Below are 57,671 nucleotides of genomic sequence, written 5' to 3'. Positions count from 1 at the left end.
AATCGAGTAGGACGGAGTAGTTGGCGACTGCGAGTTTCCTGGACCAGTAGATTTGCGGGGTGATGTAGTCGATGCTTCCATCCTTGATCCATTGGCGGGTATCGGCATACAGGTCGTCGAAATTCGTTTGTCCCGCTTCTGTTTCGCTTCCAGTCGGATCATCGGCGATATTTCTCCACACGCCAAATGGGGAAATCCCGAATTGGACATAATCTTTGATACCTTTGATTTCAGTGTTGATATCAGCGACCAGTTCATCCACGTTGTTGCGTCTCCAGTCATCGATATTGTCGAATGTGCTGCCATATTTCTCGTATGTATCTTGATCTGGGAAGCTTTCTCCTGCAATTTTATAAGGATAGAAATAATCATCCATGTGAACGGCTTCTATGTCGTAGTTGCTTACTAGTTCTTTCACTGTATCAATCAAGTAATCTTGTACTTCGGGAATTCCAGGATTGAGATAGTATTGTTTTCCATATTTCAGTACCCACTCCGGGTGAAGCTTGGCCACGTTGTTATCCGCGAGGGACTCGATCGTTTGATTCGGCATCGTGATCCGGTAAGGGTTGACCCAAGCGTGTACTTCGATTCCGCGTTTATGAGATTCGTCTAGCATGATGGCAAGTGGGTCATAGCCTGGATCGGTTCCCTGCTCATCACCCGTAATATACTGGGACCATGGGGCGAGTTCGGAAGGATACAAGGCATCGGCAGTCGGCTTGACTTGATAAATCACCGTATTGAAGTTCAATTCTTTCAACTCGTCCAGGGTGTTCACAACCCAATCCGTAAATTCCTGCTTGTCCATTCCAGGCGCCATGTCAATATTCGTCACGGTCGCAATCCACGCAGCCCGCATCTCATGCTTCGGTTCAGACGTACCGGAGGCCTTCGCTTTCCCAGTGGAAAAAGGAAGAGCCAGTGAGAACAACATCACGGCCATAATCATGTACTTTACTGCTTTCATTTCTCTACTCCTCTCTTGCGGTTTGAGAAACCGCTTTCATTTTATTGAAATAATACTTCATAAATTTTAATGAAAACATGAAATATTATTTCTCTTTTCATTATAAGGGGTTCTATTACTCTGGTATATAGTACCAATGAGGTGAAAAATCTGAATATTCAGCCGGCTAACAGGAGGAAAGGACTAAGTGAATACTTCTAAAAAGAATAAAAAGGGAAAGAATGAATACGGAAATGGTGTAAAATAGAAGAGAAATGTAAAAAGGGAGAGGATGACATGTTCAAAGATCTACCGATCGATCAATGCGATTTAGATAAGTATACATTTGTGGACGTACGATCTCCTTCTGAGTATAGGGAAATGACGATTCCGGGCAGCCTGAATATACCCGTTTTCAATGATGAAGAAAGAGCGGAAGTAGGCACATTATATAAGCAGGTGAGTAAGGAAGTGGCGACGGACCGGGGACTGGAGATTTTTTCAGGTAAGCTTCCCCGATTCATTAATGAGTTCAAGAAACTTGAGGGTGAAATCGTCGTGTTTTGCTGGCGGGGGGGTATGAGAAGTAAAGCAGCTGCTACTTTCCTTGACCTGATGGGGATCAGGACTTCCCGGATTCTGGGAGGGGTCAGGGCTTATCGCCACTGGGTGCTGAAGGGGCTTGAAGATATTGACCTGAAGCCTGCTTCTTTTGTACTGAATGGTGGGACAGGCACCGGGAAGACCGCGATTTTGAAGAAGCTTCAGGAAGAAGGATATCCGGTTCTGGATATAGAAGGCCTAGCCAACCATAGAGGGTCCATATTCGGGGAAATCGGACTGACTGCCAACAACCAGAAAACATTTGACTCCCTCCTCCTTCGGGAACTGATGAAGAAACAGGATTCTCCTTTTCTTTTATTTGAAGCAGAAAGTAAGCGGATTGGAAAGGTTCTCCTTCCTGATTTTCTCATTAAGGAGAAAGAAGAGGCATTTCATATCTTCATCGAAATGCCCATGAGAGAAAGAGTGAGGCATATTTTAGACGAGTACCGTCTTCACGAACATCATGAAGAGTTTGTGAAAGCATTCAGGTCCATCAAGCGAAGGATTCACAGTCCGATTGCCAATGAAATCGAGGCTGAGCTGCAGAAGGGAAACTATGAACGGATATTGGAACTGCTCATCGACTATTATTACGATCCGAGGTACTTACATATGTGGAATCAATATCCAGAGGATCGAAAGACCACGGTTAAGGTGAATTCAATCGAAGAGGCATACCAAGAAATCAAGAAGCTCCTTCCTGAGAAAAGCCCCTTGGTTTCCAATCACTGAGACCTTTGCCCATTAGGATGGGTGAGGTCTTTATTTTTTGATGATTTTTTTATCGAAGGGTTGACCGTGTAGTGCACCACACGGTTTATGATGTAAGGGCGAGGTGATGGGGGTGTACAAGGTAAGCGAGTTTTCCAAGATGACAGGACTGAGTAAGGAAACATTGCGGTACTATGCAGAGATCAAACTTCTTGAACCAGTGTATATCGACCCTGCGAACAACTATCGCTATTATGATAATGGATCTTATCTTGTAGGGCGATTACTGGTTTACTTGAGGAGATTTAACTTTACCATTCAGGAGATGCTCGCTGTCGTGAATGATGAATCCTTTGAAAACCTGGAGGAGTTGATTCAGGCGAAAAAGCGCGGTCTTGAAGCGGAAATAGAACGTATACAAACCGTTATTCAGGAAATGGACGATTTCTTTGAAATGGGAATGGAGGATGAATGGGATGATTAGGTGGCATGAAGAACGGACGATACCAGTCAATATCGAAACGATTTGGCATTTATTCGAGCTTGAGAATATTCAACGGATTATGCCGAACGTGATTGAAAACAAGGTGATCGAACAGAAAGAAGGAGTGGTGGGCTCGACCTACCAACAGAAATACAAAGAGGGGAAAAGAATTGAAACGTATATAGTAGAGGACTTGGAGTACGAAAATACCCCAGAAAAGAAGCATAATAAAATCGGCTTCACACTGGCCAAGGCATTTGAAATCGAGGCCGCATTCACCCTTTATAAAATCGAAGAACATCAGACGAAATTCATTTATCAAGGTGAAAACAAAGGCTTGAACTTCCTTGGAAAAGTACTACTGAAACTTGGCGGGGAGAAAAACAATAACAAAGTCGTCACAGATTTCATGAACCTCGTAGAAAGTGAAACGATGAAAGAAGCGTGAAGAAAGAGGGACGGACCTTCGAATGTTCGAAGGTCCGTCCCTCTTTCTTTTTGTTTGAATCGGAGAAGGGCGGGGAATAGAAAAGGAGTTTCAGAAGAGGAATGATGAGAAATATTCTTTACATACTTAAAGGTCCGTCACTCCTTCAATAGACCCGAATTCATGACATATTTTTGTTTGAGGAAAATTTTTTTTAGTAATGTTTTTGTATGAAAATTCATGGGGGATTTTGAGGGAATATGCTTAGGGACACGAATTATTGTAAGCGATTTCTTTGTGTTTATATCAAGCCTTTAAAGATTCTGAATATTAAGTTAAAGGCGTTGTTGATATATCAATGTTCTTCCTGGTATTTACACATATATTTGGAAAATATACATATTTACCATTAACAAAATTTTTCGTTTTTTCTAAATTTCATGATATACTAACGAAAATTAAGAAAATTTAATCAATCGGTTATTTATTCAAAAAATATACAACTTTAGTAGAGGAGGACATTGGATGAAAACGAATCTTCCTGTAGCGCAAGGCATGTATGATCCTGCGCAAGAACATGAAGCATGTGGAATTGGAATGATTGCAAATATAGATGGGACGAAGAGTCACAGCATCGTACAGAATGCCATCAATATCCTATGTAATTTAGAGCACCGCGGAGGACAATCCGCTGATACAAGTACGGGGGACGGTGCAGGTATCCTGACCCAGATCCCTCATCATTTCTTTAAGAAGCAATGTGAAAAAGAAGACATCATCCTTCCGAGGAAAGGGGAATATGGAATCGGGATGGTGTTCCTTCCAGAAAACTATGACAAGCGCCAGAAAAGTAAAGAAATCTTTGAACGCATCATTGCGGAAGAGGGTCAAAAGACACTTGGCTGGAGGCCTGTTCCGCTCAATGATTCCTTTGTTGGAAAAGTGGCATCGAAGTCGAAACCGTTCATCCGACAAGTGTTCATCGGGGCATCGGAAGATTTGAAGTCACGGATGGATTTCGAACGTAAGTTGTATGTGATACGGAAGCGGATCGAAAAAGAAGTGGCAACCGTCGAGGGGCAAGAGGACGTTTATCTTTGCAGTCTGTCTTCCACGACCATCGTCTACAAAGGGATGCTCATCCCGGAACAGCTCGATTCCTTTTATATTGACCTCAACCACCCTGAGTTCCGTTCAGCTTTAGCTCTTGTACATTCCCGCTTTAGTACAAACACTTTCCCAAGCTGGCAGCGGTCTCATCCAAACAGATATACCATCCATAATGGAGAATTCAATACATTGCGAGGGAACGTGAACTGGATGCGTGCACGTGAAAAGCTGTGCAGCTCAAGTGCCTTCAAAGATGAAGACCTGGAAAAAATCCTACCCGTTATCGATGAGACAGGCAGTGATTCCTCCATGTTCGATAACTGCTTTGAATTCCTTCACCTATCCGGTAGATCCCTTGCACATACGGCCATGATGATGGTTCCTGAACCATGGGAGAATGATGACACCATCCATCCAAAGAAAAAAGATTTCTACGAATACCACAGCTGTTTAATGGAGCCTTGGGATGGACCTGCAGCCCTCGTGTTCACAGATGGGACGCAGATCGGTGCGTGTCTTGACCGTAATGGACTCAGACCTGCAAGGTATTACGTAACCAAGGGAGGCATGATTGTTCTCGGTTCCGAAGTCGGCGCCCTTGATATTTTTGCCGATGACATCGTGTACAAGGATCGTCTCCAGCCTGGAAAGATGCTTCTTGTCGATCTGGAAAAAGGGCGGATCATCCCCGATGAAGAGATCAAGCTCCGTGTAGCGTCCGAGCATCCGTACAGGCACTGGCTCGATAATAATAAGTTTGAACTTGAGGACCTTCCGGAAACGACCCGGGAAGTGGCCCGATTGGATTCAGAGGAAGTACTCCTTCAGCAGCAGGCTTTCGGTTACACGACAGAGGAACTGAATAAGATCATCAAGCCGATGGTGACCGATGGAAAAGATCCGGTCGGTTCCATGGGTTACGATTCACCGCTTGCCGTTTTATCAAAGAAACCTCAGCTTCTATTTAACTACTTCAAACAATTGTTTGCCCAAGTGACAAATCCACCGATCGATGCGATCCGGGAGCAGATCATCACATCTGTCGGTACAACAATCGGAGCTGAAGGAAATCTGGTGAATCCTGGTCCTGAGAGCTGCAGGCATATCCATTTAAAGACACCGATCATTACAGGGGAAGAGCTTGAAAAGCTTCGTCATCAGAAAGAAAAAGGATTTAAGGCAGTTACGTTATCGATTTTATTTGATGTGACCGAAGAAGAAGATCAGCTTGAACGGACCCTGGATGCTCTTTACGAAAAAGCTGACCAGGCCGTTGCTGACGGGGCGACACTCCTTATTCTTTCCGACCGAGGGGTGGTGAGGGAGAAGGCGGCCATTCCGTCACTCCTTGCCGTATCCGGTCTGCATCATCACTTAATCCGTCAGGGGACGCGCACAACCGTGAGTATCCTCCTGGAATCAGGGGAACCAAGGGAAGTGCATCACTTTGCCACCCTGCTTGGATATGGGGCAGAAGCCATCAATCCGTATCTGGCTTATGAAACGTTGCGTGATTTGATTGAAAAAGGCGAGCTTCAAGACACCACTTATGAAAAAGCGGTACAGCGTTTTGTAAAAGCGGGAACCGATGGGGTCATCAAGGTTCTATCGAAAATGGGGATTTCAACGATCCAAAGTTACCGTGGAGCCCAAATCTTTGAAGCAGTCGGCATTCATCAGGATGTCATCGATAAATATTTCACCCGTACCGCATCAAGACTCGGCGGAATCGGGATGGATATCATTGAAAAAGAAGTTCTTTTAAGACATAGAAAGGCATTCAACGACCGGAAAGATAACCAGCGTACATTAGAATCCGGGGACGAATTTCAATATCGTAAAAATGGGGAGGACCATGCGTACAATCCAAGTACGATTCACACTCTTCAACATGCATGCAGGACGAATAATTATGAATTATTTAAGAAATATTCCACTATGCTGACAGATGAAAAGCAGAATCTTCAATCCCTGCGTGGCCTTCTTTCCTTTAAAGAAACAAAGCCAGTGCCGATTGAAGAGGTGGAATCAGTGGAAGAAATCTGCCGCCGCTTCAAGACCGGTGCCATGTCATTCGGTTCCATTAGTCAGGAAGCCCATGAAGCGTTGGCGATCGCCATGAATAAAATCGGCGGACGGAGCAATTCAGGAGAAGGCGGGGAACACCCTAGCCGTTTCATCCCGGATGAGAATGGAGATTCGCGCCGCAGTTCGATTAAGCAAGTAGCCTCAGGCCGCTTCGGCGTAACGAGTCACTACCTTGTGAATGCCGATGAGATTCAAATCAAGGTCGCTCAAGGGGCCAAACCTGGTGAAGGGGGACATCTCCCTGGTAAAAAGGTTTATCCTTGGGTTGCTGAAGTAAGGGGATCGACACCGGGGGTAGAGTTGATTTCACCACCGCCTCATCACGATATCTATTCGATAGAAGATCTGGCCGAATTGATTTACAACCTGAAAAATGCGAACCCGCAGGCCAGGATCAGCGTCAAGCTGGTATCCGCCGTAGGTGTCGGAACGATTGCAGCAGGTGTGGCAAAAGGCAGGGCCGACGTTGTGTTGATCAGTGGATATGACGGAGGGACTGGTGCGGCACCGAGAACCAGTCTGAAACATACGGGACTGCCGTGGGAAATCGGTCTTGCCGAAGCCCATCAGACCTTACTGTTAAATCGACTGCGTGACCGGATTGTCGTTGAGACGGACGGCAAGATGATGACGGGCCGGGATGTGGTCGTCGCATCCCTTCTTGGAGCAGAGGAATACGGATTTTCGACTGCGCCACTTGTGGTCCTTGGCTGTGTCATGATGCGCGTCTGTCATATGAATACATGCCCTGTCGGAATTGCGACACAAGACCCTGAGCTTCGTAAAAAGTATACTGGGGACCCGGAACATGTGGCGAACTTCATGCGTTTCGTTGCTCAGGAAACAAGGGAGCTTATGGCTCAACTTGGTTTCAGGACGATCAATGAAATGATCGGAAGAACCGATATCCTCGAAGCGAACGAAGCAATCGATCATTGGAAAGGCAAAGGAATCGACCTGTCAGCCCTTCTCTATCAACCGGATGTACCAGAGAAAGTAGGCAGATATGCGACCCGTAAGCAGGATCATGAGCTTGAGAAGACATTGGATTTCCAAGAACTGATTCCACGCTGCCGCAATGCGATTGAAACAGGAGAACCGGTTGAATGGACGACGGCGATCCGTAACATTCACCGGGTTACCGGGACGATGCTCGGCAGTGAAATCACCAAGCGATATGGAGCAGAAGGATTACCTGAAGACACGATCCGTCTGACGTTCAAGGGTTCTGCGGGGCAAAGCTTCGGTGCATATATTCCTAAAGGATTGACCTTGAGACTTGTCGGGGACTCTAATGATTTCGTCGGAAAAGGATTATCAGGCGGGAAAATCATCGTCCATCCGGATCCGACCGCTACATTCATCCCTGAAAGGAACACGATCATCGGAAACGTTTCTTTCTACGGGGCCTCAGGTGGAGAAGCGTATATTTACGGCGTGGCAGGAGAGCGTTTCTGTGTCCGTAACAGTGGGGCCCAGGTAGTCGTGGAAAGCGTCGGGGATCACGGATGTGAATACATGACTGGAGGTAAAGTCGTCGTCCTAGGTCTGACAGGACGGAACTTCGCTGCCGGTATGTCCGGTGGGGTCGCTTATGTCCTGGATGAAGATGAAACCTTCCGTTCAAGATGTAATCAGGAGCTTGTCCTCGTTCAACCATTGTTTGATCCGGAAGAGATGCAGGACGTCTACGATATGATCGAGCGATACGTTCACTATACAAGCAGCAATAATGGAAAGAAGATTTTGGCGAACTGGGAATCATACGTGTCCAAATTTGTGCGCGTGATTCCGAAATCTTATCTCAAGATGAGAGAACGGATCAGTGAACTTGAAAATAGTGGATTAGAGAAATTCGATGCGGAAATGGCCGCATTTGAAGAAGGTACAAAAGAAGAGAAAAAAGTACTGGAGCCTGCGAATTAATCAGGGAGGGGGATATGATGGGAAAAGCAACTGGATTTATGGAATATTCGAGACAGACAACAGCTGAGAGACATCCAGCGGAACGGACGAAAGATTGGAACGATTACACCACTCCTCTTTCGGAAGAAGAAATCAAGAAACAAGGGGCACGCTGCATGGACTGCGGGGTTCCCACTTGTCAGTCCGGAATGGAGATCAACGGGTCGACATCGGGCTGCCCTGTGTATCACCTGATACCCGAATGGAATGATCTTGTGTATCAGGGACAATGGAAGGAAGCGTTGAAACGGGAGCACCAGATGAATAACTTCCCGGAGTTCACCGGCTTTGCCTGTCCAGCTCCTTGTGAAGGGGCGTGTGTGCTTGGAATCAATGAGCCGCCTGTTGCCATCAGGACCGTGGAACGCTCGATCATTGAGAAGGGATTTGAGGAAGGCTGGGTCATTCCGGAGCCGCCTGAGTTCCGGACCGGTAAGCGCGTGGCCATCGTCGGGTCAGGTCCTGCCGGATTGGCTTCAGCTGCACAGCTGAATAAAGCAGGTCATCTTGTCACCGTTTTTGAAAAAAATGATCGGGTGGGCGGCCTTTTGACGTATGGGATTCCTGAAATGAAGCTTCCATACTCGGTCGTGAAGCGCCGTGTGGATATTTTAGAAGAAGAGGGCATTGAATTTGTAACGAATACGGAAGTCGGGAAAGACTACACGGTGGAAAATCTTCGGGAGAACTTTGATGCCGTCATCCTTTGCGGGGGAGCCGCCGTTCACCGTGATATCCAAGTCGATGGCCGTGATCTGAAAGGCGTTCATTATGCCATGGAATTCCTTCACGCTAATACCAAAAGCTTATTGGATTCGAACTTGGAAGATGGGAACTATATTTCTGCTGAAGGGAAGAATGTCATCGTCATCGGGGGAGGGGACACAGGTACAGACTGCCTGGCCACTTCTGTGAGGCATAATTGTAAAAGCCTGACTCAGTTCGATATATATGATAAAAAAGGTGCGATGCGGGATGAAGTGGGCAATCCTTGGCCACAGTATCCAGTCATTCACCGTGTGGAATACGGTCAAAAAGAAGCCGCTGAAGTCCTTGGCGATGATCCACGTGCCTATGCTGTCATGACGAAGAAGTTTGTCGGTGATGAACATGGCCATATCAAGGAAGTTCATACGGTCAATGTGAAACTCCGCTATGACGAAAATGGAAACAAGGTCCGTGATGAAATCCCGGGAACTGAAAAAATATGGCCGGCGGACCTTGTCCTTCTGGCTATCGGATTCAGCGGACCCGAACAGGATCTGATCAAAGAGCTTGAGGTCGAAACAAACAGCAACTCCACGGTGAAAGCGGAGTATGGAAACTACATGACAAACGTCGATGGCGTCTTCGCTGCAGGAGACATGCGTCGTGGCCAAAGCCTCATCGTCTGGGCCATCAACGAAGGCCGGGAAGCAGCCCGCGAATGCGACCGCTACCTCATGGGCACAACTGAATTACCTTAATTTTTGAGGGACGGACCTCCGTCGGGCTTGATGCCTGATGGGGGTTTTTGTTGTTTTGAGGGACGGACCTCTCATGATTTGGAAGTCTGATGGCAGGGGGCTTGGGGATAATTGAGTCATTTTAGAGGGTGATTGCGTCATTTTTTCTATAATTGCGTGGTTTTGCAAAGAAATCGCGTTGTCATCCGTTTAATGGAAATTTACCCTACATCTTATTCTTCCATCTACCCTACCCAGCTCCAACATCAAAGTTGCAGTGTCTTTTTCTCCCAAACTGCAAAAATCTCTCCAATAGTCTATACTTTACTTATAGAATTTTTTCCCGGAAAGGTTTTTACCCATGACGAAATTGAAAGAATCGGATCTATATCAGCCGATCCAGAAACATTTTCATAAACAGGGATATCAGGTGAACGGTGAAGTGAATGACTGTGATCTGACGGCGATGAAAGAGGGGGAGCTTGTGATCGTGGAGCTGAAGCTTTCCTTGAATGTCGAGCTCCTTATTCAGGCAACGAAGCGGCAGCGGCTGACGGATTTTGTGTACATTGCGATTCCGAAACCGAAGCGCACCAGGTCGAAGCGGTGGAATGATATACGTCATTTGGTCAGGCGTCTTGAACTTGGTCTGATCACGGTTTCCTTTACGACAAAGACGCCAAAGCTTGATTTTGTCATTCATCCGGAAGCCTTTGACCGAAAGACGGTTATGAGAAATAGTAAAAAGAAGCGGGCGGCCCTGGTGAAGGAAATCGAAGGCCGGAGCGCGGATTACAATGTAGGGGGCACCAATAAAACGAAGATTATGACCGCCTATAAGGAAAGTTGCATTCACATCGCCTGCTGCCTGGAAAAACACGGTCCCATGTCCCCGAAGAATTTAACAAAGCTGGGGACTGGTGATAAAACACCGTCTATCCTCCAGAAGAATTATTACCGGTGGTTCGAGAGGGTGAAAAGGGGCGTGTATCAAATCACGGATACCGGTAGAGAGGAAATGCAGAGATATCCTGAACTAGTAAGCTATTACTCACAGAAAATAGAAGAAAACCAGTAAGAGCCTGCCTCCCGGGAAACCGGCGGCAGGCTCTTCTTTGCTTCCCACTACTAGTACCCTCATCCTTCACATATACATAACAACAGAGAAGGTAGCCGGGAGGACGAATGATGAAAAAGAAGATAGAGAGCACGATCCGGAATATGATAAGCGATCTACAGAGGATGCAGAGGGAAGATGGACACTGGTCGTTTTGTTTTGAAAATGTCGTGATGACCGATGCGTATATGATCATCCTTCTGAGAACGCTCGCAGGTGATGAGGATGAACTGGTTGGACAGCTGGTTGACCGCCTTTGGAATCGCCAATCAAGGGAGGGCACGTGGAAACTCTTTGAAGATGAGAAGGAAGGGAACCTGTCTTCAACCATTGAAGCATACTTTGCTCTGAGATTCAGTGGCATGGTCAACGAGGAGGATAAAAGACTTCTGAAAGCCAAACGGTTCATAGAGAAAAAAGGCGGTTTTCACAAGGCTCATACGATGACGAAATTCATGCTGGCCGTGCATGGTCAATATGAATGGAAGCATCTCCTGCCGATCCCCATTGAATTCCTGTTGCTTCCGAAGACATTTCCCCTGAATTTTTGGGACTTGAGCAGTTATGCAAGAGGGCATTTGGCTCCGATGATACTGTTGAAAGATCAAAAATTTAAGATCCAAACAAGCAGTATCCCACACATACAGGATTTGTCCCGTGCTGTAAAGGAAGAGAGGTACAGCGAACGGGAATGGAGATTATTTTCGAAAATAAGTGAAGGCATACAGGCACTCGCAGGCCTGCCTTCCCAACTTCATCAGCAGGCAAGGCAGTTTGCCCTTGAGTATATGTTGCAGCGGATGGAGCGTGACGGGACCTATCTCAGTTATTTCAGCGCGACGTTTTATATGATTTATGCCATGTTGGCACTGGGATATAAGAAGAATGACCCTATCATCGTAAAGGCATTACAGGGGTTGAAGGACATGGCATGCGAAACGAAGAAGGGCATCCATATCCAAAACTCTCCTTCTGCCGTGTGGGACACAGCTTTAATCAGCCATGCCCTTCAGGAAGCGGGGGTGGATGCAAATGAAGATGTCATACAAAAGTCAGTGGATTATCTTCTGAAGAAGCAGCACTTTAAATATGGGGACTGGGCGATGGAGACCGGGGTGAAACCCGGGGGATGGGGCTTTTCAGAGAGCAACAGCATTCACCCTGATGTGGACGATACAACGGCTGCTCTCAGGGCCCTTACGTATTCAGCTGCAGGTAACCCCCTTATCAGACAGTCATGGGACCGTGGGATTGACTGGGTGTTCGGTATGCAGAATCGTGATGGTGGCTGGCCGGCTTTTGAAATGAATAAGACGAAATCGATCCTTACTTCTTTTCCGATGGACGGGGCAGAGGCGGCAGCCATAGACCCTTCCACTCCTGATTTAACGGGAAGAGCGCTTGAATTTTTGGGCAGCCGGGCAGGGTTGACCGCGGAACATCCAGATGTAAAAAAAGGGGTTGAGTGGCTGAAACTGATGCAAAAAGAGGAGGGGTCCTGGTACGGTCGCTGGGGCGTCTGCTACATCTATGGAACATGGGCGGCCATCACGGGAATGAAAGCCGTGGGGGTATCTTCTTCTGATATACATTTACAAAAAGCAAAAACGTGGCTGGAAAGCATTCAACGAAAAGACGGGGGGTGGGGGGAGTCCTGCTACAGCGATCAGGAAAAGACGTTCGTATCCCTTCCCTTCAGTACCCCTTCACAAACGGCATGGGCCCTGGAGTCGCTCATCTGTATCGAAGACAAACCGACACCTGCCATCGATCTGGGTATCATGGCGCTTCTCGAATTAACGAACGGCGCAGACAATGAGACATCCCAAGCATATCCCACAGGCATCGGTCTTCCAGGAAACTTCTATATACACTACCACAGCTACCAATGGATATGGCCGCTGATCACACTCAGCCGGTACAAAGAGAAATTCGGGTGAGGGACGGACCTCTTGAGGTCCGTCCCTCTATACGATAAGATGAAAGTGGGAATTTTCTGAAAAAAGGTGGTTGTATGATGAGAGTGGATTCGTTCCCTTATCCCTTTAAGGGGGATGTGTATCGTTATTCCAATAATTCGGTTCCATTGGAAGAGCCAAGTTGTGTGGAGGTAACCACTTCGTATTCAAGTGAGGTCAAGCTGAAACGGAACCTGCTTACCGAACATCCTGAGAGGTGTTTCCAGTCCCGGCCGCATACCTTGAAAGCTCAATGGGAAATAGTCGAGATGGTGATGACACATCTGACATTCTATTATCCTCAGCAATTTTCCCTGGAAAGAAATGAAGGGGAATGGACGTTTCACAATCACATCTTAGAAGAGCACACAACGTTTATATTTGGGGATGAAGCAACGCTATCTTCAGAGCCCCTCGATTTCATCGGTCGTCATGTACAGGAGGATCTGATTTTTATGATGCAGCGGGATGGGGATTTATATATGGATGCGGGACAGTTATGTTTTCCGGCCAACTGGTCCCTTGCATTTAATATCGGAATGAGCTTCAAGGAGATACACGGACCGATTCCGGGGTTTAAGGAAGAGGGATTGGATCAGCGGATCCTGACGTTCTTGATGAGGATGCAAGCGGGAGATCCCTGGGTAAGGCGGAACTGGTCGCTAATGGCGGGAAATCGTCTGGATACTTCCCTGGAAACCTTTGATGAGTGGGGAAAAGGAAGAAGAAAGGTTTCGAAGGAAAACGTCGGGGAATACGTTCATTTTCGTGTAGAGGTGCAAAAGCTGTTCCGTTTGCCAGGTTGTAATGGGCTGCTCTTTACCATCCATACCCATCTTCTACCACTTGAAGAATTTGTGAAGAATCATGAATGGACGAATGCATTTTATCATATTCTAGAGGAGCTTCCCGACCATATAGCCGACTATAAGGGGATCACCTTATTTAAAGAAGAGGTCGTCGGGTACTTGAATGAAAAGAAGGTGGGAATGTGAAGACGCTCCTGCAACCTTTGTTCGTACCGGGCAAACGAAAATATTTATTTCTTGGTGATGAAGAAGGGATGAAGCGACTGTCCCCTACCATCCAAAGAGTAAAAAAGGATGATTATCCTAATGAATCGGTGCTGTTGGATGAAAAGGGAGCAACGGATATTTCTCATTGGCTGGAAGATCAGAAAATGGGAAGTTATCTATACATAGCGATGGAATGGAAAAAGCTCACCTATTTTAAAAAAATGGCAGAGGCTCATGGTTTTTCCGGTGAAGAGACGCAATATATCGGACACGGAGTCAGGTTCATCCTTGTATTCTGTTCTAAATGCCATCAGAAAATGGAAGTGAATGGTGAGCCGATCAGTCAAATTACGACCTGTCCTCATTGTCACTTGACGTTATCCGTTTCCACTCATTATTCTCCTTTACATGAAGCCTATCTCGGGTATGCACCATGTACAGAATCAGGGAGTGATCAGTAGTGAATGAAGCTAAAACCATAACCGTCACTGTCCAATCGATCCATCAGGAAACGCCTTATGTCAAACGTTTTTCACTAATTCATGCCGGTAATGAACTTCTCCCTCCGTTTAGCGGCGGTTCCCACATCACGACGTATATTAAGACAGGAGGAGAGACGATTGCACGATCCTATTCCCTTACGAACCCACCCGGTCAAAGGGATACCTATCACATCGCCATTCGGCTGAATGCACAATCTACAGGCGGGTCCCGTTATTGGCATGAGCAGATGAAAGCAGGAGACACCCTCCGCATCAGTCCTCCACAGAATCATTTCCCATTGAGCTTCCGTGCGAAGCACCATGTTTTCTATGCAGCGGGAATCGGGATCACGCCTTTCCTGTCCATGATGGCAGAACTTAAAAAGGAGGGACGCTCCTTTGAACTCCATTATGCGGCAAAGTCCGAGGAAGACTGCCCGTTTTTTACGTATTTAATGAAAGATTATCCCAATGAGAGTCATTTTTATTTTTCAAGAGAAAGGAGATTGACTGATCAAAGCCTCTGGGAACTTAGAATCGGGACTCATGTGTATTTCTGCGGTCCAACTTCTTTTATCGAAGGATTTACTGAAAGTGCCCTGAAAATTGGATATCCCCGATCAAGCATTCACTTTGAACGTTTTGCTCCACTGCAGACAATGAAACGTCAGGACTTTTTGGTAGAAGTAGAAAACGGCCCGACCATTAAAGTGCCAAAGGATATGACATTATTAGAAGCCCTTCTCAAGGCTGGAGTCAATGCGCCATATTCCTGCCGGGTCGGTCGTTGCGGAACCTGTGAGGTGAACGTATTGGAGGGTGAAGTCGATCACGGTGATTCTTTCTTGAGTGACAGTGAGAGGAGTGAACATCACTCGATATTAACATGTGTATCCAGGGCGAAAGCCGAGAAATTGCGGATTAAGCTTTAGTGCATTTTGACCGAAATCAAGGAGATTTAGCCCCTTTATCCCAAATTTAATGTCAGGCGATCATGTCTTTCCTTGAAAACGTCTATGAGAAGCAGGTAAACTTTAAAGACTAGCCTCAAAGAAAGGGTGTGCCTGCCATCAACAGTCTAGACAAGCTATTCCGCAAGAGGATTCAGTATTCAAGTCTGGGTCCCGTCACCTTTCAGGATCTGGATGTCATATTAGAAAAAATGGCGCTTCATATTCCATTTGAAAATGTATGCATTATTGAAGAAAGGTCCCGTATTCTGACCAAAGATCATCTGGTGAATAAAATGCTCATTTTGAATGAGGGAGGACTTTGTTATGAACTAAATTCTCTCCTTTATTTATTCCTGATAGAAAACGGTTTCGAAGCTTCCTTAATACAGGGAGCGGTCTATGATCATGCTTCCGGAGCGTTCGGGCGCATCGGAAGGACACATGTTGCCGTTAAGGTGTGTCACGAAAAACAGTATTATATTCTGGATGGGGGCTTCGGAGGGAATATTCCGATGAAACCCGTACCATTATCGGGGGAAACGGTTTCTTCGGCCAATGGGGAATTCAGGATAGGGGCAGGTGAAACAGCTTATGGGGATTATAGATTAGAAATGAAATTGAAGCATAAAGACAGCGATTGGAGAATCGGGTATGCATTTGATTCAAAACGAACGATCAGGGATGTGTGTTTCCTTGACGACGTCCGAGTCACAGTGGAAGAGCATCCCGCCTCACCCTTTAATAAACATCGGTTACTGACAAAACGAACGGATGACGGAAGTGTGACCTTGACGGAGACTTCCTTTACTCAATGGAAGGAAGGAAATGTAAAGAAACGTGAAATAAATTCAGAGGCGTACCAGGAACTTTTGAATCTTTGGTTTTCTCAAACAGATAAAAGAGACCCGGAATGAATCCGGGTCTCTTCATTTACTTACCGAGCATCGCCATAATCCCTTTATAGATTAAGAAGAGTGAGAATACGAGAATAGCTAAAATACCGATGATGTCTGTTACCGGTGAAACGCTTTCTAAAAATGTTCCGTTAAGTGGTGCCCTTAACAATGCGAAACCGGAAAGAATACCTGCTACTAATAAAAGAATGAATCGATCCATTCTAATCGCCTCCTTTCACGATAGTATATGAAGGAGGGATTGGGAAGTTGAACCCAATAATGGAAAGTGTTTTCATTCATGCATCTTTAGGGATCATTCCAATTCATAGTAACTGATTTCATTCGTCATCTTTTCGGATGCGAGCTCGAACCCTTTTTCGGTCTGTCCGGTTTTAACATAATATAAAAAGAGTTGCCTTTCATAATGCTGGTACATCAACTGACTGCCCGTCCTTTTAAAGTGGGGGAGGGCGGTTTTTTCCATATACTCATAGAGGTCTTCTTCATTTCTTTTCAAGGTGAGCAGATAGATTTCAAAGAATACAAAGGTGGGGTCCTGGTGCTCCCTGGCTTTCTTCAGTCCACTGTTTGCCAGATGGTTGAGCTCTTCTTCAGAAAGAAGGTTTCCTTTCATGCAGGAAAGGATGTATCCACTGAGTGTGACTAAATAAGAAGAAGCAGGGGTGTTCTCTGTAGTGAGCTCCAGAGCCCTTTCATACGATGCTTTCGATTCCTTATATCGTTTTCTCCGGAAATATTCGAATCCCAGGTTATTATGGATTTTATGTGCCCTTTCCATGGAGTTGACAGATTCACAGACTCTAAGGAGTTTATTATACTGGTGTTTGGTCTGTTCCATATCGAAAGGTTCCTTCGCGTTCAATTGAATTAATATGAGAATTTCAGAATCGATGACTCTGAGGATATTTAATGTTTTTTGAAAAAACTGTAGGGCCCTTTGGCCATAATAATAGGCGAACGTATTGGAATGGATGGAATGATAGGCTGTTGCCAGATGAAAATAATATTCAGCATTCGGGTATTCATCATCAATCTGCTTTAAGGACTGGATGCAGCAGTCAAATTTTCTTGTTGAGTAATAATAGATTCCTCTCACATGGAGTAATAAGTTGGACTCAAAAGGGGAAAGGGAGTCCTGTTTCGTTTTGATCATGGTCAGGATTTCGTTTGCTCTTGAAGGGTTATCCAAGAACAGATGATACCTTGCTAATAATAAGTGATATTGAAAAAAGAAATCGGATAAAAATCGTAAAGGCTCTTCTTCGATTTCTGATTTAAGTTGATGGATTTCATGGGTCCGGATCATGATGATTGCATCGTTCCATTTGGCCAATGCATGCTGCAACGATTCATATCGCGAACGTTCCGCTATCATATCGACTCCGAGCCTTTTAGCAAGTAGATCGGTGATTTCACTTGAATACTCTGTGATTCCCCTTTCGATTTTACTTAGATGTGTAGTGGAACAGATCCCCTGTGCAAGCTGCTCCTGGGTCAATCCTGATTCTTCCCGATGAAATTTAATCAATTTACCTTCAATCATAGTACACCTCGGTGTGAACATTTTATTATCCATTATAGGAAAAATATTCACATTGTTCTATAGGATTGGGACAAGACGGAGGTCTGAAGGCAGAAACATCCAATAGGCTAAATGGCCTTTTCTTCTTCAAGCTCATCCTGCACTTCCTCGACCAAATGAGGGGAATCGTTGATGATCTTCCCGATATAGAAGAATCCGGCAACGGTGATACCGGTTATGATCCAGCTGAACGCCTGTCTCAGGATGATGCCTTTATCAAATGCTTCCACGCCATACTCCAAAATGAGCCATGCTTTCACAACGGCTAAAATCCCACTCCTCAGTGCGAAGCAAAGCGTGATCAATTGAAACAAAGTGAAAAGTGGTTTCTTATAGAAAAGTCTCTTACTAAACGTACGGTCATGACCTTGGAGCTCTGCGAAATCAAGACCAAAGTATAAGGTGATGGGCCTTCTGACGACCATGGTAACGAAGAAAAACAAACTGATCCCGGCAGCGTAATAGACATTATTCCAAAGAAGCTGTAAAGACGAACCTGCCAGTACGTCTATCAGGGTACCGACAATCAAGGTGAACAGAATGAACAGGCCGAAAGTATTCACTTTCTTCATCTCGATGAATCGGTAGACGGTATAAATGATCCCTGGAACAGAAGAAAGGAGCATGGCGTAATAGTCTCCGGTGTAATCCCTCATGATATTCCACACAAACAGAGGGAGGGCGACATAAATCATCAGATCGAATAGTACAATATTTTTCTTCACTTTTATCACTCTTTCTTTTTTCCTTATACAAAGAGTACGGTCCTCAAAAGGACAAAGTTTCAAATCAATGGATAATATTTAAAAATGAAATCGATTTCTTTTTTATGAAAATTCTTATTGAGATTCTTTCTCAATTAAACTATACTAATAAACAGTAATGAGAATCATTCTCGAGTGATTCTTGATCGTTGAGAGGGGTTACATAGAATGAACAGACCATGGAAAGTATTATCCGCGTCCGTTTTGGCATCTTCACTTTTACTTGCCGGATGTGTCAGTGATAAGGAAGAAGCTTTGAAATCAGACGGAGAAAAGAAAACGGGAGCAAGCAAGGTGAACGTCTCTGATTATACGTTCGATACTGCCGGGAATATGTTTGCGTATGCAGAATTTGAATTATCCGGCGAGCCGCTGGCAGAAAGCCTTGGCCTGGATTTAGATATATTAGATATCAATAAATTGGATCAGCCAACAAAATTTGATTATACAGCCGGCGTTGAATCCTATGAGTACTCTGAGGAAGCCATGTATGAAGTTGTCGAAAAATCGGGTCTCGGATTACATTTGATCAATGGCCCAGCTGTTGAAACCCTTCAAAATGGAAAAACAGCTGATGAAAAATTGGGAAGCCGCTTTTATGAATTGGCGGGTGCCGTCGGATATGCGGAAGATGAAATTTTCAGGAATATGTATCCGACGTTCATTGAATACTCTGCCGGCGATCCCCATTATAAGGGCAAAGTAGATACAAGTGAGTATGCAGCGAATGATGATGGAAGCTATGTACCTATGTATCAAGTAAACTTCGAATCACTCCGCTGGGACCGTGACAAAATGGAGAAGACCCTTGTCCCTTCCGCTTATGGGGCAACGTTCTTGAAGCAGGCGCTTTGGGCAGGGGATTTTATGGGCGGATTCCATACGATTGATGCTGATGAAGAATTGGCAGGAGAAACGTCCAAGGATGACGATGATCAGAATATTGCACTGGGAGTCAGCTCAGCAGATGGTTTCCAGGGAGCGGTTCTGACGGAAGAAATGTGGAATAAAGTGAATTATATTTCCAATGAATTGTTTGTGGATGGCACGACAGGGAAATTGACGGCTGCCGGCCTCGGAAGCCAGTATGATCCTTCAGAAGGATTCGTTTACTTACCACATAGTGTAGAAGTCACCGAAGATGGTAAACAGGCACCAAACGCAAAATCACTCTCTATCAAAGATTCAAACAGTGTCCTTCAGGATCAGTGGATGATGCTTTGGCCAAGTTCAGAATTCTATGGAATGACGGACCAAAGGGAATCAAATCCGAACAAGACACCATCATTCCAGGCGTTGTTTGACGGTGCACCATATCCTTCTGCACCTAAAGAGAATAGAGATGACTCACCTGGTAACGATGTGAAAGGAACTGATCCGTTCACAGCCAATCAAAACGTGATGCTCCATGTATTCAAGAATATTGATGCCATGCATTTCAATGATGATAAAGGAATGTTCGTAACAGAAAATGATGGAAAAGAACAAGGAACGTATATGGATACATTCCAGGCAGGATACACGATGGAATCGATGAGGATCTTCCAGCGTGCAATCGATGGGCTTCCTGTCGGATACGCATCTGGGGAGTCAGCTGAAGGATTGAAGACAGCTGAAGGTAAGCGTGCACTTGACATGATCCGTAAGCAGGCAGACTTCATGATAGACAACCTGATACTGGATTCAGGCCTGGTTGCAAAAGGCTTCGACCTTAAAGAAGGTGCGGATGAAGACGTCACATTGGATGCTCAACTAGGTGCGATTAGAGGATTGACAGCAGCTTATTTAGCCACTGATGATGAGAAATACCGCGAGGCAGCACGCTCCATTTATGAAGCGATGGATTCCAAGCTTTGGGATGACGAATTGAATGCATATGAAACATCGGAAGGGAAAATGGAGTATACCCCGTATACAGCAGGCGCATTGTCTGCCACCTACCGTGTCGCCCTGCAAAATTTAAGCAATCGGGAATCGGATTCTGAAACACCTGAAGGCCTTGAAATCGATATGATCACCTCACGCTACAGTGATTTCTATGATACGGTCATCGATGGTCCGTCCCTTGAAGAAGGAATGCAGGCAAGTGAATTCTGGGATACAGGGGATTATTACGACAGCAAAGACTCATCTGGGAATACAGATGGGGACAATGTTCCACAAGTTCAAGCCGGACATGGCAAAAATGGGATCGCGCCCGTATTGCTTCCTGTTACGGTCGAAAAACGATAAAGAAGGGATCCTATGAAGAAGATAATAGGATATGCGACGGCGTTTCTCATAGCAGGAACGCTTGTTGCATGTTCGGTTCAAACCGCAACCAAAGATGACCCGAGCTTCGAGTCAGTTCGGAAAGAAGCCACCAATAGCGATAATATCCTTCAGAATAAAGAAGGAACCGAGCTTTACATTGCCAATCTTGATGCCAATACGGTTTCCATTGTGAATGAGAAAACACAGAAGGTTGAAGAAGAAATTCCTGTCGGGAAAGAGCCGGTTCAATTGGCGTTATCACCGGATGAAGATCGCCTGTATGTATCGTGCAGGTATGATAATAAGATTGATGTCATCTCATTGGAAGAAGGGAAAGTAGTAGATTCCTATGAAGTGGGAAAGGAACCTTTTGGACTCCTGACAAGCCAAAATGGTAAGACCCTGTATGTAGCCAATTATCGGGAAAGCACGATCATGATGGTTGACGTGAAGAGTGGGGACGTAACTGAGACGATCCCAGTGCACGATCGACCAAGAACGTTGGCTGAAACAGCGGATGGGAAAAAGATATACATCCCTCATTATTTATCCGGTGAAATATCCGTGCTGGATGCAGAAAAGAAAAAGGTTGCAAAAACCTTTAAACTGGCAGACTCGCCTGATGTTTCTGACCGGAAAAAGAGCCAGGGTATCCCGAATACCCTTGAGCAATTTGTGATTGCACCTGATGGGAAAACAGCATGGATCCCCCACTTGGTGACCAATGTCGATACGCCCATTCAATTTGAGGAAACAATTTTCCCTGCCATTTCTATCATCGATCTGGAAAAAGATGAAGAATTGGTCGATGAGAGAAAAGAATTGTTTGATGAAATCAACGTGCTGGATTCAAAAAATGAGACGATGATCGTATCAAATCCTTATGATGTCGCCTTCCAAAAAGATGGATCGAAAGCATATGTGGTGATGTCGGGAAGTGAAGACTTAGTTGTTTTTGATCTGAAGCGCGGTGGGAATGCCACCCAGATTCTACGAAGAATCGAGGGGGATAATCCCCGTGGAATCATATTAAGTAACAACGGTGAAACTCTTTACGTCCATAATGCCATGAGTCATGACCTTGCGACGATTGATTCGGGAGGCACCTCGACTCATTCGAGGGCAAAAAAGCTTCAAGATAACATCTCTCTGATCGAAAAAGATCCACTCGATCCACAGGTTCGTAAAGGAAAAACCATTTTTTACAGTGCCAATAGCGATGAGTTTGAAGCGGATATCACCGGGAACAACTGGATGAGCTGTGTGTCCTGTCACAGTGATGGGGAGATCAATGGCCTGACTCTCATGACTGGAAAGGGGCAAAGGAATGTCCCGACCAATGTGCAAACGTCAGAAAATGGTCTCTTCCTTTGGGACGGCAGCCGGGATGACTTTACGGATTATCTCCTGACGGTCCAGGGTGAAATGGGCGGCATGATGAAATATGAGCCTGGTGAAGAACTGCCGGCAGAGGTTGAGAAGATGTATGATGATTTATTCGCCTTTCTGAAGGAACCGCAATCTTTCCCCGTTCCACAAAGTCCTTATAAGGAAAATGGGGAATTAACCAGCTCGGCGAAAGAGGGAAAGGCTCTCTTTGAAGGAAAAGCATCCTGCATCTCCTGTCATAGCGGAAGTCAGTTTACGGATAGTGTGAAAGCAACAGGTGAGGATGGGAAGCTGACAACGGATGTGACAGACTATCTACATGATATCGGGACAGCCAATCAGTTTGATGTTCCATCAAAGGGGGACGCAAGAGCCGTCTTCTCAAATCCAAGGAATGGTAAAAGTTTTGATACACCGAGTCTTGTAGGTGTGTGGGCGACTGGTCCATATTTGCATGATGGAAGTGCGAAGACGATTGAAGAGTCTATTGAGCGTCATCAATATGAAGAAAAATCAGAGCTTAGTCAAATCGAAATGTCAAAAATAGCCGATTATGTGCGCTCGCTTGATTAATCCAGTCAAAAAAGCTTGAGGATTCATTCCCTCAAGTTTTTTTTATGTAGTTTTCTGTTTTCTGAATTGTGTTTACAATTATATTACATTAATGTAACATTAATATGGATAAAATGTATCAATTTGGAAATTGCTTGGAGGGGTTGTATGAAAAGGGTGATTGAGACTCCCTTTCATTTTCTAGTAGTTGTGATGGGGTTGTATTTACTTAGCGGAATCGGTTCGCTGCTCGCGTATGATACAGAGCTGTTAATAAATCTTGCTGCATATGGGGATCGATTGCAACAGACGTGGGTTGAAATCATGCATCCATCGTCCATCTACATTTACTGGGGAGAGGGGAATAAACAATATAGCATCATGGAGGTCTTTTCCAATACGTATTCATACTCTTTTCTCATTCTTTTTAGTTCTTTCTTCTTAGCTGTCTGCCTGGCGGTGCTCTTTAGTTATGCCCTCATGTTATTGCCCCGGAAAGCGTATCGTTTCTCAACCAAAATCGTTAATCTCCTAGACGCGTTGCCGGATGTGTTTATTGTGGTATTATTTCAGCTTTTCATCATCTGGCTATTCAAAAAAACGAACCTGCTCGTGTTCGATATTTATGCCCTTGGAGAAGAACGCATTTACTTTTTGCCGATCCTTTGCTTATCTGTGTTGCCTGTTGTGTTTCTGTTAAAACAGTTTTTGTTTCAACTTAAGGAAGAAGAAAGCAAGCCATATGTGGAGTTTTCTTATTCAAAAGGCTTTAGAAGGGCCTATACGGTTTGGCATCATCTTTTCCGGAATGTCTGGGTTCACTTCTTTTTTCATTTGAAGCCGATTTTTCTCCTGATGCTTTCCAATCTATTGATCATTGAACTTCTATTTAACATCAATGGCTTCATGCAGACGTTGCTGCGAACGGCGACGAGTTCTCCTGCTGCATTCTTCCTTGGGATGCTTCTCATATTCGTCCCGTTCTTTATCGTCTTTACGGTAGGTTCGGGTATTCTATCAAAGTGGTTGAAAGGAGGGGAGCAGCATGAATAGCTGGATGGCGAAACGATTGGCACTCCCAGCCCTGATCTTGATAGCCTTTATTGTTGTCAGCTTCCTGGTACCCGTAATGAATCCCGGCTATGATGAGGTTGTAGACTATCTCTCGGATGCGAATGGGAGAGTCATTGCAGCACCACCATTCACCCCAAGCGAGATGCCTCCTTTGGGCAGTGATAAACTGGGGAGGAACTTTCTGCTGCTCTTATTAGTCGGAGCGAAATACACCATTTTTGCAGCTCTGGCGATTGCATTATTACGTATGGTTCTAGGGTTTTTCTTTGCTGTCCTGTATACATTTCTTCCTGCATTCCTGGGAAGGTTCATAAAAGGGCTGGGGGAATCATTTCAATATATTCCTCTCGCCATTATCGTATTTGCGTTACTCGTTCCCCTTGAGGGAGCTTTTCATTCCGAGGTGCTGCCGTCCAACCGGTACTTCGTCATTCAAGTAGTTGCGATTGCCGCTGTGACAATTCCATCTCTCGGGATTTATTTAGGAGAAGAGATGAAGCTCTTTATGAAGAGCGAATTTATACAAGTATCGCGAACGATGGGGGCAGGCAGGTTCCATCTAATTAAGCAGCATCTGCTTCCACAGTTCAGAAGGCACTCCATCGTGTTATTTTCAGAACAGGTGTCCCAGACTCTTGCCCTGCTCATACAGCTCGGCATTCTTCATATGTGCCTTGGTGGCCTGAAGATCGCCAACTTCGGCATCATGGAAAGCATCCCGGTTTACTTTTCCGAAACGAACGAATGGGCAGCGACGATCGCTATCAACATTCAGCAGATTTTTCTGCGTCCGATGCTTGTCGTCGTCCCACTGACTTTATTCGCCATCTTGATCCTGTGTGTGAACATGATGAGTTCCACCCTTAGGAGATCCTTGATTGAAGGGGAAGGTGGGAAGGTGAAGAAAAAGGAGGAAGAAAAACATCATGAAAGAACAGTAGCTGTATCGAAGGACCTTTTCACTTTGAAACAGTAGGAGGAAGTAAGATGAGGGAAAAACAAGGTGGAAAGATTTTTTTGGTTGTATCTATTTTATTATTTTTATTAGGTGGAATGGTTTCCGTATACACGGGGTTTGAACCGGACCCAGATCGTTCCTTATGGTTTCCGATAATTTTCCTGGCCACTATGATCATCAATGTATACATTTCTATGAAAGAAAGCCGTCCTTACTATACAATGGGGTTTAGTCTGATGGCCGTTTCTTCACTTTTATACATGGTCATTCCGTACCTGATATAGAAAACACTCAGAAACAATATCTGAGTGTTCTTTTTTATAATATCAATGCATGGTTTTTTCAGAGGTGCGATCTTCATTAACCCCTTCTTTTCTTCTGATAGAGAAGGGTTTAAACTAAGGCTTTTTTAAGTTCCTTATCCAGTAATGAGTATGATATATTAATATAATAGAAAATTCAGTATAATCAGGGGTAATTGGATGAATAGACTTCTTAAGGTTCCGCTTCAGGTCAAAATATTGGGCTTGGTCATTTCGCTTCTGCTGATCGTGATCGGGCTGCTTACATGGATGTTTGCATACAGGGAATCACAGGAAGACGTTGATCAGGCAGAAGATCTGGCGATGCAAACGGCCAAGACACTTTCTTATATGCCGGTCATTCAGGATTCTTTTAAGAATGAGGAGCCTGTAGAAGATCTAAGTGTGGTCACGGAACAAATCCGCGATCAGGTGGATGCTTCTGCTGTCCTGATTGAAAACAGGGACGGACAGATATTCAGTTTTGTCGGACAAGCAATCGGGGATGGGGATCCAGAAGATCGTTATCGTGCATTGGTATTCGGAAGTAATAATCTGATTCATACCGGGGATGGCGACGAGGAAGTGTTAAAGGGGATTGTCCCGGTCATGATTCGGTATGACAACTACAAAAAAGTCGAAGGCACCGTAACGGTGGAGTTTGATATGAAAACCATTCGGAGTAAGATTGCCTATGAAATCCGCACTATGCTTGCTCTTTCAGGGGGAGTCCTGATCCTCGGGGTGTTCGGCAGTCTGTTTTTGGCAAGGAGTATCAGAAGGGATACGCTCGGTCTGGAACCGTATCAGATCAGTGCGCTCTTCAGGGAAAGAAATGCGGTCCTTCAATCTGTAAAGGAAGGGATTTTAGCCATCGACACACAAGGTGTGATTACAATGATGAATCAATCTGCCCGTGAGTTACTTGATATTAAGGAGAATGTTGAGGGTGAATTCGTGACAGAAGTCATTTCTTCTGAAAAGATGGCCGACATGCTGGCTTCTTCTTTGCATATTTCCAACATCGAACTTCAATATAAAGAAAAGACGATGATCGTCAATGCCCAGCCTGTCATCGAAAATAACCAGAAGGCAGGAACTGTGTTCAGCTTCAGGGACCGGACAGAAATTAAACAGATGGTAGATGCCCTTTCGGAAGTTCAGCAGTACTCGCAGGACTTACGGGCACAAACGCACGAATTCAAAAACAAGCTGCATGTACTTCTCGGGCTGCTTCAGCTGCAGAAATATGAAGAAGCCATCACATTCCTCACGGAGGAATCGGATCTGCAGGAGTATCATTCGACCATATTCTTTCAGAGTATCCTGGATGAGAAAGTTCAGGCCATTCTATTAGGGAAGATTGCTAAAGCATCAGAAAAGAAAATAGATTTCCAAATCGACGGTGAAAGTTCGCTTTCCCCGCTTCCTGTATTCATCGGTCTTTCACCTCTTATCGTTATATTGGGTAATCTGATTGATAATGCATTCGAAGCGGTGATGGACAAAAACCAAAAAATCAAGGTCGTATCTTTTTTCGTTACCGACATTGGCAACGATATCATCTTTGAAATCGCAGATAACGGAAAAGGTATATCTGAAGAAGAGGGTCGTATTCTTCAGAAAGGAGTCTCATCCAAGGGTGACCACCGGGGTTATGGACTTGCAAATGTCCAGGAAGAACTATCCCTGCTCGGGGGTACAATCGAATGGGATTCCAAAAAGGGTGAAGGGACGGTTTTCACTGTCATCCTGCCGAAATCACACACAAAAGGGGAATAGGTATGGTTAAAGTGGTCATTGCCGAAGATGATTTTCGCATTGCACAAATACATGAAGAATTTCTGGCGAAGAATGAGCAGCTGACATTAGTCGGTAAAGCGATGAATGCTAAGGAAACTTTGACGATTCTTGATGAACAATATGTTGATTTGCTTCTACTTGATGTATATATGCCTGATCAGCTTGGTACTGAATTACTGCATAAAATCCGCTCTGATTATCCTTCCGTTGATGTCATCATGATCACAGCTGCGAAAGATAAGGCTTTTTTAGAAAAGGCACTCCGGTACGGTGTCGAACATTATTTGATCAAACCGGTGACACTGGAGAAATTCCAAGAAGCCATCACGTCTTATCTCCAGAAAAAAGTGATGCTTGATTCTGCTGAAGAGGTCAATCAACAGATCTTGGATCAATTCTTTGGAAAGGAGAAAAAGAAAGCTGCTGAAAAAAGATACGATCTTCCGCCGGGCATCGATTATTTGACTCTTCATAAAGTGACATTAATCCTGCAAGAGGAAAAAGAAGGGATCACCTCGGAAAGAGTCGGCGAAAAGATGGGGGCATCCCGGACAACCGCACGGAGATATCTTGAATATCTGGTAGGGATAAAAGATGCCACTGTCGAGCATGTCTATGGGATCGTCGGACGTCCCGAAAGAAGATACCGAATTGGAAGTGAGAATGCAGTGAAATAGTTTCCAGGAGAGATTGTGTCTGCCACATCGATTTAAGTGATCACTTAAATCGATGTGGCAGACTTCTTTATTTGCAGAAGGCAAGAAACCGGTGAACAAAATGAACAAAATCCCCACAAATTTTTTAAAACATAATATTTTGGAAACGTTTACATAGACTCGTTCGGCAACTAGGATTAAATTAACGTATTTCACCTTTTTAACAGGGGATGTTTCTGGTGAGTACAAACAAGATAAAAGGGGTGCAGAAAAAATGAAAAGGTTTGGCTTCGTATTGATTATTTGTGTAATGGCATTAATGACAGCTTGTTCCAGCTCTGCTTCGGGAGATAAGGAATTTCCGTCAAAGAATATTGAAATTATTGCACCGGCTTCTCCAGGCGGAGGCTGGGATTTAACAGCTCGTTCTGTCCAGAAGGTTTTGCGTGATAACGACATTGTGGATAAAAACATCAATGTCATCAACAAACCGGGCGGAGGCGGAGAAGCGGGGTGGAAGTATCTTGAGAAGAAGGATGCCCATCATCTTGCAATCAATTCAAGTCTGGTACTGACAAATAAATTATTGGGACAAAGCGATCTATCCCATGAACAATTTACACCGATTGCAACATTGGCCACAGAGTGGCAGGCACTCGCGGTACCGGTTGATTCAAAATTTGAAACCGCTTCTGAACTGCTGGATCAGATGAAGAAAGATCCGAAGTCGCTCAAAATCGGAGTAGGTCCGGGGCTCGGGAACGATGACCATCTGTCGATTGTACAGGCGGCAAGTGAGAAGGGGATCGATCCTACTAATCTTGACTTTCTTGTCTATGAAGGCGGCGGTGACGTCGTGACGGCGCTGCTCGGCGGACATGTGGATGCAGTGACGACTTCCCTTTCAGAAGTAAAAGAGCAGCATTTGGCTGGGAAGCTTAAGATTCTTGCGGTTTCTTCAGAAAAAAGGCTGGAAGGACTGGATGACGTTCCAACCTGGACGGAAGAAGGAGTGGACATGGTGTTCCCTCACTGGAGAGGCATCATGGGCCCTGGTGATATGACAGAAGAAGAAATCGCCTATTGGGATGATAAGATCGGCGAAATGGTCAAAACGGATGAATGGAAGAAGATGCTTGAAAACAATGACTGGGATGATTTTTATAAAGACAGCAAGGAAACAAAGCAATTCATGAAGGAACAGGAAAAATTATATTCAGATCTTGTTGAAAGCTCCGGATTGAAAAATTAGTCTGACGGACGGGTAGGGGACTGATAAGAGTCTCCCGCCGGTCTACTGTCATTGAGGAGGTAGAAAAGCATGAGAGCAATCAAACTCGGGATGCCCATTTTTTTAATTCTATTAAGCTTCTTTTTTTTAATAGCATCCGTCAATTTGCCAAAGGCAAATCTCGGTAACCCAAACGGGCCGCTCTATTTTCCTGTCGGATTAAGTGTCTTCATGCTGATATTCAGCGCGGTTTATTTATTCCAGGAGTGGAAGAGCCTGCATATCCATAATGAAGATATCAAGCTACTGCTGAAAGGGAGAACACCGAAATTAATTGCCCTGACTGTTTTATACGGAGCTGTATATGCGTTCATATTTGAACGAATCGGGTTCTTATTTTCTACTATTTTATTTTTAGGCGCTTTATTATTTACGGTCAACGGGAAGAAATATGTTGTGAATGTGATAGTGGCAGTCAGCTTTTCTTTTCTATCATGGTACGCATTCAGCATTTTATTAGGAGTCAGTCTTCCATAGGGGGTGCACTAGATGGATTTTAGCAATTTTATGCAGGGTTTAACAACTGCGTTGGAACCAATCAATATTATGTGGGTTGTCATCGGAGGATTTCTTGGAACGATCGTCGGGATGCTCCCCGGCCTGGGACCGGCAACAGCCGTAGCCGTGTTGATCCCGATTACATTCGGCATGGAGCCCGTCAGTGCCATCATCCTGATGGCTGCCATCTATTATGGGGCGATGTACGGGGGATCGAGGAGTTCGATTCTATTAAATACACCAGGTGACGGTTCAGCCATTGCTGCCACATTCGACGGATATCCGATGGCTCAGAAAGGTCAGGCAGGACAGGCCATGGCCATCTCCGCAGTCGCGTCTTTCATCGGCGGGATGATGGCTGTCATCGGATTTATCTTTCTTGCAGAGCCGCTGGCAAGCTTTGCCTTGAAATTCGGCCCGGCTGAATACTTTTTATTAATGCTGCTGACTCTTTCGGCGATTGTTGCCCTGTCAGTAGGGAAGATGGTGAAGGGATTCATTGCCATGTTTCTTGGGCTGATGCTCAGTACGGTAGGCATTGATACGCAGAGCGGAGTCTATCGCTTCACTTTCGGAAGTTCCCATCTAAGTGAAGGAATCGATTTCCTGATCGTGATCATAGGCGTTTATGCAGTAGGGGAAGTCCTTTACAATTATTTGACGATCGATCAGGAGAAAAAAGAGAAAAAGAAAGTCGGGAAGATCTGGTTTACGAAAAAGCAGTGGAAACGCTCATTGTGGCCGATTCTCAGGAGCGGTCCGCTGGGATTTGTCATCGGTGTCCTTCCGGGAGCCGGGGGATCGATCGCATCCATGATCAGTTACTCGACAGAGAAGCAAATTTCCAAAAAACCTGAAGAGTTCGGAAAGGGGGCAGTAGAAGGGCTTGCAGCTCCTGAATCTGCCAATAATGCTGCCTCAGTGGGTGCCATGATTCCGCTATTGACGATGGGGATCCCCGGATCGGGTACAACCGCTGTCATGCTTGGAGCTCTCGTCATGCTTGGCATGAAGCCTGGACCGCTTTTGTTCGAAAATGATCCCAATACGGTCTGGACACTGATCAATAGTATGTTCATCGGGAATATTGCACTTGTGATCATCAATATCCTGCTGGTCGGCCTGTTGGTAAAGATTTTGGATACACCTGCAAAAGTGTTGTATCCGGTCATTGTGATTCTTGCATTTATCGGAACTTACACGCTCAGTTACAGTGCAGTGGATTTCTTCCTGCTCTTGATTTTCGGAATATTCGGTTTATTCCTTAAGGTCATGGATTTCCCGATTGCCCCGCTGGTTCTGGCTTTGATTGTCGGAGCAGATATGGAACAGAACTTCAGGATGGCGGTGCTGTCATCAAATGGTAGCCTCGGTATATTCTTTGATACGCCGATTGCCATCGCATTGGCTGCATTGACTCTTTTATCACTCTTTTATCCATTACTGATTAAAGCGTTTAAAAAGAAAGGGAAGAATCCTATCGACCCTATCTCAAAAGACATGTAATAAGGAGGAGTATCGATGTCAAAAACGAACTCATACGACGTAGTTGTCGTTGGAGCGGGGAATGCTGCCTTATGTGCGGCCATTTCAGCCCGTGAAGAAGGTGCGGAAGTACTGGTTCTCGAAAAAGGTCCTGAACATAAAAGAGGCGGAAATTCATTTTTTACCGATGGAGCGATCAGGGTGGCCTATCATGATCTCACAGATATTCGGAAAGTCGTGACGGATCTCTCTGATGAAGAAGCGGATTCAATCGTCATGCCCGACTACAATGAGGAAGACTATTATGATGATATCATGCGCGTAACGGAAGGGGAGAGTCTGCCGGAGCTTGCCAGACAGCTTGTTGACCGCTCGTTTGAAACGCTCGTGTGGATGAAGGGGCATGGTGTGAAATTCGAACTCAATTATGATAATCAATCGTATGAAAAGGAAGGCAAGCGGCATTTCTGGGGAGGTCTTCCTGTCAAGACGGAAAACAAAGGCATCGGGTTGATGAAGCAGCTTTTTTCCCGTGCCGGGGAAATGGGTATCGATATTTGGTACGAGGCTGCTGCAGTGGAGCTTATAAAAGAAGGTGGAAAGATAAGCGGTGTGGTTGTGCAGAAGGATGAGGAGCGGATCAACGTTGAATCCACAGGTGTCATTCTTGCCTGCGGCAGTTTTGAAGCAGACAAAAATCTTCGGAAACAACATATCGGGGGAGAATGGGAAGCGGCAATCGTACGCGGAACCGAATATAACACAGGGGACGGGATTACAATGGCGATTGCGGCAGGAGCGGAGAAGTTTGGTGAATACTCCGGCTGTCATTCAATCGGCACGGATTACCATGCACCGAAAGTCGGTGACTTTAAAAAACCCGGTGACATCTTCAAGAAACATTCCTACCCCCTCAGCATCATGCTGAATAAAGATGGAAAACGATTTGTAGACGAAGGGGCGGATTTCCGGAATTATACGTACGCAAAGTACGGGAGGGAAATCCTGAAACAGCCTGGTCATGTCGCCTATCAGGTTTACGACTCCCAAGTCCGGCCTCTGCTGAGGAAGGAATATGATCTTGAAGAAGCAACCTGTTATAAAGGTGAAACCCTGGAGGAGCTTGTTAATCAGCTTTCCGTTAACAAGAAGCAATTCCTGCAGACCATTGAGGAATATAATGCAGCCGTTCAAGACGGGGAATACAATCCTACTGAAAAAGACGGCAAGAAAACAGCAGGGCTTACACCAGAAAAGACGAACTGGGCATTAAAAATCGCAAAGGGGCCATTTTATGCATTTCCGGTTACGTGCGGCATTACGTTTTCATTTGGGGGAATCCGGGTCAATCCTTCAGGTGAGGTATTAAAAAAAGATGATCAACCACTATCCGGCCTGTTCGCTGCAGGAGAAATGGTCGGCGGTATTTTTTATCGCAATTATCCTGGAGGATCGGGATTGATGTCCGGGGCTGTATATGGGAAAACAGCCGGCTCTTCAGCTGCCCGGTATGCCCTCGGCAATAAACAGGATTCAACGATCATTCACTGACAGTTATTGATGAAAAGGAAAAGTCACCCCATCTCCGGTGGCTTTTTCCTTTGATTGAAAGATGGGAGTAATCGTCATGAAAAAACAACTGTTACTGGTTATTACCTTTCTATTATATGCCTTATTCTTTCTCCCATTTTTTGAGTGGGATGAAACCTGGAAGGCTATCGCTGCACTCATTATCATTCAAATCCTGTGGATCGGCAAAGTATTTCCTCTAGCGTTCAGTTCGCTGCTGCTTATACTGCTGATATCGTTTCATTTTTTCAGTTATGAACAGACTTTGAGTTATTTTAGTTCGGGAATTGTTTGGCTCTTGTTTTCCACATTCATTATCTCGACTGCATTCATCAAAACCGGTCTGGCAAGCAGGGTATCGCTCTATATGTTAAAGCTGTCTGGAGGGTCGGGGAAGGCGTTGATTTTCATTTCATTTCTGCTCATGACTATCCTGTCTGTCCTGATACCGTCGAATGTAGGGAAGGGCAGCCTGTTATCATCAGTACTCGACAGCCTGATGAAAAGTCTGCGAAAAATAGCGGATGTCCATTATCTGGGCAAGTCGCTGTTTATAGGGGTTGCCTATCTGGCTGCCATTTCAGGGTCGTTTGTCGCGACTGGGGCCAGTTCCACTATCTACGCTTTCGGGATATTAAGCGACGTTTCAAGCGATCTGAATTATATAAGATGGTTCCTGATTTTTGGAATACCGGTGCTGCTTTTTATCGTGATATTGTGGGGAATATTCTTAATGATCTTTCCCCCTGAGAAGATTGACCGAAAGCTGTTATTGGCGTTGATCGAAAAAAAAATCAGTGAGCTTGGCCCGGTCGGCATCAATGAAAAGAAAATCATGTGTATCATCGGGGGAACGTTGATCCTGTGGATTGCACAGCCTCTGCATGGATATTCCATTCCTCAGGTTGGCCTTCTGGGTGCATGTATGACCGTCATTCCATTGGCGGGAGTATGGAAGTGGGAAGAAGCGCGGGAATCGATTGATTGGGATCTGATGCTCTTTTTTGCCTCCACTCTGATGGTATCGGGGATGCTGGTCAAGACAGGGACGATTGAATGGATGGCAGAAGGGTTGAATACTATACTTACTGGCCGACAACCCTGGGTGATCATCCTGCTCCTCATCTTATGTACGAGTATTATTCGAATCGTATTCGTTAATATCCTGGGGTTTTTGACCATCATGCTCCCTCTCAGCATCACGATCGGGCACACCATACCGGGTTTATCACCCATGCAAATTGCCATGCCGGTGTTCCTGGCATGCGTCCCGGGCTTTTTCCTCGTCACCCAGTCCCCGGTTCATCTGATCAGCTACTCTTACGGTTATTTTACCGACAAGGATTTAATGCGGGCAGGAATTTGGTCATCCGCAGCATGGATCGCCGTCATCATCTGCTCGGTTTTCTTTTACTGGTAAGACAATACTTATTGTTGAAAAAGGGTATGAACAGCGTACTGTTCATACCCAAGAACTTATTTTATCAATGCCCGGTTTTTTCGATGTTCCTTCCTCAGAACAGATGATTTGAACAACCTCTTCTCCTCTTCTGTTTCCGGGATCACTTTCGGCACCGGTTTCGGCTTACCGTTTTCATCCACCGCAACCATGGTAAGGAATGATTCCGTCGTCAAGGTTTTGATACCTGTCAATAGATTCGAAGAGAAAACTTTTACGTACACCTCCATTGAAGTCCTTCCCGTGGAAGTTACAATCGCCTCTAGGCTGAGTGCGTCACCGACAGTTGCGGATGACAGGAAATCGACCGAATCGATCGAAGCCGTGACCACCACAGAACTCGAATGCTTCATGGCTGACAGTGCAGCGATTTCATCGATATAGGATAGAACTTTCCCTCCAAAGATGGTTTGCATATGATTGGTATCCGGGGGCAGTACCAATCTTGTCTGTACGGTTCGTGAACGCTTCACTGAATAAGCTTGTTCCATATTTTCATCTCCCTGATTCCTTTTTGACGAAATAAAAAAGCATCTTCCTTTTTGAAAAAGAAGATGTGGCTACTCCAAGCGAGCGTCCAGGAACCTATGATATCCTTTGTGACGTTTCATTTGCGCAACACCCTCCTATCTCCCGTAGGACTTTCGTGTTCTTCTCAATTGGCAGGTCTCCTGGCTCAGCGTCTCCGATTTCAAATTCCTTCCCATTTCAAAGTGAAACAGTGGATACATATGAAATCTCAGCTTTACAGTGGCGGGACCGCGTTGGATTTTCACCAACTTCCCTTTTAAGGAAATGACCTAAAAATCATTTCCACCAATGAGCAATGATTAAATTGTTGAACGGTTTAATTTTATCATAGAGAATCATTTCCTGATGATTATTTATTGTAAAAGGAAGAAAAAAGGGAAGAAATAGATCTCTATTTATATAAAAATAGGAGATTCGCCTAATTTATTGAAACTTTTTCGTATTCAGATCCGTATATAGTAGTGTAGCTAGCACTTTTATATAAATTAAATCAGATACCTGATTTAAAAATTGTCGAGAGGGGTTGTCAGAATGCTAGGATCATTGAGTGTGATTGGATTTTTCGTTTTCCTGATTCCTGTTCTGGTTATTGCAGCAATTGTGGGGATCGCATATTACTTCTGGATGAGGTTCCGCTATCGTACGGCGAAATCGAACCAGGCACTGATCATTACCGGACCGAAACTGGGGGATCCTGAGAAGGAATCGAATATTTTCACCGACCAGGAAGGCCGTTCCATGAAAATCATCCGTGGTGGAGGATACAGATTAAGACGTTTCCAGACGTCCACTCCTGTTAACCTTACATCATTCCAATTGAAACTATCGACACCAAGAGTGTACACAAACGGAGGAGTGCCGATCGTGGCCGATGCCGTGGCCATGGTGAAGGTTGCCGATACCTTGAACGGGATTGCAAACTACGCCGAGCAGTTCCTCGGTAAGGATCAAAAAGAAATTGAAGATGAAATCATCGAGGTACTGGGAAGTAACCTCCGCGCGATTCTATCAAAAATGACCGTGGAAGACATAAACAGCAACCGTGAAAAATTCAATGCCGATGTGTCGGAAATCGCCCAGAAACAGCTTGATCTGATGGGCTTTAAAATCACGTCACTCGGTTTGACGGACATAAGGGATGCTGACGAGCAAAATGGATACTTAGAAAACCTTGGTCGCCCGCGTATCGCTGAGGTGAGGAAACAAGCTGAAATCGCTGAAGCGAACACAGAACGTGAAACACGTATCCACCGTGCCCAAACCGACCAGGAAGCGAAAGAAGAAGAATACAAACGCCAAATCACGATTGCAGAATCGAAAAAGGAAAAAGATATCAAAGATGCTGCCTTCAAAGAAGAAACCGAACGGGCAAGAGCGAAGTCCGAACAGTCCTATGAGCTTGAAAAAGCGAAACTTGCCAAGGAAGTAAAAGAAGAAGAGCTGACCCTTCAATTCCTTGAACGTGAGCGCGCAGTTAAGCTTGAGGCGGAAGAATCGAAAGTCCGTAAAACGAAAGCAGATGCAGATTATTACGAAACGACTCGTAAGGCGGAAGCGGAAGCACGAAAATCGGAAATCGACGGGGAAGCAAAAGCGAAGATCCGCAGGGAAGAAGGGTCTGCCGAAGCCGATGTCATCCGTGAACGCGGTAAAGCCGAAGCTGAATCCCGTAAACTCCTGGCTGAGGCCATGGAGAAACACGGAGATGTCATCATCACCGAGAAACTCATCGAAATGCTGCCGATATTCGCAGAGAAGATCGCTCAACCTCTGAATAACATCGATTCAGTTAAGATCATCGATTCGGGTAATGGCCAAGGTGTTCCTTCCTTTGGTAAAAGCATCACAAGAACGATGCTTGACATGCAGGAGCCACTCCGTGAAATGACAGGCATCGATGTGGGGGAATTACTGAAGTCCTATGCAAACAGGACTCAACCGACGCATTACCAGCCTGCCATTTCCGAGTCAGGAGACAAGGAAGCAGCAGCTTCAAACGAAGTGGAAGAAAAAGAGTTTGAAGAAGCGGGTCAGGGAAGTAAATAAGATATTAAAAAGAGGTGCCATGCACGGAATGAAGATTCTGTGCATGGCACCTTTTAGGGTTGGTAGTGGATTTTAGCTGCTGAAATTAGGGTGAAAATCAGCAGCTGAAAACTGCGGGAAATTCAACAGTCAAACAAAAAACAACCAAACCATCCAACTCCACGTATCATCTCTCTACACTCACCTCGATATGCCGGCAATCCCCGACATCGAACAACCCTAAATCCGTCAGCTTCAATTCCGGGATCACGGGCAGAGTGAGGAAAGAGAGGGTTAAGAACGGATTAAAGTCCCCGGAGAATCCCATTTCATCGAAGGCATCCTTCAACTGATGAAGTCCCCTTGCAACGTCTTCATAGTCCCCTTCAAACATTAAACCTGATATGGCTAAAGGAAGGGAGGCAATGGTCCGTCCATCCTTCACCATGACAAGGCCGCCGTTCATTTCTTCCAGTGCCTTCACAGCCATCAGGATATCCCCGTCATTGGTGCCCGTTGCCACAATGTTATGGGAATCATGGGCTATGGTGGTGGCGATGGCTCCATCCTTCAGTCCGAAGCCTTTGACGATGCCCAATCCAATGTTGCCTGTTTGGGTATGTCTTTCCACGACGACGATTTTGAGGTGATCATGTATGGGGGAGGCTTTGAAGCTCCCGTTTTCTACTTGTACCGTTTCGATTTTTTTATTGGTTCGAAGCTGATTGGGATTAATTTCAATGATATTGGCTTTTTTAGCAGCTCCGATTTTGATTTTCAGATCTTCTTCAGTGATATCAGGAATATGAACTGTTGACGTCAGGGATGGGTCAGGAACCGTTTTGACAATTGTATTTCCAATGTACTTCCCATCTTTAGCAACTGCTTTTCCAGCTTTGAACACATCAGATATGGTCACTGTTTCAAGGTTTTCAAGCATGACGAAATCCGCTTCGTAGCCAGGTGCAACGGCTCCTTTTTGATGTAGGCCGTAACATTCGGCGGCATGCAGGGATGCCATGGCAATCGCCAATAGTGGATCGAGGCCTTCCCCGATGGCTAACCGGATATTATGATTGATACTGCCTTCTTCGATTAAGTCATCCAGATGTTTATCATCTGTACAAAAGAGGCATCGGCGTGCATTTCTATCATTGACGACACCGATGAGGGACAAGAGGTCCTTTGCGACACTCCCTTCCCGAATCAAAAGGTACATCCCTCTCCGCAAGCGTTCCTTTGCTTCTTGAACGGAGGTACACTCATGATCGGTCCGGATGCCTGCTGATTTATATACATTGATGGCATTCGTATCAAGACCGGCCAGATGGCCGTCCATATTGTGTGTGAATGAAGCGGTGGCGGTCATTTTGTCCACAATCGAGTCTTCCCGTTTTTGCAGAGATGGGTAATCCATCACTTCTGCCAGTCCGAGGACACGTTCATGCTGGTAAAAAGGGGTCAATTCATGTGCTGTCAAAGTGGCCCCTGAATGTTCAAAAGGTGTGGCAGGGACACAGGATGGAAGCATGGTGAAGACGTCTAATGGAATGTGTTCAGAATCGTCCAGCATGAACCGGATGCCGTCTTCACCGGATACATTGGCTATTTCATGTGGATCAGTGATGACGGTTGTGACGCCGTGTGGGAGAACGACTTTAGCGAACTCAGAAGGGGTGACCATGGAGGATTCGATATGGACATGTGCATCGATAAAGGAGGGGCTCATATATTTCCCCTTAGCATCAATCACTTGTTTTCCTTCGAATTTCCCGATGCCGACAAACATCCCGTCAGTTATCGCGACATCCCCGTCCGTGATTTCCAGGTTGAAGACATCGATGATTTTCGCGTTTTTTATGACCACGTCAGCAGGGATATCCTTATTGGCCGCTGCAATCCGTTTCTTTAGTGATTCTTTTTGTGTACTCATGTGATCCTCTCCTTATCGAATAGAAAAACCCCGGGCTCCATCCGGGGTTTGACTTAAAGAGAGAGAAGAGCAGGGACTGCTGTCGCTGCTCTCTCTCGTAGTCAAACCATTTACGGTAGTTTGGTAGAAACTTTTGGACCATATTTCCAATATTATACGAGTATGCGAATATATTTATTTATGCAAAATGATTATTTCACATTGTATATGCACCGAATGGAATGTGTCAATGGGTATCTCCTTGTATAATGAGAGGTAAAAGGTCATAAGGAGAATGAATATGAATGTATATTGTCGAAGCACCCTGCATCAAATCGAAGTAGCCGTAGAGTCGATCATTGACATCATGGCCGGCCTTAAAGAGGAAGACCTCAACATGAGACCGACTCCTTCCAAGCATTCCGTAGGGGAGCTGCTTTCGCATATTTCTCTCATCTGCATGGCGGATGACCTCATCGCCGGGGAAGCCAGCCGAGAAGAAATGGACTCTTTTTACAGGAGTAAATCTATCCATACCCTCGATGACATGAGAGTGGAACTACGGCAGAATTTTCACTATCTGAAACAGCAGGTGGCGGCTTGGACTGAAGATATGCTGGTAGAAGAGACCACGGCCTATTGGGGAGTGACATATACAAGATTCGAATGGCTGGTGGAGGTCGCAGCTCATCTTTATCACCATCGTGGACAGCTTCATAGTATGCTTGTTCACTGCTATGATAAGGATCCCGGGGTCCCCTTGTTTGAATGAGGAGGCACTTATTTGTGAATCGAAGAGAGTGAATGTGCTGAGTAGTGCAGTTCAAAGTTGAAATCTTTTTCATATGATTATACATTTAGTGTACAAGTAAACTACAAAACTTGTACAAAATAAAAGGAGTGGATGAAATGAAAAAGATTTTTACGATTTTTGTAACAGCAATGCTTTTCCTATCACTGGCAGGAGGTGCGTTTGCAGCAGAAAATGACGCGATGGTTCGTATCGTACATGCTTCTCCGGATGCCCCGGCTGTCGATGTATATGTTGACGGAAATGCCGTGGTGGAAGGTGCGGAATTTAAAGCAGCGACGGATTATATGAATCTTCCTGCCGGAGACCATAAAGTAGAAATTTATGCTGCAGGGACCATGGGAAGCGAAGATCCGGTCATTTCTCAAGACCTGACGGTTGAAGCAGGTATGGCTTACACTGTAGCAGCGGCCAATACATTGGAAAACCTGGAACTAGTCGTGGCACAAGATTCTATGGATGTAACGGAAGGGATGACGAAGGTACGCGTAGGACATCTTTCACCGGATGCATCGACTGTTGATGTAGGTCCTGTAGGTGGAGATGCACTTTTCAGCGGGGCAGAATTCAAAGCAATCACAGATTACAAGGAAGTAGATCCGGGAACATATGATTTAGAAATCAGAACACCTGAAGGAGATCAAGTGTTGGATCTGTCCGGTACGATGCTTGAAGAAAACACGGTATACAGCGTATTTGCCATTAACACGGCCGATCAATTAGAAGTGCTTGTATTGAAGGATTATACGATGATGCCTGGAAGCATGCCAGAAACAGGGATGGGCGGAGCAGCGACTGAACAATCTTCCAATCTTCCAATTGTCCTTGCGTCAGTGGTATTAGGTGGAGCGGCTCTACTATTTGTCACACGCAGACAACTGCAAAAATAATGAAAAAACGATTACTGACAATTCCCCTTATGGCTCTTCTGGCGGCATGTGCTGCCGAAGAGCCTCAAACCGTTCCGGATACCGGTGTTCAATCATCCACCGTTGAACAACCTGTTCAAGCCAAAACGCCTGAAGCAGTAGAAGAAGAGAACAAGATCAAACCAACCTTCCTGTCGATCCCTAAGCTAGGACTTGAGGCGCCGATCAAGGAGTTTGGGCTTGATAAGAACGGGAATATGGAGCTTCCAAAGAACGGAAAGGATGTAGCGTGGTTTGAACCGGGCTTTCAACCGGGCGAAAAAGGAAATGCCGTTCTTGCAGGACATGTAGATGATGAGAAAAAGCCGGCTGTTTTCTTTGAGCTGAAGACGCTTGAGCCCGGTGATAAGATCCATCTGCAGGGGGAATCTGGAGAAATTCTTACATTCGTGGTGAGGGAAAAGATCGCCTATGATAAAGATGATGCACCGCTTCGGAAGATTTTTGGACCGAGTGAGAAAAGGATGCTGAATCTGATCACATGCACAGGTTATTTCGATCATGACATTCATAACTACGTTGAACGACTTGTTGTCTATACAGAGCTGGTAGATGATCAAACTGAAGAATCTTAAGTGTAGAGCTTACCTCCCATCGCATGGAAGATAAGCTCTCTTTTTTTTCCATAAAAAGCCTTTACACAATCATAAATTCCTATACTATTAAATAGAGAGAGTTTTCTGACAAACATTGGTGGGGGTAAAAATGAAACTGAAAATATTACATACAAATGATGTACACAGCCACTTTGAGGCATTCGCGAGAGCCGCGACACTGATCAAAGAATATAAAGATGAAAATACGATTGTGCTGGACGGGGGAGATTTTGCCGATTTCAAAAGCATCGAGCTTCAGGGAACAAAGGGGATGGCTGCAATTGAACTGCTTAGAAGTGTCGGCTATGATGCATTGACCATCGGGAACAATGAGATGTTCAACGGCTTCGATACCCTTGAACATATGGCTGGTAGTAGTCCGATCCCTTTTATCAGCAACAATCTGTACAGAAAAGACAAAGCACCCATCAGCGGAGTGAAGTCAAGCGTCATTCTGGAGAAAAACGGCCTGCGAATTTTTATAACGGGTGCATCCCCTGACCTGCAAGGGTTCAATGAGGGTCTCGGGGTATACATTACGGATTATAAAAAAGCCATCAAGGAGGAACTCGTTCGTCACCGTGGAACATATGACGTCTGTATTCTCCTGAATCATGTGGGTACAGAAATTGACGAGGAACTTGCGAATGAGCTGGATGAAGTGGATATGATTCTTTCAGCTCATGATCATCAGCTTTATGCGCGGGCAAAGAGTGTGAATGGTACTGTGTTGAACAGTGCGGGCTGCTATGGGGAATATGTGGGTCTGATCGAAGTGGATGTAACAAAGGAGGGGGTTGAACTGATACGCGGTGAAACGATCTCGACAAAGTCCTTTCCGGTTGATCAAGAGGTAATCGATATCCTGAAAGACAATAAAGAAAAAGCGATCGAGGTGTTAAGCAGGCCGCTTTACACACTCGACCGGCCCCTTTGGCATGATGTGATGGAAGAGAATCCGATGACGAATTTGATTGCCGACGGTCTGCAGGACATGCTGAAATGCGATTTCGGATTAATCAATAGTGGTATTGTGAACGCCGGGGCATTTCAAAATATCAGTCATAAGAAACTCATCGAGATTTGTCCATCCCCATTGAATCCGACCTCCTTCGAAATCCAGGGAAAGCATATCCGGAAGGCGATCGAGGATTCCATGGATGCCCAGGTCTGCTTGGCTGATGGAAGAGGTCCGGGGTTCAGGGGGAAATTCGTCGGCAGACTTCATGTGTCCGGTGCAGAAATTATTCAAGAAGGACGGCGAATCTCTGAAATCCTCATCGGCGGTACGCCCTTGGAGGATGAGAAATGGTATTCCGTTGCCTCTTCTGATTATTTACAGCGGGGGTCCGGTTATGAATCCCTCGGTCACGGCCGAAATGAAAAATACTTGCCTGAAGAAATTCGTGATGTGATCAGGATATACGCTGAACGAGCAGGGTTCATTGAAAAAGCGCAGATGAACAGGTGGCGTGAAGGCAGTAATGTCATGGCTTAGGCTTCAACAGAGACGCTCAGTGAACCTGGGCGTTTTTTTTTAGGGAAGAAACATGTAAGCAGGTCTTTTTTCTGTGAAACTTAGGCAGCCTTCAAGTAAAATAGAGATAACTACTTGTATGAAGGAGAACGTGCCATGAAAAAGAAAATTCTGTGGATTGTCAGCAGTTTGGTGTTGTTTCTACTCATTGGTCTGACTGTTGCCGGCAACTACTTTTACGATGTAGCCATCAACCGCAGCAATGAAGCAGTGGAGCTTTACGGCGGGACGGAAGAAGCGGTCGAGGCAGTCAGTGCATTGGAGGAAGAACAGGAGAGGTTGGAAGAATTAAGAAACTGGACAAGTAAGCGGGATTTTCAAACGGTTGAGGTTGAATCGGAGGATGGGCTGACCCTTAGAGCCCAATACCTCGAGAACGAGTCGCCAAATGGGAAAACGGTGATACTTGCTCATGGATATAAGGGGAACAGTGAGCAAATGCCGGAGATCACCAGATTCTATTATGAAGAGGGATACAATATCCTGAAGCCTGATGCACGGGGGCATGGAAAGAGTGAAGGGGACTATATCGGATACGGCTGGGACGACCGGCTGGATGTGAAAAGGTGGATTGATTTGCTGATCAATGAAAAAGGGCAGGACACCATCTTTCTCCATGGTTTTTCAATGGGAGCTGCGACCGTGTTGATGACGAGTGGTGAAGACCTTCCTGATGAGGTAAAGGGAATCATTGCAGACAGTGGATATACTTCAGTGGACGAGGAGCTTGCCCATCAGTTGAAATATCTTTATCGGTTACCTGCGTTTCCAATTATGGACATCACGGGTGTGGTGACAAAAGTGAGAGCAGGATATTCATTCAAGGAAGCATCGGCATTGGAACAGGTGAAGAAGAACCATTTGCCCCTCTTCATCATTCACGGCGATCAGGATGAACTGGTCCCGACGGAGATGGCCAATCGCTTGTATAAGGCTGCGAAGGGTCTGAAAGAATTATGGATCGTACCGGGGGCAGGACATACAGAAGGGTTCACGGTACAAGAAGAAGAATACAAGAAACGGATCAAGGGATTCATTGCCGAGGCGATGAAATCATAGAAGGGGGAATCTTGATGGGGGAAAAAACGTTATTTGAAGCGTATAAAAATGCGTACCATCCTTTACAGGGTCATGGGAAAAGGGATCTTCAGGTCCTGAAGGAGGCTCTTGAGGGTTTCGATGGTGATTTGGACAGCGATATATATGGATCAGGAAAAATCATAGAAGACTTTCAACAAAAGATGGCAGAGAGCCTGGGGAAAGAACAGGCCGTGTTCTTTCCAAGCGGGACGATGGCCCAGCAGATCGCCCTCCGCATATGGTGTGATCAAAAAGGGGTGCAGAGAGTGGCGTACCATCCATTATGCCACCTGGAAATACATGAAGAGGATGGGTTGAAGAAATTACACGGGATCGAGCCTATTTTATTGGCGGATAAGGACTCGGTGATTACTCTTGAAGATGTTGTTGGTTTGAAAGAAGAGATTGCATGCTTATTATTGGAGCTTCCTCAACGGGAAATAGGAGGACAGCTGCCTGAGTATGAAACCCTTGTAGCCATTTCTCAATATTGCCGGAATAAAGGGATCAAGCTTCATTTGGATGGGGCACGACTCTATGAAGTGCTCCCTTATTACGGGAAGAGTGCTGCAGAAATCTGTGAGTTATTTGATAGTGTTTATATTTCTTTCTATAAGGGATTCGGAGGAATTGCAGGTGCGATCCTTGCAGGCGACGAGGAATTCACTGACGAATCCAAGGTGTGGAAAAGGCGCCATGGCGGTGATCTGATCAGTCTTTATCCATACATCATCAGCGCCGACTACTATTTCGATCAACGTGTCGATAAGATGGATCAATATTATGAAGGAGCGAAAGAACTGGCTGCTTATTTGAATGATTGTGAGGGGATCAGGACCCTGCCTCAAACGCCTGTTTCGAATATGTTTCACGTCTTCTTCCACTACCCTCAAAAGCAGATCGAAGCCATTCTGATCGAAGTGTATGAAGAAACGGGGATCGGCTTAACCGGCTACGTAAAAGAAGTAAACGAAAATGAATGTGTATTTGAAGCAAGCATCGGGGACCAATACAAAACCGTACCAAAAGAAAACCTGGAAAAAATGTTCACCCTCCTAAATGAAAAACTAAAAAAAGAACAAAAATGACAAAAAAAGTGGTATCGGAACTCTTCCGATACCACTTTTTTTGGAGAGACGGACCTTGTCGAAATCCCGGTATGATACGGATTCCTCTGTAAAAAGACCGCTTTTGGAGGTCCGTCCCTCATATGGTTTCTCAAAAGAATCCCAATTGACTATTGAAATATTCTGATTATTGGGTATAATTCGATACATTATACTTTTTGAAGGAGAGAGAGCTTATGAGTGTGAAGGATAGTCGTTTGTTGGATGAATTAAGGGAGGTTGTTGGTGAAGGCCATGTGACAATGAATGAAACGGTTTTGGATCAGCACGGGAAAGATGAGTCCTATCACTCTCCAAGCCCGCCGGATGTGGTGGTATTTCCCCGGAGCAGTAAAGAGGTGAGGGCTGTCGTGAAAGTGGCATCCGTTCATCAAATCCCCATCATCCCTTTTGGACTCGGTACCAGTCTTGAAGGGCATGTCATCCCGTATGACAAAGGGATCACGATCGATTTTTCCGAGATGAATAAGATCCTTGAGGTAAGGGAAAAGGATTTCCTTGTAAAGGTTCAACCCGGTGTGACGCGCACACAACTGAATAAAGAATTAAAGAAATATGGCCTCTTCTTCTCAGTGGATCCAGGTGCAGATGCGACCCTTGGCGGTATGGCTGCGACGAATGCGAGTGGGACGACGTCGGTTAAATACGGTGTCATGCGTGATCAGGTACGTGATCTCGAAGTGGTACTCCCCGATGGAGACGTGATCCACACCGGGAATATGGCACAGAAATCCTCCTCGGGTTATCACTTGAATAGCTTATTCGTAGGGTCGGAAGGGACGCTGGGATGCATCACGGAATTGACCCTCCGTGTATACGGCATCCCAGAGCACATCGTGGCAGCACGTGCTTCTTTCAAAGATGTGGATGATGCGGTGGAAGCCGTTGTTTCAATCCTGCAGGCGGGAATCCCGATTGCCAGGTGTGAGCTTGTAGATGAGCCGTCCATGATTCAAGTGAACCGGTTCAGTGATACGGACTATAAGGAAAAACCGACTCTGTTCCTTGAGTTTCATGGAAATGAAGCGGGGCTGAATCAAGACGTTGAATTCACAAAAGAAATCGTGGCCGATCATCAGTGTGAAGACATTGTCTTTGAAGAGGATACGGCAGCAAGGAACAGACTGTGGGAAGCGAGGCATAATCTCGCCTATGCTTATGTGCATGGTCACCCGGGAAGGAAACTCATGGTGACGGATGTTTGCGTACCTATTTCTGAATTATCGGGAGCTGTTCAGCATGCACGGAAAAAGCTTGAAGAATTAGAGCTCATCGGAGGGATTCTCGGGCATGTGGGAGATGGGAATTATCATACATCACTCATGATTGACTTGAATGATCCGGAAGAGGTGAAGAGAGCCGGCATCTATAACGAACTGATCGTAGAATACGCCCTTGAACGGAATGGCACATGCACAGGTGAACACGGAGTGGGTGTAGGGAAGATGAAATATCAAGAGCGGGAGCACGGGGGAGCCCTGAAGGTCATGCAGAAAATCAAACAGGCACTTGATCCCTGTGGAATCTTCAACCCTCATAAGCTGGTACATAAACAGAAGGAGGAATTCAAATGAAACTACTTGAAACCATCAGTAATCTGGCAGGGAAGTACTTTGCAGTATGGGTCATCTTGGTAGCGGCTGTCGCTTATTTTATTCCCGCTCCCTTTCTATCTTTAGGAGCATATATTACGATTCTATTGGGTGTCGTGATGTTTGGAATGGGGCTCACTCTGAAGCCCGTTGATTTTCAACTCGTACTAAAAAAACCTCTTCCTGTCATCACAGGGGTCCTGGCACAATTCCTCATCATGCCACTGGGTGCATTTTTAATTGCTTACATACTTGGTCTGCCGGCTGAACTGGCTGCCGGTTTGGTATTATTGGGGTCTGTTCCCGGCGGGACGGCATCCAACGTCATGGTCTATCTTGCGAAAGGGAATCTGGCGTTATCCGTCGCCATGACTTCACTGTCGACTCTTTTGGCGCCGATTGCCACTCCACTGATCCTTCTCGGTCTCGCTGGTCAGTGGCTCCCCGTCGATCCCGTCGCCATGTTTCTTTCAATCGTGCAGGTGATCATCCTGCCGATCACTTTTGGGTTAGTGATACGAAAGCTATTCCCAGGTACCGTGGAAAAAAGCCTGAACGTCATCCCGCTTATTTCAGTTCTCGCGATCATCATCATCGTTTCAGCCGTCGTCTCTGCAAATGTTGAAAATATCGCTTCTTCCGGCGCAATCATTTTCACGGCTGTGATTCTTCATAATCTATTTGGACTTGGCTTGGGATACGGAACCGGTGTCCTGATGAAGCTTGATGAAGGAACGAGACGCGCTATCTCCATTGAAGTGGGGATGCAGAACTCCGGACTCGGGGTGGCCCTTGCCACTGCCCACTTTGGTCCCCTCGCTGCCCTGCCGAGTGTCATTGCCGCTGTATGGCATAATATTTCAGGACCGATCCTTGCAACGGTTTGGAGTAAGAAGCCCGTGGAGGTCGAGGTGGAGGAGGAATATAGTAACAGAGCTGTTACTCCAACAGCGAGGTAGGGAATTCCGAAAGCTTACCCTAAGCCTCAACAAAAAATGGACATCCGGAAACTCGACAGAATGATTGCCATCCATATCCTATAAAGAAAAAGGCCGATCCCCACATGAAAGTGGGGGATCGGCCTTTTTCTGGAGGGACGGACCTGCCTTTTTCAAGCACAAAGCCCGTCATAATCACATTTTAACTTGAAAAGAGAGGTCCGTCCCTCCTTAGTAACAGGTACATAAAGTAGGGAGCGCCGATGAGGGCGATCATGATGCCGGCTGGGATTCCGTCGGGTTGGAGGATGTTCCGGCCGATGGTATCGGCGAGGAGCAGGAGCCAACCTCCGAGTAATATGGCGATGGGGATGAACAGTTGATTGCGCGGCCCGACCATCGCTTTTGCCATATGAGGGGCCATCAGACCGATAAAGGCGATCCCTCCTGTAACGGAAACGGCAGAGGCTGCCAGGGCGACTGCCACGATCAGCATCAGGAACCGCGCACGGTTGATCGAGACGCCAACCCCCACAGAAACGGGTTCACTTAATCCCAGCAGGTTAAGCATATGGGATTTATAAAGTGCAAATGGAATGAGGACCACAAGCCAAGGGAGAATCGCCCATATGAACGGCCAGTCGGCACCCCATATATTCCCCGCCAGCCATTTGGCAATGAAATCCACCTTTGCCCGTTCAGCACTCGAAATCAGAATGACCATGAGCCCCGACAAGGCCATTGAGAATCCAACTCCCACTAGGATAAGCCGGACAGGCTGTATCCCGTTTCTCTTACTATATGAAAATAAGTAAATCAAGCAGGCTGTAAGGAGTGCCCCGCAGAAAGCCACAACCGGAAGGAGATAAGCAAATGACCCCGCATCGATTGGGAAAAATAAAAAGAAGGTGGCAATGGCAACACCTGCACCTGAATTGATTCCGATGATACCGGGATCGGCCAGGTCATTCCGGGTCATCCCCTGCAGGATGGAACCGGATAAGGCAAGGGCCATCCCAGCGAGAATCGTGATGATGATCCTCGGTAAACGTATGGAGAAAAGGATGAATTCTTCTTTGAATGACCCATCACCCAACAGAGTGGGGAGGAGTCTGCCATACGAAACAGAAGAATAGCCCAGTCCGATGCTGATAAAAGCTGTTGTAACAATAAGCATGAATAATGCAATTAGAAGCCGTCGTTGTTTTCTAATCAAATCCGGATGTATCATGAGAATCCTTTCCCTCCTTTATGTACGATGAACAGGAAGAACGGAAGTCCCATCATCGCGACGATCGCTGCCACGGGTGTCTCGTATGGAGCATTGATCGTGCGTCCAAGTGTGTCTGCCATTAGCATGAAAGAAGCTCCAAACAGGGAGGAGATCGGAATGATGAAACGGTAATCCGTCCCGACAACCGCCCGGACCATATGAGGAATCATCAATCCGATGAACACCATATTCCCGACAAGTGCAACGGCGGCACCTGCAAGCAGGACAATCACGATGAACAGGATACTTTTCACAACTGCCGTGCGCTGTCCCAAGCCTACCGCCACTTCTTCATTCAAGCTCAAGATCGTCAACTGTCTGGATAAAAGTAAGGAGACCACTATACCAATCATGATGAACGGTACGATCACTTGCAGCTGAGACCAGGTAGTACCGATCATTCCACCTGCCGTCCACATGGAGACATCTTTCGATAGCTTGAAATACAAGCCGACCCCTTCAGCAATGGCAAATAAAAAGGAAGAGACTGCAGCTCCGGCCAGTACAACCCTAAAGGGGGAGAAACCGCCCCTTTTCATGGAGCTGATCCCGAATACCATAATGGCCCCTGCGGCAGAACCTATGAAGCAGGCAATCATGATTCCGACATAACTGATGGAGGGGAGGAATGCGAGGGCGACTGCCAATGAAGCATTCGCTCCGGCTGTCAAGCCGAGTAAACCGGGATCGGCCAGGGGATTCCGTGTCATGCCCTGCATGATGGCACCTGATACGGCCAGGGCTGCCCCGACCACAATGGCGGCAACTTCCCGGGGGAAGCGGATCTCTTGAAGGATGTTTATTTTATCCCCTTCAGCCGAAAAAGTCAGGGCTTGAAAGACATCCCTCACCGTTGTTTCAGCAGCTCCGAATGTAACAGATACCAAGAAGGCAGCTGCAAAAAGAAAGGCTGCACCGATCAATTTAAATATAAATGGGATTCGTTGATTTTGAGTGAGCATCATCCATCATCTTTTCTTTTTAAAGTATGGAAAAGGGGGATTCTCATCATAAGAATCCCCCTTTAAGAATTAATTACCTAGAAATTTGTCTTTGAAGAAGTCCAACTGGTAATCCAGAGTAAGAGGATCATTAAAGTAAAATTCCATCATATTCACTTCAAATACCTGGTTGTTCTTCACGGCAGGAATGTTTTTGTATGTTTCGGTTTCCATAAAGGAGTTATCCGCTTTAGGATCTTTACTTATAACCAGGTAGTCTCCGGCAAACTCAGGCATCACCTCAGTCGAAAGGGCAAAATATCCAGGTTCCAAGGCCTGTTCTTTTACTTTTTCAGGCATCTTCAAATCCATTTCCTGATAAAGGATTTCTGTACCGCGTCCCCAGTTGTTGCCGTATACGTATAATTGCTTATTGAAACTTTCAATGACAGACACAGTCGCGTCTTCCCCGATTTTTGCTTTGATATCATCTCCGGCAGCTTGAGCACGCTTCTTGAAATCATCGACCCATTTCTGGGCTTCTTCTTCCTTGTTTAATAGTTTCCCAATTTCAATGTGCTGTGTTAAATAGTCCACTTTTCCATATGTGTATGTAACCGTAGGGGCGATTTCTTTTAATTTATCCACATTCTTGATATTGGATAAACCGATGATCAGATCCGGATTCAGTTCGATGATCTTTTCGAGACTTTCATCGGTTACTTCTTCCACGCCTTCGAGTTCTTTATCCCAGCGTGGATTCAATTTGGACCAGGAGTCGACACCGACCAGGTTCACATCAAGTGCCATCACGTTACCGGCAAATGAGGATAGGACGACGACACGCTGTGGGTCAGCTGGTACTTCTACGGGACCATTTTCTGATTGATAGGTGATGGTATCGGATTTAGGATCCTTTTCTTTTGATTCTGTCCCTTCTTCATCCGTTGAACCATTGCTGCAGGCACTAACCAATAACACTAATATCAGAGTAAACGGAATGAGCCATTTTTTCATGTTGATTTTCTCCTTTGAGTAAATTGTATGTGATACACATTGGCTTATTTGTTCGGGGATCTCTTCCAATTTCGGCATCAATGTGGAATACCTTTTTCAATACATCGTGGGTGATGACTTCTTCGCAACTTCCGGATTTGACGATTTCGCCTTCTTTTAACGCTACGATATAATCGGCAAACCGGGCTGCCTGGTTCAAATCATGCAGGACCATTACGATGGTGCGTTCCTGTTCCAGGTTGAGCTTTTGTAACAGTTCAAGTACTTCGAGCTGGTGGGCCATGTCTAAATATGTAGTAGGTTCATCAAGGAAAATGATGTCCGTTTCCTGTGCCAGCGCCATGGCAATCCACACACGTTGTCGCTGGCCGCCTGATAAGGCATCGACTTCCCTATACTTGAATTCAAGAGTCCCAGTCACGTCAAGGGCCCAGTTGATTACGTCATAATCCTTTTTCGTCAGCCGTCCCATTCCCTTTTGGTGGGGGAAACGTCCGTACGACACCAATTCACCAACCGTCAAACCACTTGCACTTTCAGGTGTTTGAGGGAGGATGGCCATCTTTTTTGCCAATTCTTTTGTATTTCCTTTTGAAATATTTTCTCCATCCAACAGGACATTGCCGGAGTGGTGGGGAATGATGCGGGTAATCGCTTTCAACAGGGTGGACTTTCCACAACCGTTGGATCCGATGATGGTGGTGATCTTTTTATCCGGGATGTCGACGCTGAGATTTTTCACAATCAGGCGTTCTCCGTAACCAATGTTTAATTCGTCTGTACAGAGGCGTACCATGTTATGACCTCCATTTATAAAATTGATAATGATTCTCATTATCGAACAATTTCAATATTATAATCCTTTTTTCCCAATGTCAATAAAAAATTTGGTTGTCAAGTGAATGAAAAAGAGATAGGATGTAATTGAGAATGATAATCAATTAAAGTTTGGTTACTCAAGGAGTGAACGGAAATGGAGAATGAATTATTTGATGTTACGGTCATCGGGGGAGGTCCAGCAGGCCTTTACTCAGCCTTTTACAGCGGTCTCAGGGAAATGAAAACAAAGATTATTGAATTTCAACCACGCTTAGGCGGAAAGATACATGTATATCCCGAGAAGATGATCTGGGATGTGGGGGGGATGACTCCTGTAGCGGGGGCAAAACTGATTGAGCAGCTTGTTCAACAAGGGCTTACATTCGATCCGACTGTCGTTCTAAATGAAAAGGTTGAATGTATTACCCGTAGCGAAGAGGGAATCTTTATTCTTGAAGGTTCTTCAGGTGAAAAGCATTATTCAAAAACGGTTATCGTCGCAGTGGGAAGCGGGATCATCAATCCTCAAAAGCTTGACATCGAAGGGGCAGAACGTTTTGAAATAACCAATTTAAACTATACGGTTAAATCACTGAAACGATTCAGAGGAAAGACCGTCATCATCTCGGGTGGAGGGAACTCAGCAATCGACTGGGCCAATGAACTCGAGCCGGTGGCTGAGAAGGTATACATTGCCTATCGAAAGGACGCCCTCAAAGGACATGAAGCACAATGCGCACAGCTCATGAACAGCTCGGCTACTTGCTTACTAAATACGTCCATTTCTAAATTGATTGCAGGTGACGACCATGATTCGATTGAAAGGGTAGAATTGACGAATCACCAGACAAATGAAGTTTCCTACCTGTCGATCGATGAAGTGATCATCAATCATGGATATGAAATCGATACATCTTTACTTAAGAATAGTTCACTCGATATCGACATGATCGATGAGTATTATATAGCAGGCACGGTAACGAGCGAATCCTCCATAGAAGGACTTTATGCAGCAGGCGATATCCTGAAACATGAAGGGAAAGTGAACCTGATTGCCGGGGCTTTCCAGGATGCAGCAAACGCGGTCAATAAAGCCAAACAATTCATTCAGCCAGGCGCCAATGAATTCGCCATGGTCTCTTCCCATAACGAAGTCTTCAAGAAAAGGAATAAAGAACTGGTTAAGCAGATGATGGAATAGAGGGACGGACCTTCTTTAAGTAGGGGGAATTCCTTATTTATCAAGGTTTCATTCAGGGCCTGAAAGTGAGGTCCGTCCCTCACAAAGAAAGATGCTTACCTAGGTAAGCATCTTGGGATATGTTATGCGTTGTATTGTTCGACGTTTTTTCTTTGGCTGTTTGATTGGGTTCGCTTGTTGGCAAGGTAGCCTAAGAGCAGGACCAGGATCATTAAGCCGATTGTAATGATGGTGGTGATGGTTCCGTGATGAAGGTTGATCAGATCCAGGAACTTCTCATCCGACACTATCATTTCACCTGCTGTGTAGGCAAGGATCCCTGCACCAAGGTAAGCGATCCAGCGGAATCTTTCAAGGATTTTCACAATGGCTTTCGATCCGAATATCATGATCGGAATCGAGATGAAGACGCCGAGGGCGATCATACCGATATGTCCATGTGCGGCACCTGCAACAGCAACGACATTATCAAGACTCATGGCGGCGTCTGCGACAATGATGGTCATGATGGCCTGTCTAAGTCCGGTGTGTGATTTGATATTGGCTTCCTCTTCATCTTCAACGAGGACCTGGTAGGCAATCCATAGTAACAGGACTCCTCCTATGAGATGCACATAAGGAATCTTAAGTAAATAAACGATGATGGCAGCAAAGAAAATACGCAGGATGACGGCGCCCGCCGTTCCCCAGAAAATGGCCTTGTTCTGAAGGTCCTTCGGTAATCTCCTTGTTGCCATGGCAATGACGATGGCATTATCTCCAGATAAAATGATATCGATGGCTATGATTTTTAAAAGGGCAATGATTGCTCCAGTGGATATGGCTAGTCCAAGTGGAAATAACAAATCCATATTGCTTCCTCCTTGTGTATACGAATCTATGAATAATTTGCTAACTAATCTATTATACCACATTTTTTCAATAGAAAAACGTCCAGCTGTCGCGTGAGCCGTTAACTCTATTCCATGGGAGGAATTTCAAGGTTAATAGAGAATACATGCTCATCTTTTATGCGATCAAAAAATCCAACCACCAGAAAATCCCCGACTCCATTCAGGATCGGGGATTTTGGTCTGATTATGATTGGGGATAAGGCGGTGGATAAGGATAAGGGTAAGGATACGGATATGGATAAGCAGGAACCGGCACCGGGTAAGGACCGGGTGACGCGGCGGCCCCAACAGCTAAACCTGTCACAGTCCCGGCTGCAAATCCGGGGTAGCCCCAACCGTGATATCCCCAGTTTCCCCCGTGATTCCAATTGCCTCCCTGATTCCAGCTCGTTCCGTGTCCCCAAGTCGCATGCCCGTGCCCGTTTCCCCAACTTGCATGCCCACCACCGCCGTGAACGGGTCTGTACGTATTATATGGCAGATTCAATGTCATTCTCACCTTTCTTAAAAAGAGGATTGGTACATCATATGTGGATTTTGGGGATGAGGAATAAGAATTTGAAGTCTTAAGTTTTAAACAGACCGAACGTGGTAAATGAATCATACTACATTGACAAGAGGAGGATTCACACGTTTTGGCAACCATCGTTACAGTAGGAGCCATTCTATTTATTTTGGCCAACTTAATTTATTTCTTTAAAGATAAGCACTTTAAGTATAGTTATTTCAGCACAGCGTTTTTTTTGAAGCTGTTCTTTGTGCTTCTCAGTATCATGATCGCGTTTGCGGTCCTCTACTATGCCCTATCGTTTGACCATCCGATGCTCAGGATAAGCTCGCCGAGTGGGAAGCCTGTGGAGCACACATTCCTTAACTATCTCTATTATAGCGGGGTGACCATTTTGTCGGTCGGTTACGGAGATTATATCCCGACAGGTCATCTCAGATTCTTTGCGCTGCTTGAAGCAGCGATCGGCCTGTTACTTCCGACGGCCTACTTTATGAAAGTATTGGATTCGAGGAATAATAAGGGGGATGAGTAGGAATTGGAACAAAAAAAGCGTGTACGGGGTACAATCGTCCCCGACTGTACCTGGTACACGCAAAGAATTACACCCACATCCCCGGTTTCACCACCATAAACCATAGCATGGCCAGGAGGAGAATGAGATAAATCCAAACGGTCCGATGTAACTTTCCAACAAGCTTTCCCCTGTCCGCATCTTCCTCTCCGAATTTCCTTAAAGTCGGCGAAAATGCCCGTGCCAGAAAGAAGAGAGAACAGAACATGATGACGAGGGTCATGACGATCCACGGCGTCGTCCATGTCCATGGTCCCAGAAGTACGAGGAGGATCCCCGTTCCGACAAGGACGTGCCCTGAATGCTTGGAAAGCTGCACGGTGTACCGGAATGTATCCAGGTACGAAGGCAGGTTGGACGGGGACGCGGTCCGTAACTTGTTCATCGTCAAGAGAAGTAAGAAGAATGGCCCGATGGAAGCCACGACACTTATGACATGAAGATAGATCAATGTTCTATATAGCAGTTGCTCCATGTGAAGTGCTCTATTCTGTCACTAAGCTAAATTCGTGGACCCATACTTTCATGCCGGGGTGCCACGGCATTCCTGGATGATAAGAGAGGATAGCGTTTTTATAATCCTCCACTGATTGAAACCCTTCTTGCTTGGCGTGATCGTCTGTCAGTTCACCGAGTGACTGTGAATAGACGCTGTTCACTATGTATTTCGTTCCTTGAAGCTCCATGATTTCCCCGACATCCGCGTATCTTCCATTACGGCGGGTCGCCGTTTTCGTTCCTTGAAGCACTTTTTCAACGTCTTCCGCTTTCGTGACTAAACGCTCGATGGTACATGTTTTTGGTGGCAGTTCTTGATTTGTCATGTTAAAAAACCCCTTTCGACCTATACTATAGCATAGTCTTGGGTCGGGGAGAAAAAAAGCTGTTGTCTATTTCAGGGCTGAAATGTCCCTTTTGTTTCCAAAAAAGGATTTCTATCTCTAGTCGGAATGGCTTTCGGGTGCTATGATTGGATGAAATATCCGATATAGAAAGAAGGCTCCGACGTATTGAAAAAATGGCAAACGTATATCATCCTTGTGTTCATCATGCTCATATGGGGCTTTAATGTGCCGGCGTTAAAAACGCTTGTAAGCGAATTTACACCTGTTACGATCACTTCGCTTCGCATTTTCACAGCAGGTGTTACAGTATTTATCCTCCTTGGCCTGATGGGAAAGATCAGGAAGCCGACAGGAAAGGAATTTCTGTTCATCATTACCGGTGGTCTGTTAAATGTGGTCAGTCATCATTATTTCTTATCCGTCGGGTTAACGGGAACGTCCTCTACAAATGGGGGACTGATCCTTGGAACGGGGCCATTGTTAACGGCTCTAATGGCGACGATCATCCTCAGGAACCGGCCGACCGTGATTAAGGTCATCGGGTTTCTTTCAGGCAGTGTCGGTGTGACGATCATTGTATTATCGGGAGGGGAAGGACTCGGTGGACTGAAGATGGGGGATTTGTTCATTTTCATCTCCATTTTTTCTCAAGCCTTGAGCTTCATCATCATAAGCCGTGCCGCCAAGACGTTAGATCCCCGGTTGTTGACGGGGTATATGCTTGTGTTCGGTTCCGCCATTCTGTTTGTCATCAGCCTGATCACCGAGCCGGGAGGACTGAAACAGTTAGGCAATGCACCGGTCGCAATATGGGTATTGTTTTTTGCCTCAGCCATATTGGCCACAGCAGTCGGACATATGATCTACAATCATTCGATTGGTAAAATAGGGGCTGCTGAAACATCGATTTTCCTGAATCTCAATACCTTTTTCTCACTTCTGGGAGCGGCGATTTTTCTTGGTGAAACTGTGACGGTCTATCATCTGTTCGGACTGGTGTTCATCGTTCTTGGAGTCGTGTGTGGTTCCGGGACCCTCGAAGAATTTGGGGTCAGAAGAAAACAAAAGCGGTACCTCGAGGGGAAACAACATCACCATATGTAGGTTTAATGAATCCATCATAATTATTACTTTCCTTCAATAAAATGAAGAGCCAATATATTTTAAGGAGGAAGGGTATGCTGAACGAACAAATTCAAAAGCTCTTAAATAATTTGATTGGAATCGAGCACGTATCCACTACTCTCTATCTTGCCATGTCCGCCTATATGGCGAATCAGAATTATACAGGGATGGCCAGTTGGCTGAGACTACAGTCGGAAGAAGAGCGAACACATATGTTGAAGCTTATCGACTATGTGACAGACAGGGGAGGGCTAGTCGAACTTCAGCAGCTCCCTGCGCAGCCAAAAGAGTATGGCACCCCTCTTCAAACGTTTCAAAAAGTGCTGGAGCATGAGCGATTCGTTACCAACTCCTATCAACAAGTGTACAATTATGCCGCCCAGAATGATCAACAGACTGCTGTCATCATTCAGGAGTTTCTGAGAGAACAGATTGATGAAGAAGCTCAGGCGCTGACGATTGTGGATCGGTTGAAACTTGCCGGAGATAATCCCGCCGCTCTACTCGTACTGGATCAGGAACTTGGTCAGCGTACAGCAACACCTGCAGCCGGTCCTGCTCCTGCGGGTGGTTGATTCAGGCAGTGAATTCCTGCTTTCCCATTTTTGGGAGCAGGTTTTTTTATTGAATCAAGATGAAAAGGGATACTCTCCACCCCGACCGTTCATACTGAAGAAAACGAATCTCTTAAAGGTGATCAGATGATTTATATTTACAACGATTTCGGTGGGACTCATACCACGTCCATGGCGGCAGCGTATCATTTACAGATATTGAAACCGGGGAAGTTAACGAAACAAGAGATCCTTTCTGTTCCATATTTTAACCAACTTACAAAAAAAGACACAGGGCATATTCTATATCACGGAACGGACGAAGAAGGGTGTCCCGTCTATACGATCGGACGAAGGAATTCCAAGTATGTGGTCCCTGCCTTAACCGATCTGAGTGACATTTTGCTGAATCGATACGGACAAAAGGAGAAGATCATCATTTCCAATACTTCACCGACCGTCCCTCCAATGATGACAGCGGGAGGTTTTTTTTCAAGGGAATTGAAGATCGATTGGATCGGCGTGCCCCTCCTTGTGAAGGGGGCGAAGCAGTGCCATGGTCTCATTCAGCATCTCGTGGAGGAAACAAAGCGTATCGCAACAACATCCCATGATCAGGTCGTAGTATTAGAAAATAAAAAATATCAATATAAAATGGGAAAAAAGGATATCTTCTGGAAGTAAAGCATATTATAATAAGTAAATACTACTGGGTAAAAGGTCTGTTCTGTATGGACCTGTACATAATGGTCATACTACAGTAAAACGGAGGTGTCGACATTGGAAGGTAAACCATTTCACTTTGATGGCAGTCACCATTTTGCAGCAGGGGATACACAAGAAAACACTCCATTTGAACTAACAGACGAAATGAGAAAACATATCGGGGGGAACCCGTTTGAAGTATCAGGAGAAGAAGAGTAAGCTTCGAATGCTGTCCTAAAGGGCAGCATTCTTTTGTGCGTGTGGCAGCACGCTCC

At 45.5% G+C, this 57,671-nt stretch carries 52 protein-coding genes and 2 riboswitches (1 of these 54 running past the window's edge); of the genes, 38 read left to right on the top strand and 14 right to left on the bottom strand.

Annotated features, from left to right (window positions below):
- Nucleotides 1–970 carry the 5' portion of a glycoside hydrolase family 10-like protein gene (locus BVI01S_RS05165; RefSeq protein ID WP_061809514.1) on the bottom strand. Its footprint begins 581 nt before the window's first position, so 970 of the gene's 1,551 nt are visible here — the first part of the coding sequence; its start codon is at nt 968–970; its stop codon lies off the left edge, out of view.
- Between the two features lie 276 nt (nt 971–1,246).
- Here BVI01S_RS05165 and mnmH point away from each other — a divergent pair, with 276 nt between their 5' ends.
- From mnmH to BVI01S_RS05110, 11 genes are all read left to right on the top strand, one after another.
- Nucleotides 1,247–2,287: a tRNA 2-selenouridine(34) synthase MnmH gene (gene mnmH / locus BVI01S_RS05160; protein WP_061809513.1), complete on the top strand. Its 1,041-nt coding sequence runs from the start codon at nt 1,247–1,249 to the stop codon at nt 2,285–2,287.
- Between the two features lie 112 nt (nt 2,288–2,399).
- The gene (locus BVI01S_RS05155) at nt 2,400–2,750 is read left to right on the top strand and encodes a MerR family DNA-binding transcriptional regulator (RefSeq protein ID WP_061809563.1); all 351 of its coding nucleotides are present in this window, start codon (nt 2,400–2,402) and stop codon (nt 2,748–2,750) included.
- On the top strand, nt 2,743–3,198 hold the full coding sequence (locus tag BVI01S_RS05150; RefSeq protein ID WP_061809512.1) for a hypothetical protein: 456 nt from the start codon (nt 2,743–2,745) through the stop codon (nt 3,196–3,198). Before BVI01S_RS05155 ends, BVI01S_RS05150 begins: the two co-directional genes overlap by 8 nt.
- 504 nt (nt 3,199–3,702) lie before the next feature.
- A complete protein-coding gene (gltB, locus tag BVI01S_RS05145; RefSeq protein WP_061809511.1) occupies nt 3,703–8,301 on the top strand; it encodes a glutamate synthase large subunit in 4,599 nt (1,532 codons plus the stop codon).
- A 17-nt stretch (nt 8,302–8,318) separates the two neighbouring features.
- A complete protein-coding gene (locus BVI01S_RS05140) occupies nt 8,319–9,806 on the top strand; it encodes a glutamate synthase subunit beta (RefSeq protein WP_061809510.1) in 1,488 nt (495 codons plus the stop codon).
- Between the two features lie 340 nt (nt 9,807–10,146).
- Nucleotides 10,147–10,863, top strand: coding sequence for a DUF2161 domain-containing phosphodiesterase (locus tag BVI01S_RS05135; RefSeq protein ID WP_034762444.1), 717 nt, complete (start codon nt 10,147–10,149; stop codon nt 10,861–10,863).
- A gap of 107 nt (nt 10,864–10,970) precedes the next feature.
- The gene (shc, locus tag BVI01S_RS05130) at nt 10,971–12,842 is read left to right on the top strand and encodes a squalene--hopene cyclase (protein WP_244886875.1); all 1,872 of its coding nucleotides are present in this window, start codon (nt 10,971–10,973) and stop codon (nt 12,840–12,842) included.
- 74 nt (nt 12,843–12,916) lie between these two features.
- Nucleotides 12,917–13,855, top strand: a complete 939-nt coding sequence (locus BVI01S_RS05125) for a heme-dependent oxidative N-demethylase family protein (protein WP_244886873.1) — start codon at nt 12,917–12,919, stop codon at nt 13,853–13,855.
- Nucleotides 13,852–14,337, top strand: a complete 486-nt coding sequence (locus BVI01S_RS05120) for a hypothetical protein (RefSeq protein WP_034762448.1) — start codon at nt 13,852–13,854, stop codon at nt 14,335–14,337. Before BVI01S_RS05125 ends, BVI01S_RS05120 begins: the two co-directional genes overlap by 4 nt.
- Nucleotides 14,337–15,290, top strand: a complete 954-nt coding sequence (locus tag BVI01S_RS05115; protein WP_061809507.1) for a PDR/VanB family oxidoreductase — start codon at nt 14,337–14,339, stop codon at nt 15,288–15,290. Before BVI01S_RS05120 ends, BVI01S_RS05115 begins: the two co-directional genes overlap by 1 nt.
- Nucleotides 15,291–15,418: 128 nt before the next feature.
- Complete coding sequence (locus BVI01S_RS05110) at nt 15,419–16,225, top strand: arylamine N-acetyltransferase family protein (protein WP_369690880.1); 807 nt, start codon at nt 15,419–15,421, stop codon at nt 16,223–16,225.
- A 16-nt stretch (nt 16,226–16,241) separates the two neighbouring features.
- Here the strand turns inward: BVI01S_RS05110 and BVI01S_RS05105 are convergent, their stop codons facing one another.
- The 3 genes from BVI01S_RS05105 to BVI01S_RS05095 form a co-directional block, all read right to left on the bottom strand.
- Nucleotides 16,242–16,427, bottom strand: a complete 186-nt coding sequence (locus tag BVI01S_RS05105) for a hypothetical protein (protein WP_034762451.1) — start codon at nt 16,425–16,427, stop codon at nt 16,242–16,244.
- 93 nt (nt 16,428–16,520) lie between these two features.
- Entirely contained in the window at nt 16,521–17,771 is a 1,251-nt protein-coding gene (locus BVI01S_RS05100) for a helix-turn-helix domain-containing protein (RefSeq protein WP_061809506.1), read from the bottom strand.
- Nucleotides 17,772–17,878: 107 nt separating this feature from the next.
- Complete coding sequence (locus BVI01S_RS05095) at nt 17,879–18,535, bottom strand: VC0807 family protein (RefSeq protein ID WP_034762855.1); 657 nt, start codon at nt 18,533–18,535, stop codon at nt 17,879–17,881.
- Between the two features lie 207 nt (nt 18,536–18,742).
- Here BVI01S_RS05095 and BVI01S_RS05090 point away from each other — a divergent pair, with 207 nt between their 5' ends.
- The 12 genes from BVI01S_RS05090 (at nt 18,743) to BVI01S_RS05035 (ending at nt 33,824) form a co-directional block, all read left to right on the top strand.
- Nucleotides 18,743–20,806, top strand: coding sequence for a hypothetical protein (locus BVI01S_RS05090; protein WP_061809505.1), 2,064 nt, complete (start codon nt 18,743–18,745; stop codon nt 20,804–20,806).
- A 12-nt stretch (nt 20,807–20,818) separates the two neighbouring features.
- Complete coding sequence (locus BVI01S_RS05085) at nt 20,819–22,789, top strand: beta-propeller fold lactonase family protein (protein ID WP_061809504.1); 1,971 nt, start codon at nt 20,819–20,821, stop codon at nt 22,787–22,789.
- Between the two features lie 147 nt (nt 22,790–22,936).
- The gene (locus tag BVI01S_RS05080) at nt 22,937–23,821 is read left to right on the top strand and encodes an ABC transporter permease subunit (protein ID WP_061809503.1); all 885 of its coding nucleotides are present in this window, start codon (nt 22,937–22,939) and stop codon (nt 23,819–23,821) included.
- Nucleotides 23,814–24,818 carry an ABC transporter permease subunit gene (locus tag BVI01S_RS05075; RefSeq protein WP_061809502.1) on the top strand — a complete coding sequence of 335 codons (1,005 nt, stop codon included), beginning with the start codon at nt 23,814–23,816 and terminating at the stop codon, nt 24,816–24,818. Before BVI01S_RS05080 ends, BVI01S_RS05075 begins: the two co-directional genes overlap by 8 nt.
- A gap of 11 nt (nt 24,819–24,829) precedes the next feature.
- A complete protein-coding gene (locus BVI01S_RS05070; protein WP_061809501.1) occupies nt 24,830–25,084 on the top strand; it encodes a hypothetical protein in 255 nt (84 codons plus the stop codon).
- A 198-nt stretch (nt 25,085–25,282) separates the two neighbouring features.
- Nucleotides 25,283–26,884, top strand: a complete 1,602-nt coding sequence (locus BVI01S_RS05065; protein WP_061809500.1) for a sensor histidine kinase — start codon at nt 25,283–25,285, stop codon at nt 26,882–26,884.
- Nucleotides 26,885–26,886: 2 nt separating this feature from the next.
- On the top strand, nt 26,887–27,582 hold the full coding sequence (locus tag BVI01S_RS05060; protein ID WP_061809499.1) for a response regulator: 696 nt from the start codon (nt 26,887–26,889) through the stop codon (nt 27,580–27,582).
- Between the two features lie 253 nt (nt 27,583–27,835).
- The gene (locus BVI01S_RS05055) at nt 27,836–28,813 is read left to right on the top strand and encodes a tripartite tricarboxylate transporter substrate binding protein (RefSeq protein ID WP_034762469.1); all 978 of its coding nucleotides are present in this window, start codon (nt 27,836–27,838) and stop codon (nt 28,811–28,813) included.
- A 69-nt stretch (nt 28,814–28,882) separates the two neighbouring features.
- Nucleotides 28,883–29,329: a tripartite tricarboxylate transporter TctB family protein gene (locus tag BVI01S_RS05050; protein ID WP_034762471.1), complete on the top strand. Its 447-nt coding sequence runs from the start codon at nt 28,883–28,885 to the stop codon at nt 29,327–29,329.
- A gap of 12 nt (nt 29,330–29,341) precedes the next feature.
- Entirely contained in the window at nt 29,342–30,856 is a 1,515-nt protein-coding gene (locus tag BVI01S_RS05045) for a tripartite tricarboxylate transporter permease (protein ID WP_082197470.1), read from the top strand.
- 15 nt (nt 30,857–30,871) lie between these two features.
- Nucleotides 30,872–32,386 (top strand): FAD-dependent tricarballylate dehydrogenase TcuA, encoded by a 1,515-nt coding sequence (gene tcuA, locus BVI01S_RS05040; protein ID WP_034762473.1) that lies wholly within the window; start codon nt 30,872–30,874, stop codon nt 32,384–32,386.
- Between the two features lie 76 nt (nt 32,387–32,462).
- Complete coding sequence (locus BVI01S_RS05035; protein WP_034762475.1) at nt 32,463–33,824, top strand: SLC13 family permease; 1,362 nt, start codon at nt 32,463–32,465, stop codon at nt 33,822–33,824.
- Between the two features lie 56 nt (nt 33,825–33,880).
- Here the strand turns inward: BVI01S_RS05035 and BVI01S_RS05030 are convergent, their stop codons facing one another.
- Nucleotides 33,881–34,354 (bottom strand): acyl-CoA thioesterase, encoded by a 474-nt coding sequence (locus BVI01S_RS05030; protein WP_034762477.1) that lies wholly within the window; start codon nt 34,352–34,354, stop codon nt 33,881–33,883.
- 153 nt (nt 34,355–34,507) lie between these two features.
- A riboswitch (cobalamin riboswitch) is annotated at nt 34,508–34,699 on the bottom strand.
- A 226-nt stretch (nt 34,700–34,925) separates the two neighbouring features.
- On the opposite strand from BVI01S_RS05030, the gene BVI01S_RS05025 reads away from it, so the two are divergent.
- The gene (locus BVI01S_RS05025; protein ID WP_051758416.1) at nt 34,926–36,440 is read left to right on the top strand and encodes a flotillin family protein; all 1,515 of its coding nucleotides are present in this window, start codon (nt 34,926–34,928) and stop codon (nt 36,438–36,440) included.
- Nucleotides 36,441–36,606: 166 nt separating this feature from the next.
- Here BVI01S_RS05025 and ade read toward each other — a convergent pair whose 3' ends face one another.
- Entirely contained in the window at nt 36,607–38,352 is a 1,746-nt protein-coding gene (gene ade / locus BVI01S_RS05020; RefSeq protein WP_061809498.1) for an adenine deaminase, read from the bottom strand.
- 78 nt (nt 38,353–38,430) lie between these two features.
- A riboswitch (purine riboswitch) is annotated at nt 38,431–38,532 on the bottom strand.
- A gap of 100 nt (nt 38,533–38,632) precedes the next feature.
- Here ade and BVI01S_RS05015 point away from each other — a divergent pair.
- From BVI01S_RS05015 to BVI01S_RS04980, 8 genes are all read left to right on the top strand, one after another.
- On the top strand, nt 38,633–39,103 hold the full coding sequence (locus BVI01S_RS05015; RefSeq protein ID WP_061809497.1) for a DinB family protein: 471 nt from the start codon (nt 38,633–38,635) through the stop codon (nt 39,101–39,103).
- Between the two features lie 137 nt (nt 39,104–39,240).
- Nucleotides 39,241–40,032, top strand: coding sequence for a DUF4397 domain-containing protein (locus BVI01S_RS05010; RefSeq protein ID WP_061809496.1), 792 nt, complete (start codon nt 39,241–39,243; stop codon nt 40,030–40,032).
- The gene (locus tag BVI01S_RS05005; RefSeq protein WP_061809495.1) at nt 40,032–40,646 is read left to right on the top strand and encodes a class F sortase; all 615 of its coding nucleotides are present in this window, start codon (nt 40,032–40,034) and stop codon (nt 40,644–40,646) included. The genes BVI01S_RS05010 and BVI01S_RS05005 overlap by 1 nt, the downstream gene beginning before the upstream one ends.
- Before the next feature lie 130 nt (nt 40,647–40,776).
- Nucleotides 40,777–42,165 carry a bifunctional metallophosphatase/5'-nucleotidase gene (locus tag BVI01S_RS05000; protein WP_061809494.1) on the top strand — a complete coding sequence of 463 codons (1,389 nt, stop codon included), beginning with the start codon at nt 40,777–40,779 and terminating at the stop codon, nt 42,163–42,165.
- Between the two features lie 135 nt (nt 42,166–42,300).
- Complete coding sequence (locus tag BVI01S_RS04995; protein ID WP_034762491.1) at nt 42,301–43,263, top strand: alpha/beta hydrolase; 963 nt, start codon at nt 42,301–42,303, stop codon at nt 43,261–43,263.
- 14 nt (nt 43,264–43,277) lie between these two features.
- Nucleotides 43,278–44,372 (top strand): threonine aldolase family protein, encoded by a 1,095-nt coding sequence (locus BVI01S_RS04990; RefSeq protein ID WP_034762494.1) that lies wholly within the window; start codon nt 43,278–43,280, stop codon nt 44,370–44,372.
- 215 nt (nt 44,373–44,587) lie between these two features.
- Nucleotides 44,588–45,985 carry an FAD-binding oxidoreductase gene (locus BVI01S_RS04985; RefSeq protein WP_034762497.1) on the top strand — a complete coding sequence of 466 codons (1,398 nt, stop codon included), beginning with the start codon at nt 44,588–44,590 and terminating at the stop codon, nt 45,983–45,985.
- The gene (locus BVI01S_RS04980) at nt 45,982–46,962 is read left to right on the top strand and encodes a bile acid:sodium symporter family protein (protein WP_034762500.1); all 981 of its coding nucleotides are present in this window, start codon (nt 45,982–45,984) and stop codon (nt 46,960–46,962) included. The genes BVI01S_RS04985 and BVI01S_RS04980 overlap by 4 nt, the downstream gene beginning before the upstream one ends.
- A gap of 181 nt (nt 46,963–47,143) precedes the next feature.
- On the opposite strand, the gene BVI01S_RS04975 is transcribed toward BVI01S_RS04980, so the two are convergent.
- From BVI01S_RS04975 to BVI01S_RS04960, 4 genes are all read right to left on the bottom strand, one after another.
- A complete protein-coding gene (locus BVI01S_RS04975) occupies nt 47,144–48,172 on the bottom strand; it encodes a FecCD family ABC transporter permease (protein ID WP_061809493.1) in 1,029 nt (342 codons plus the stop codon).
- Nucleotides 48,169–49,176 (bottom strand): FecCD family ABC transporter permease, encoded by a 1,008-nt coding sequence (locus BVI01S_RS04970; RefSeq protein ID WP_034762504.1) that lies wholly within the window; start codon nt 49,174–49,176, stop codon nt 48,169–48,171. Before BVI01S_RS04970 ends, BVI01S_RS04975 begins: the two co-directional genes overlap by 4 nt.
- A 69-nt stretch (nt 49,177–49,245) precedes the next feature.
- Nucleotides 49,246–50,172, bottom strand: coding sequence for an iron-hydroxamate ABC transporter substrate-binding protein (locus BVI01S_RS04965; RefSeq protein WP_034762507.1), 927 nt, complete (start codon nt 50,170–50,172; stop codon nt 49,246–49,248).
- Nucleotides 50,123–50,968 (bottom strand): ABC transporter ATP-binding protein, encoded by an 846-nt coding sequence (locus BVI01S_RS04960; protein ID WP_061809492.1) that lies wholly within the window; start codon nt 50,966–50,968, stop codon nt 50,123–50,125. Before BVI01S_RS04960 ends, BVI01S_RS04965 begins: the two co-directional genes overlap by 50 nt.
- 177 nt (nt 50,969–51,145) lie before the next feature.
- Between BVI01S_RS04960 and BVI01S_RS04955 the strand changes: the two genes are divergently transcribed.
- Nucleotides 51,146–52,192, top strand: coding sequence for an NAD(P)/FAD-dependent oxidoreductase (locus BVI01S_RS04955; RefSeq protein ID WP_034762510.1), 1,047 nt, complete (start codon nt 51,146–51,148; stop codon nt 52,190–52,192).
- Nucleotides 52,193–52,314: 122 nt separating this feature from the next.
- Here the strand turns inward: BVI01S_RS04955 and BVI01S_RS04950 are convergent, their stop codons facing one another.
- Nucleotides 52,315–53,043, bottom strand: a complete 729-nt coding sequence (locus BVI01S_RS04950; RefSeq protein WP_034762512.1) for a TerC family protein — start codon at nt 53,041–53,043, stop codon at nt 52,315–52,317.
- A 226-nt stretch (nt 53,044–53,269) separates the two neighbouring features.
- Nucleotides 53,270–53,572 (bottom strand): hypothetical protein, encoded by a 303-nt coding sequence (locus BVI01S_RS22120; RefSeq protein ID WP_231480008.1) that lies wholly within the window; start codon nt 53,570–53,572, stop codon nt 53,270–53,272.
- 148 nt (nt 53,573–53,720) lie between these two features.
- On the opposite strand from BVI01S_RS22120, the gene BVI01S_RS04940 reads away from it, so the two are divergent.
- Entirely contained in the window at nt 53,721–54,128 is a 408-nt protein-coding gene (locus BVI01S_RS04940; RefSeq protein WP_061809491.1) for a potassium channel family protein, read from the top strand.
- A gap of 67 nt (nt 54,129–54,195) precedes the next feature.
- Here the strand turns inward: BVI01S_RS04940 and BVI01S_RS04935 are convergent, their stop codons facing one another.
- Complete coding sequence (locus tag BVI01S_RS04935) at nt 54,196–54,633, bottom strand: hypothetical protein (protein WP_174523015.1); 438 nt, start codon at nt 54,631–54,633, stop codon at nt 54,196–54,198.
- A 19-nt stretch (nt 54,634–54,652) separates the two neighbouring features.
- A complete protein-coding gene (locus BVI01S_RS04930) occupies nt 54,653–54,991 on the bottom strand; it encodes an ASCH domain-containing protein (protein WP_034762520.1) in 339 nt (112 codons plus the stop codon).
- A gap of 186 nt (nt 54,992–55,177) precedes the next feature.
- Between BVI01S_RS04930 and BVI01S_RS04925 the strand changes: the two genes are divergently transcribed.
- The 4 genes from BVI01S_RS04925 to BVI01S_RS22715 all read left to right on the top strand — a co-directional run bounded on the left by BVI01S_RS04925 (nt 55,178) and on the right by BVI01S_RS22715 (nt 57,615).
- A complete protein-coding gene (locus BVI01S_RS04925) occupies nt 55,178–56,116 on the top strand; it encodes a DMT family transporter (protein ID WP_061809490.1) in 939 nt (312 codons plus the stop codon).
- A 77-nt stretch (nt 56,117–56,193) separates the two neighbouring features.
- The gene (locus tag BVI01S_RS04920) at nt 56,194–56,712 is read left to right on the top strand and encodes a ferritin (RefSeq protein ID WP_034762863.1); all 519 of its coding nucleotides are present in this window, start codon (nt 56,194–56,196) and stop codon (nt 56,710–56,712) included.
- Nucleotides 56,713–56,838: 126 nt separating this feature from the next.
- Nucleotides 56,839–57,375 (top strand): DUF3189 family protein, encoded by a 537-nt coding sequence (locus BVI01S_RS04915; protein WP_061809489.1) that lies wholly within the window; start codon nt 56,839–56,841, stop codon nt 57,373–57,375.
- A gap of 96 nt (nt 57,376–57,471) precedes the next feature.
- Nucleotides 57,472–57,615, top strand: coding sequence for a hypothetical protein (locus tag BVI01S_RS22715; RefSeq protein WP_167562096.1), 144 nt, complete (start codon nt 57,472–57,474; stop codon nt 57,613–57,615).
- Nucleotides 57,616–57,671: the final 56 nt, after the last annotated feature.

This window comes from Rossellomorea vietnamensis NBRC 101237 (assembly GCF_001591825.1).
GTDB classification, from domain to species: domain Bacteria; phylum Bacillota; class Bacilli; order Bacillales; family Bacillaceae_B; genus Rossellomorea; species Rossellomorea vietnamensis.
The sequence above is the reverse complement of the archived record's forward strand: the minus strand, read 5'-3'. Positions and strand labels throughout refer to the sequence as shown.

Excerpts from the sequence above, each read along its gene's own strand:
- mnmH (WP_061809513.1), top strand. The coding sequence starts at position 1,247 with ATGTTCAAAGATCTACCGATCGATCAATGCGATTTAGATAAGTATACA.
- BVI01S_RS05150 (WP_061809512.1), top strand. The coding sequence starts at position 2,743 with ATGATTAGGTGGCATGAAGAACGGACGATACCAGTCAATATCGAAACG.
- gltB (WP_061809511.1), top strand. The coding sequence starts at position 3,703 with ATGAAAACGAATCTTCCTGTAGCGCAAGGCATGTATGATCCTGCGCAA.
- BVI01S_RS05140 (WP_061809510.1), top strand. The coding sequence starts at position 8,319 with ATGGGAAAAGCAACTGGATTTATGGAATATTCGAGACAGACAACAGCT.
- BVI01S_RS05135 (WP_034762444.1), top strand. The coding sequence starts at position 10,147 with ATGACGAAATTGAAAGAATCGGATCTATATCAGCCGATCCAGAAACAT.
- shc (WP_244886875.1), top strand. The coding sequence starts at position 10,971 with ATGATGAAAAAGAAGATAGAGAGCACGATCCGGAATATGATAAGCGAT.
- BVI01S_RS05125 (WP_244886873.1), top strand. The coding sequence starts at position 12,917 with ATGATGAGAGTGGATTCGTTCCCTTATCCCTTTAAGGGGGATGTGTAT.
- BVI01S_RS05105 (WP_034762451.1), bottom strand. The coding sequence starts at position 16,427 with ATGGATCGATTCATTCTTTTATTAGTAGCAGGTATTCTTTCCGGTTTC.
- BVI01S_RS05100 (WP_061809506.1), bottom strand. The coding sequence starts at position 17,771 with ATGATTGAAGGTAAATTGATTAAATTTCATCGGGAAGAATCAGGATTG.
- BVI01S_RS05090 (WP_061809505.1), top strand. The coding sequence starts at position 18,743 with ATGAACAGACCATGGAAAGTATTATCCGCGTCCGTTTTGGCATCTTCA.
- BVI01S_RS05085 (WP_061809504.1), top strand. The coding sequence starts at position 20,819 with ATGAAGAAGATAATAGGATATGCGACGGCGTTTCTCATAGCAGGAACG.
- BVI01S_RS05080 (WP_061809503.1), top strand. The coding sequence starts at position 22,937 with ATGAAAAGGGTGATTGAGACTCCCTTTCATTTTCTAGTAGTTGTGATG.
- BVI01S_RS05075 (WP_061809502.1), top strand. The coding sequence starts at position 23,814 with ATGAATAGCTGGATGGCGAAACGATTGGCACTCCCAGCCCTGATCTTG.
- BVI01S_RS05070 (WP_061809501.1), top strand. The coding sequence starts at position 24,830 with ATGAGGGAAAAACAAGGTGGAAAGATTTTTTTGGTTGTATCTATTTTA.
- BVI01S_RS05065 (WP_061809500.1), top strand. The coding sequence starts at position 25,283 with ATGAATAGACTTCTTAAGGTTCCGCTTCAGGTCAAAATATTGGGCTTG.
- BVI01S_RS05060 (WP_061809499.1), top strand. The coding sequence starts at position 26,887 with ATGGTTAAAGTGGTCATTGCCGAAGATGATTTTCGCATTGCACAAATA.
- BVI01S_RS05055 (WP_034762469.1), top strand. The coding sequence starts at position 27,836 with ATGAAAAGGTTTGGCTTCGTATTGATTATTTGTGTAATGGCATTAATG.
- BVI01S_RS05050 (WP_034762471.1), top strand. The coding sequence starts at position 28,883 with ATGAGAGCAATCAAACTCGGGATGCCCATTTTTTTAATTCTATTAAGC.
- BVI01S_RS05045 (WP_082197470.1), top strand. The coding sequence starts at position 29,342 with ATGGATTTTAGCAATTTTATGCAGGGTTTAACAACTGCGTTGGAACCA.
- tcuA (WP_034762473.1), top strand. The coding sequence starts at position 30,872 with ATGTCAAAAACGAACTCATACGACGTAGTTGTCGTTGGAGCGGGGAAT.
- BVI01S_RS05035 (WP_034762475.1), top strand. The coding sequence starts at position 32,463 with ATGAAAAAACAACTGTTACTGGTTATTACCTTTCTATTATATGCCTTA.
- BVI01S_RS05030 (WP_034762477.1), bottom strand. The coding sequence starts at position 34,354 with ATGGAACAAGCTTATTCAGTGAAGCGTTCACGAACCGTACAGACAAGA.
- BVI01S_RS05025 (WP_051758416.1), top strand. The coding sequence starts at position 34,926 with ATGCTAGGATCATTGAGTGTGATTGGATTTTTCGTTTTCCTGATTCCT.
- ade (WP_061809498.1), bottom strand. The coding sequence starts at position 38,352 with ATGAGTACACAAAAAGAATCACTAAAGAAACGGATTGCAGCGGCCAAT.
- BVI01S_RS05015 (WP_061809497.1), top strand. The coding sequence starts at position 38,633 with ATGAATGTATATTGTCGAAGCACCCTGCATCAAATCGAAGTAGCCGTA.
- BVI01S_RS05010 (WP_061809496.1), top strand. The coding sequence starts at position 39,241 with ATGAAAAAGATTTTTACGATTTTTGTAACAGCAATGCTTTTCCTATCA.
- BVI01S_RS05005 (WP_061809495.1), top strand. The coding sequence starts at position 40,032 with ATGAAAAAACGATTACTGACAATTCCCCTTATGGCTCTTCTGGCGGCA.
- BVI01S_RS05000 (WP_061809494.1), top strand. The coding sequence starts at position 40,777 with ATGAAACTGAAAATATTACATACAAATGATGTACACAGCCACTTTGAG.
- BVI01S_RS04995 (WP_034762491.1), top strand. The coding sequence starts at position 42,301 with ATGAAAAAGAAAATTCTGTGGATTGTCAGCAGTTTGGTGTTGTTTCTA.
- BVI01S_RS04990 (WP_034762494.1), top strand. The coding sequence starts at position 43,278 with ATGGGGGAAAAAACGTTATTTGAAGCGTATAAAAATGCGTACCATCCT.
- BVI01S_RS04985 (WP_034762497.1), top strand. The coding sequence starts at position 44,588 with ATGAGTGTGAAGGATAGTCGTTTGTTGGATGAATTAAGGGAGGTTGTT.
- BVI01S_RS04980 (WP_034762500.1), top strand. The coding sequence starts at position 45,982 with ATGAAACTACTTGAAACCATCAGTAATCTGGCAGGGAAGTACTTTGCA.
- BVI01S_RS04975 (WP_061809493.1), bottom strand. The coding sequence starts at position 48,172 with ATGATACATCCGGATTTGATTAGAAAACAACGACGGCTTCTAATTGCA.
- BVI01S_RS04970 (WP_034762504.1), bottom strand. The coding sequence starts at position 49,176 with ATGCTCACTCAAAATCAACGAATCCCATTTATATTTAAATTGATCGGT.
- BVI01S_RS04965 (WP_034762507.1), bottom strand. The coding sequence starts at position 50,172 with ATGAAAAAATGGCTCATTCCGTTTACTCTGATATTAGTGTTATTGGTT.
- BVI01S_RS04960 (WP_061809492.1), bottom strand. The coding sequence starts at position 50,968 with ATGGTACGCCTCTGTACAGACGAATTAAACATTGGTTACGGAGAACGC.
- BVI01S_RS04955 (WP_034762510.1), top strand. The coding sequence starts at position 51,146 with ATGGAGAATGAATTATTTGATGTTACGGTCATCGGGGGAGGTCCAGCA.
- BVI01S_RS04950 (WP_034762512.1), bottom strand. The coding sequence starts at position 53,043 with ATGGATTTGTTATTTCCACTTGGACTAGCCATATCCACTGGAGCAATC.
- BVI01S_RS04930 (WP_034762520.1), bottom strand. The coding sequence starts at position 54,991 with ATGACAAATCAAGAACTGCCACCAAAAACATGTACCATCGAGCGTTTA.
- BVI01S_RS04915 (WP_061809489.1), top strand. The coding sequence starts at position 56,839 with ATGATTTATATTTACAACGATTTCGGTGGGACTCATACCACGTCCATG.